Origin of the sequence: Amycolatopsis coloradensis, from assembly GCF_037997115.1 — a bacterium.
GTDB lineage: Bacteria > Actinomycetota > Actinomycetes > Mycobacteriales > Pseudonocardiaceae > Amycolatopsis > Amycolatopsis coloradensis_A.
Map to the genome: position 1 here is coordinate 8999364 of NZ_CP150484.1, position 52231 is coordinate 9051594.

General features: G+C 69.2%; 53 protein-coding genes and 1 pseudogene (1 of these 54 running past the window's edge). 15 read left to right on the forward strand and 39 right to left on the reverse strand.

Annotated elements, in window-relative coordinates:
- The 4 genes from LCL61_RS42215 to LCL61_RS42230 form a co-directional block, all read left to right on the forward strand.
- On the forward strand, positions 1–923 hold the 3' portion of the coding sequence (locus LCL61_RS42215) for a 1,4-dihydroxy-2-naphthoyl-CoA synthase (protein ID WP_007030899.1). 1 nt of this gene lie to the left of the window's left edge; only the last 923 of its 924 coding nucleotides appear in the window; its start codon straddles the left edge of the window (only 2 of its three bases are visible, at positions 1–2); it ends in the stop codon at positions 921–923.
- Positions 924–1009: 86 nt separating this feature from the next.
- Complete coding sequence (gene menE / locus LCL61_RS42220) at positions 1010–2134, forward strand: o-succinylbenzoate--CoA ligase (RefSeq protein WP_340684877.1); 1125 nt, start codon at positions 1010–1012, stop codon at positions 2132–2134.
- A gap of 62 nt (positions 2135–2196) precedes the next feature.
- Entirely contained in the window at positions 2197–2355 is a 159-nt protein-coding gene (locus LCL61_RS42225) for a hypothetical protein (RefSeq protein ID WP_340684878.1), read from the forward strand.
- 85 nt (positions 2356–2440) lie between these two features.
- Positions 2441–3310, forward strand: coding sequence for a 1,4-dihydroxy-2-naphthoate polyprenyltransferase (locus tag LCL61_RS42230; RefSeq protein ID WP_340684879.1), 870 nt, complete (start codon positions 2441–2443; stop codon positions 3308–3310).
- A gap of 179 nt (positions 3311–3489) precedes the next feature.
- Here the strand turns inward: LCL61_RS42230 and LCL61_RS42235 are convergent, their stop codons facing one another.
- From LCL61_RS42235 to LCL61_RS42245, 3 genes are read right to left on the reverse strand one after another with little or no spacing between them, the layout of a single operon-like run.
- Positions 3490–4572: a PLP-dependent cysteine synthase family protein gene (locus LCL61_RS42235; RefSeq protein ID WP_340684880.1), complete on the reverse strand. Its 1083-nt coding sequence runs from the start codon at positions 4570–4572 to the stop codon at positions 3490–3492.
- Complete coding sequence (locus tag LCL61_RS42240) at positions 4569–4847, reverse strand: DUF4229 domain-containing protein (RefSeq protein WP_007030895.1); 279 nt, start codon at positions 4845–4847, stop codon at positions 4569–4571. The genes LCL61_RS42235 and LCL61_RS42240 overlap by 4 nt, the downstream gene beginning before the upstream one ends.
- 11 nt (positions 4848–4858) lie before the next feature.
- A complete protein-coding gene (locus LCL61_RS42245) occupies positions 4859–5332 on the reverse strand; it encodes an Lrp/AsnC family transcriptional regulator (protein ID WP_192747725.1) in 474 nt (157 codons plus the stop codon).
- A gap of 248 nt (positions 5333–5580) precedes the next feature.
- On the opposite strand from LCL61_RS42245, the gene LCL61_RS42250 reads away from it, so the two are divergent.
- The gene (locus LCL61_RS42250; RefSeq protein WP_340684881.1) at positions 5581–5793 is read left to right on the forward strand and encodes a BldC family transcriptional regulator; all 213 of its coding nucleotides are present in this window, start codon (positions 5581–5583) and stop codon (positions 5791–5793) included.
- A gap of 149 nt (positions 5794–5942) precedes the next feature.
- Complete coding sequence (locus LCL61_RS42255) at positions 5943–6125, forward strand: hypothetical protein (protein WP_005151794.1); 183 nt, start codon at positions 5943–5945, stop codon at positions 6123–6125.
- A gap of 3 nt (positions 6126–6128) precedes the next feature.
- Here the strand turns inward: LCL61_RS42255 and LCL61_RS42260 are convergent, their stop codons facing one another.
- The 7 genes from LCL61_RS42260 to hemL form a co-directional block, all read right to left on the reverse strand.
- Complete coding sequence (locus tag LCL61_RS42260) at positions 6129–7451, reverse strand: MinD/ParA family protein (RefSeq protein ID WP_340684882.1); 1323 nt, start codon at positions 7449–7451, stop codon at positions 6129–6131.
- A gap of 79 nt (positions 7452–7530) precedes the next feature.
- The gene (gene ccsB, locus LCL61_RS42265) at positions 7531–8511 is read right to left on the reverse strand and encodes a c-type cytochrome biogenesis protein CcsB (RefSeq protein ID WP_340684883.1); all 981 of its coding nucleotides are present in this window, start codon (positions 8509–8511) and stop codon (positions 7531–7533) included.
- A 5-nt stretch (positions 8512–8516) separates the two neighbouring features.
- Positions 8517–10097 carry a cytochrome c biogenesis protein ResB gene (resB, locus tag LCL61_RS42270; RefSeq protein WP_425341971.1) on the reverse strand — a complete coding sequence of 527 codons (1581 nt, stop codon included), beginning with the start codon at positions 10095–10097 and terminating at the stop codon, positions 8517–8519.
- Complete coding sequence (locus LCL61_RS42275) at positions 10094–10867, reverse strand: cytochrome c biogenesis CcdA family protein (protein ID WP_340684884.1); 774 nt, start codon at positions 10865–10867, stop codon at positions 10094–10096. The genes resB and LCL61_RS42275 overlap by 4 nt, the downstream gene beginning before the upstream one ends.
- A 135-nt stretch (positions 10868–11002) precedes the next feature.
- On the reverse strand, positions 11003–11584 hold the full coding sequence (locus LCL61_RS42280) for a TlpA family protein disulfide reductase (protein WP_257489365.1): 582 nt from the start codon (positions 11582–11584) through the stop codon (positions 11003–11005).
- Positions 11581–12213, reverse strand: a complete 633-nt coding sequence (locus LCL61_RS42285; RefSeq protein ID WP_340684885.1) for a histidine phosphatase family protein — start codon at positions 12211–12213, stop codon at positions 11581–11583. The genes LCL61_RS42280 and LCL61_RS42285 overlap by 4 nt, the downstream gene beginning before the upstream one ends.
- Positions 12210–13514, reverse strand: a complete 1305-nt coding sequence (gene hemL / locus LCL61_RS42290; protein ID WP_340684886.1) for a glutamate-1-semialdehyde 2,1-aminomutase — start codon at positions 13512–13514, stop codon at positions 12210–12212. The genes LCL61_RS42285 and hemL overlap by 4 nt, the downstream gene beginning before the upstream one ends.
- 121 nt (positions 13515–13635) lie before the next feature.
- Between hemL and LCL61_RS42295 the strand changes: the two genes are divergently transcribed.
- Complete coding sequence (locus LCL61_RS42295; protein ID WP_340684887.1) at positions 13636–14127, forward strand: TspO/MBR family protein; 492 nt, start codon at positions 13636–13638, stop codon at positions 14125–14127.
- On the opposite strand, the gene LCL61_RS42300 is transcribed toward LCL61_RS42295, so the two are convergent.
- From LCL61_RS42300 to LCL61_RS42310, 3 genes are read right to left on the reverse strand one after another with little or no spacing between them, the layout of a single operon-like run.
- The gene (locus LCL61_RS42300) at positions 14120–14503 is read right to left on the reverse strand and encodes a hypothetical protein (RefSeq protein ID WP_340684888.1); all 384 of its coding nucleotides are present in this window, start codon (positions 14501–14503) and stop codon (positions 14120–14122) included. The genes LCL61_RS42295 and LCL61_RS42300 overlap by 8 nt on opposite strands.
- Positions 14481–14933 carry a hypothetical protein gene (locus tag LCL61_RS42305; RefSeq protein WP_340684889.1) on the reverse strand — a complete coding sequence of 151 codons (453 nt, stop codon included), beginning with the start codon at positions 14931–14933 and terminating at the stop codon, positions 14481–14483. The genes LCL61_RS42300 and LCL61_RS42305 overlap by 23 nt, the downstream gene beginning before the upstream one ends.
- Positions 14930–15481: a hypothetical protein gene (locus tag LCL61_RS42310; protein WP_340684890.1), complete on the reverse strand. Its 552-nt coding sequence runs from the start codon at positions 15479–15481 to the stop codon at positions 14930–14932. The genes LCL61_RS42305 and LCL61_RS42310 overlap by 4 nt, the downstream gene beginning before the upstream one ends.
- Before the next feature lie 88 nt (positions 15482–15569).
- Between LCL61_RS42310 and LCL61_RS42315 the strand changes: the two genes are divergently transcribed.
- Together LCL61_RS42315 and LCL61_RS42320 are read left to right on the forward strand one after the other, a co-directional pair.
- Positions 15570–17081: a PQQ-binding-like beta-propeller repeat protein gene (locus tag LCL61_RS42315; RefSeq protein WP_340684891.1), complete on the forward strand. Its 1512-nt coding sequence runs from the start codon at positions 15570–15572 to the stop codon at positions 17079–17081.
- Between the two features lie 27 nt (positions 17082–17108).
- Positions 17109–18662 (forward strand): PQQ-binding-like beta-propeller repeat protein, encoded by a 1554-nt coding sequence (locus tag LCL61_RS42320; RefSeq protein ID WP_340684892.1) that lies wholly within the window; start codon positions 17109–17111, stop codon positions 18660–18662.
- A 64-nt stretch (positions 18663–18726) separates the two neighbouring features.
- On the opposite strand, the gene hemB is transcribed toward LCL61_RS42320, so the two are convergent.
- A complete protein-coding gene (gene hemB, locus LCL61_RS42325) occupies positions 18727–19698 on the reverse strand; it encodes a porphobilinogen synthase (RefSeq protein ID WP_340684893.1) in 972 nt (323 codons plus the stop codon).
- A 121-nt stretch (positions 19699–19819) separates the two neighbouring features.
- Here hemB and LCL61_RS42330 point away from each other — a divergent pair, with 121 nt between their 5' ends.
- The gene (locus LCL61_RS42330; protein WP_340684894.1) at positions 19820–21106 is read left to right on the forward strand and encodes an Nramp family divalent metal transporter; all 1287 of its coding nucleotides are present in this window, start codon (positions 19820–19822) and stop codon (positions 21104–21106) included.
- Between the two features lie 191 nt (positions 21107–21297).
- Here the strand turns inward: LCL61_RS42330 and LCL61_RS42335 are convergent, their stop codons facing one another.
- The 7 genes from LCL61_RS42335 to LCL61_RS42365 all read right to left on the reverse strand — a co-directional run bounded on the left by LCL61_RS42335 (position 21298) and on the right by LCL61_RS42365 (position 29484).
- Positions 21298–22830, reverse strand: a complete 1533-nt coding sequence (locus LCL61_RS42335) for a uroporphyrinogen-III synthase (RefSeq protein WP_034310603.1) — start codon at positions 22828–22830, stop codon at positions 21298–21300.
- A gap of 60 nt (positions 22831–22890) precedes the next feature.
- Positions 22891–23838: a hydroxymethylbilane synthase gene (hemC, locus tag LCL61_RS42340; RefSeq protein ID WP_340684895.1), complete on the reverse strand. Its 948-nt coding sequence runs from the start codon at positions 23836–23838 to the stop codon at positions 22891–22893.
- A gap of 7 nt (positions 23839–23845) precedes the next feature.
- The gene (locus LCL61_RS42345) at positions 23846–25153 is read right to left on the reverse strand and encodes a glutamyl-tRNA reductase (protein ID WP_340684896.1); all 1308 of its coding nucleotides are present in this window, start codon (positions 25151–25153) and stop codon (positions 23846–23848) included.
- Between the two features lies 1 nt (position 25154).
- Positions 25155–25982: a redox-sensing transcriptional repressor Rex gene (locus LCL61_RS42350; protein ID WP_425341972.1), complete on the reverse strand. Its 828-nt coding sequence runs from the start codon at positions 25980–25982 to the stop codon at positions 25155–25157.
- A 176-nt stretch (positions 25983–26158) separates the two neighbouring features.
- Positions 26159–27694 carry a molybdopterin-dependent oxidoreductase gene (locus LCL61_RS42355; protein ID WP_340684897.1) on the reverse strand — a complete coding sequence of 512 codons (1536 nt, stop codon included), beginning with the start codon at positions 27692–27694 and terminating at the stop codon, positions 26159–26161.
- Between the two features lie 57 nt (positions 27695–27751).
- On the reverse strand, positions 27752–27988 hold the full coding sequence (locus LCL61_RS42360; protein WP_037332991.1) for a glutaredoxin family protein: 237 nt from the start codon (positions 27986–27988) through the stop codon (positions 27752–27754).
- A gap of 11 nt (positions 27989–27999) precedes the next feature.
- Positions 28000–29484: an AMP-binding protein gene (locus tag LCL61_RS42365; protein WP_340684898.1), complete on the reverse strand. Its 1485-nt coding sequence runs from the start codon at positions 29482–29484 to the stop codon at positions 28000–28002.
- 292 nt (positions 29485–29776) lie between these two features.
- On the opposite strand from LCL61_RS42365, the gene LCL61_RS42370 reads away from it, so the two are divergent.
- From LCL61_RS42370 to LCL61_RS42380, 3 genes are all read left to right on the forward strand, one after another.
- Positions 29777–30475 carry a sigma-70 family RNA polymerase sigma factor gene (locus LCL61_RS42370; RefSeq protein WP_340684899.1) on the forward strand — a complete coding sequence of 233 codons (699 nt, stop codon included), beginning with the start codon at positions 29777–29779 and terminating at the stop codon, positions 30473–30475.
- A 163-nt stretch (positions 30476–30638) separates the two neighbouring features.
- Positions 30639–31727, forward strand: coding sequence for a DUF5667 domain-containing protein (locus tag LCL61_RS42375; RefSeq protein WP_340684900.1), 1089 nt, complete (start codon positions 30639–30641; stop codon positions 31725–31727).
- A gap of 95 nt (positions 31728–31822) precedes the next feature.
- Positions 31823–32725 carry an HAD family hydrolase gene (locus LCL61_RS42380; RefSeq protein WP_192747707.1) on the forward strand — a complete coding sequence of 301 codons (903 nt, stop codon included), beginning with the start codon at positions 31823–31825 and terminating at the stop codon, positions 32723–32725.
- 278 nt (positions 32726–33003) lie between these two features.
- Here LCL61_RS42380 and LCL61_RS42385 read toward each other — a convergent pair whose 3' ends face one another.
- The 11 genes from LCL61_RS42385 to LCL61_RS42435 all read right to left on the reverse strand — a co-directional run bounded on the left by LCL61_RS42385 (position 33004) and on the right by LCL61_RS42435 (position 43500).
- Complete coding sequence (locus LCL61_RS42385; protein ID WP_340684901.1) at positions 33004–34107, reverse strand: lysophospholipid acyltransferase family protein; 1104 nt, start codon at positions 34105–34107, stop codon at positions 33004–33006.
- Positions 34104–35153 carry an NAD-dependent epimerase/dehydratase family protein gene (locus tag LCL61_RS42390; protein ID WP_340684902.1) on the reverse strand — a complete coding sequence of 350 codons (1050 nt, stop codon included), beginning with the start codon at positions 35151–35153 and terminating at the stop codon, positions 34104–34106. The genes LCL61_RS42385 and LCL61_RS42390 overlap by 4 nt, the downstream gene beginning before the upstream one ends.
- 285 nt (positions 35154–35438) lie before the next feature.
- The gene (locus LCL61_RS42395) at positions 35439–35540 is read right to left on the reverse strand and encodes a 30S ribosomal protein bS22 (protein WP_007030867.1); all 102 of its coding nucleotides are present in this window, start codon (positions 35538–35540) and stop codon (positions 35439–35441) included.
- A gap of 145 nt (positions 35541–35685) precedes the next feature.
- Entirely contained in the window at positions 35686–35901 is a 216-nt protein-coding gene (locus tag LCL61_RS42400; RefSeq protein ID WP_016330918.1) for a helix-turn-helix domain-containing protein, read from the reverse strand.
- 193 nt (positions 35902–36094) lie between these two features.
- The gene (proC, locus tag LCL61_RS42405) at positions 36095–36910 is read right to left on the reverse strand and encodes a pyrroline-5-carboxylate reductase (RefSeq protein WP_340684903.1); all 816 of its coding nucleotides are present in this window, start codon (positions 36908–36910) and stop codon (positions 36095–36097) included.
- Positions 36911–37011: 101 nt separating this feature from the next.
- A complete protein-coding gene (locus tag LCL61_RS42410) occupies positions 37012–37842 on the reverse strand; it encodes a thioesterase family protein (RefSeq protein WP_340684904.1) in 831 nt (276 codons plus the stop codon).
- A gap of 141 nt (positions 37843–37983) precedes the next feature.
- Positions 37984–38781: a sugar phosphate isomerase/epimerase family protein gene (locus LCL61_RS42415; protein WP_340684905.1), complete on the reverse strand. Its 798-nt coding sequence runs from the start codon at positions 38779–38781 to the stop codon at positions 37984–37986.
- Between the two features lie 22 nt (positions 38782–38803).
- Complete coding sequence (locus LCL61_RS42420) at positions 38804–40336, reverse strand: hypothetical protein (protein WP_340684906.1); 1533 nt, start codon at positions 40334–40336, stop codon at positions 38804–38806.
- A gap of 105 nt (positions 40337–40441) precedes the next feature.
- Positions 40442–41431, reverse strand: coding sequence for a Ppx/GppA phosphatase family protein (locus tag LCL61_RS42425; RefSeq protein WP_340684907.1), 990 nt, complete (start codon positions 41429–41431; stop codon positions 40442–40444).
- 150 nt (positions 41432–41581) lie between these two features.
- Entirely contained in the window at positions 41582–42271 is a 690-nt protein-coding gene (locus LCL61_RS42430) for a response regulator transcription factor (RefSeq protein WP_034310560.1), read from the reverse strand.
- The gene (locus tag LCL61_RS42435; RefSeq protein ID WP_340684908.1) at positions 42268–43500 is read right to left on the reverse strand and encodes a sensor histidine kinase; all 1233 of its coding nucleotides are present in this window, start codon (positions 43498–43500) and stop codon (positions 42268–42270) included. The genes LCL61_RS42430 and LCL61_RS42435 overlap by 4 nt, the downstream gene beginning before the upstream one ends.
- Before the next feature lie 281 nt (positions 43501–43781).
- Between LCL61_RS42435 and LCL61_RS42440 the strand changes: the two genes are divergently transcribed.
- Both LCL61_RS42440 and LCL61_RS42445 read left to right on the forward strand, forming a co-directional pair.
- Complete coding sequence (locus LCL61_RS42440) at positions 43782–44429, forward strand: DNA-binding response regulator (RefSeq protein ID WP_340684909.1); 648 nt, start codon at positions 43782–43784, stop codon at positions 44427–44429.
- Positions 44426–45343, forward strand: a complete 918-nt coding sequence (locus tag LCL61_RS42445) for a hypothetical protein (RefSeq protein ID WP_340684910.1) — start codon at positions 44426–44428, stop codon at positions 45341–45343. The genes LCL61_RS42440 and LCL61_RS42445 overlap by 4 nt, the downstream gene beginning before the upstream one ends.
- Positions 45344–45412: 69 nt before the next feature.
- On the opposite strand, the gene LCL61_RS42450 is transcribed toward LCL61_RS42445, so the two are convergent.
- From LCL61_RS42450 to LCL61_RS42480, 7 genes and pseudogenes are all read right to left on the reverse strand, one after another.
- On the reverse strand, positions 45413–46162 hold the full coding sequence (locus LCL61_RS42450) for a phosphoglyceromutase (RefSeq protein WP_034310552.1): 750 nt from the start codon (positions 46160–46162) through the stop codon (positions 45413–45415).
- Positions 46163–46661: 499 nt separating this feature from the next.
- Positions 46662–47231 (reverse strand): annotated as a pseudogene (locus LCL61_RS42455) (MlaE family ABC transporter permease); the annotation flags it as partial.
- A 38-nt stretch (positions 47232–47269) separates the two neighbouring features.
- Positions 47270–48439 (reverse strand): ABC transporter ATP-binding protein, encoded by a 1170-nt coding sequence (locus LCL61_RS42460; protein WP_125691114.1) that lies wholly within the window; start codon positions 48437–48439, stop codon positions 47270–47272.
- A 559-nt stretch (positions 48440–48998) separates the two neighbouring features.
- Complete coding sequence (rplL, locus tag LCL61_RS42465) at positions 48999–49385, reverse strand: 50S ribosomal protein L7/L12 (RefSeq protein WP_037332742.1); 387 nt, start codon at positions 49383–49385, stop codon at positions 48999–49001.
- Positions 49386–49433: 48 nt separating this feature from the next.
- Positions 49434–49985: a 50S ribosomal protein L10 gene (gene rplJ / locus LCL61_RS42470; protein ID WP_034304192.1), complete on the reverse strand. Its 552-nt coding sequence runs from the start codon at positions 49983–49985 to the stop codon at positions 49434–49436.
- A 577-nt stretch (positions 49986–50562) separates the two neighbouring features.
- A complete protein-coding gene (locus LCL61_RS42475; RefSeq protein WP_340684911.1) occupies positions 50563–51561 on the reverse strand; it encodes an NADP-dependent oxidoreductase in 999 nt (332 codons plus the stop codon).
- A 100-nt stretch (positions 51562–51661) separates the two neighbouring features.
- A complete protein-coding gene (locus LCL61_RS42480; RefSeq protein ID WP_340684912.1) occupies positions 51662–52096 on the reverse strand; it encodes an SRPBCC family protein in 435 nt (144 codons plus the stop codon).
- Positions 52097–52231 lie beyond the last annotated feature (135 nt).

Here is a 52231-nt window from a genome sequence, read left to right on the forward strand (position 1 = left end):
TGGATGACGCCCAGGTTTCCGAGCTGTTCGACCCCGCCTTGTGGACCGAGGTCGAAGGTTTCGACTTCACCGACATCACCTATCACCGCTCCTCTGAGAGCCGCTCAGGCAAACGTGTCGTACGTGTCGCGTTCGACCGTCCCGAGGTCCGCAACGCCTTCCGCCCGCACACCGTCGACGAGCTGTACCGCGCGCTCGACCACGCGCGGATGAGCTCGGACGTCGGCTGCGTCCTGCTCACCGGCAACGGCCCCTCGCCGAAGGACGGCGGCTGGGCGTTTTGTTCCGGTGGTGACCAGCGTATTCGCGGACGCTCCGGGTATCAGTACGCGGATGGGGAGACCTCCGACACGATCGATCCGGCCAGGGCTGGAAGGCTGCACATTCTCGAGGTCCAGCGGCTGATCAGGTTCATGCCGAAGGTGGTCATCGCGGTCGTCCCGGGCTGGGCCGCCGGCGGCGGGCACTCGCTGCACGTCGTGTGCGACCTCACGCTCGCCTCTGCCGAGCACGCGCGGTTCAAGCAGACCGACGCCGACGTCGGCTCCTTCGACGGCGGCTACGGCTCGGCGTACCTGGCCAAGCAGGTCGGGCAGAAGTTCGCGCGGGAGATCTTCTTCCTCGGCCGCGAGTACACCGCCGAGCAGATGCAGGCGATGGGCGCGGTCAACTCCGCCGTCCCGCACGCGAAGCTCGAGGCCGAGGCGCTGGACTGGGCGTGGGCGATCAACGGCAAGTCGCCGACGGCGCAGCGGATGCTGAAGTACGCGTTCAACCTCACCGACGACGGTCTGGTCGGCCAGCAGCTCTTCGCCGGCGAAACCACTCGACTGGCGTACATGCAGGACGAGGCCGTCGAAGGGCGCGACTCCTTCCTGGAGAAGCGTTCCCCCGACTGGTCGGCCTTCCCGTACTACTACTGACCCCTCGCATTTCGTCCTCTGAATGCGGTAGTCGCGTGCGCAACGATCGCATTCAGAGGACGAAAAGCGGGACGTAGGGTGGCGGGATGCGTGCGGTAGGGGTGGACGGGAGTCCAGGGTCGGTCGACGAGCTGATCTCGGCACTGGCCGAGGCGCTCGACGGCGGCCAGGCCGTCCTTCCCTACACGTCCGAGGTCCTGCGGGACGCGATGGAGCCGACGCACCCGGCCGAGCCCGGAACGGCGGTGATCATCGCCACCTCCGGCTCCACCGGTGAGCCGAAGGGTGTGCTGCTGTCGGCGTCGGCGCTCACCGCGTCGGCGCACGCCACCCATGCGCGGCTCGGCGGACCGGGCCACTGGTTGCTCGCGACCCCGGCGCACTACATCGGCGGGCTCCAGGTGCTGGTGCGTTCACTGCTGGCCGGGACGACGCCGTCCGTGCTGCACGCGTCCGGTTTCCGGCCGGACGACTTCGCGGAAGCCGCCGCGCCGCTGCTGTCCCTGGACAGCCCGCGCTACACCGCACTCGTGCCGACCCAGCTCGGGCGGCTGCTCGACGCGGGCGGCCCCGGTCTGGCGGCGGCCCGCGCCTTCGACGCGATCATCGTCGGCGCCGCAGCGACGACAGCGGATCTGCGCGAGCGCGCCGCCGAAGCGGGCGTGAAGATCGTGCCCGCGTACGGCATGAGCGAGACCGCGAGCGGCTGCGTCTACGACGGCGTACCGCTGGACGGAGTACGCGTCGAACTCGAGGACGAGCGGGTCTGTATCACGGGTGACGTTCTCGCGCACGGCTACCGGCTGCGACCCGACCTGACCGCGGAGGCGTTCGAGGACGGCCGGTTCCGCACTTCCGACCGCGGCCGGTGGTCGGCCGGCGGGCGGTTGGAGATCCTCGGCCGGATCGACGACATGATCAACACCGGCGGGGTGAAGGTGGCCGCCGCGACCGTCGAGCGGATCCTGACCGCGCAGCCCGGGATCCGGGACGCGTGCGTGGTCGGGGTACCTGACCCGGAGTGGGGCGAAGCCGTCGTCGCGCTCGTCGTCGGCACTGGTTGCGACGTCGATTCGCTGCGTGCCGCGTGCCGTGAAGAGGCCGGCGCGGCCGCCGCTCCGAAGCGGGTCGAATTCGCCGAAGAGCTGCCGTTGCGAGGCCCCGGCAAGGTCGACAGGACGGCCGTCAGGAATCTCCTACGAAGGTCGTGAATTCCCCACCGATTACTGGGACGTTGTTGACACGATCATTACCCGCGGGTTTACGTCTATGTATGACGCGCTGGACACGCACCGTATTGGCCTGCACCGCCGTCACGATGGGACTGGTCGCTTTGGCCGGGCCCGCGCTGGCGGACGAACCGGAGACCGCCGTTCCGAACAGCGGCACCCTTACCTGGACCCTGGAAGACGTGATCGACGACCTCAAGTAGCGCGACTCGTCACCTGCTCGCGATGCCTCGAGCAGGTGACGAGCCCCGCATACCGGCCGGTAGTGGCCAGGGCCAGAATGGCGGCATGGCGACTGCTGGTGAATGGATCGAAGGGGCGCGCCCGCGGACGCTGCCCAACGCGGTGGCGCCGGTGGTCGCCGGAGTCGGCGCGGCGATCGCGCTCGACGGCTTCTCTTGGGTCCGCTCGATTCTCGCGCTGCTCGTCTCGCTGGCGCTGATCGTCGGCGTCAACTACGCCAACGACTACTCCGACGGCATCCGCGGCACCGACGAGAACCGCGTCGGCCCGCTGCGGCTGGTCGGCTCCGGAGTCGCGAAGCCGAAGGCCGTCCTGGCGGCCGCTCTCGTGGCCCTCGGGCTCGCCGGAGTCCTCGGACTCGTGCTGGTCGCGATCAGCGGGCTGTGGTGGCTGCTGGCGATGGGCGCGGTCTGCATCCTCGGCGCCTGGTTCTACACCGGCGGCAAGAAGCCTTACGGCTACTACGGTTTCGGCGAGATCGCGGTCTTCGTCTTCTTCGGGCTGGCCGGGGTTCTGGGCACCGTGTACGTCCAAGCCGGACAGCTCAGCTGGACCGCCCTCGGCTGCGCGGTCGCCGTCGGCTCGTTCTCGACCGGCGTGCTGACCGCCAACAACCTCCGCGACATTCCGACCGACATCGAGTCCGGCAAGCGCACGCTCGCCACCAGGCTCGGCGACGACGGCACCCGGCGCCTTTACCTGACGCTGGTCGCCATCCCGTACGTCGTGAGTGTGCTGCTCGCCTTCGTGACGCCGTGGGCGCTGCTGGGTCTGTTGACCGCGCCGCTGCTGCTGAAGTCGGTCAAGGCCGTCGGCGGCGGGGCGCGGGGACGGGCGCTGATCCCGGCGCTGCGGGACACCGGGTTCGCGATGCTGGGGTGGGCGGTGCTGACCGCGGCCGCGCTCGCGCTGTGAGCTGAAAGGGCCCTTGACGCTCTTGTGGATGTTGCGCTTCGCGATGCGCTGGCCGATCTTNCCGGTCATGCCGAGGACGCCGAGGTACGCGGTGATCGGCGCGGCCTCGGGGTCGACCTTCACCGCATGCCATGCGGTGAAGGGCCCTTTCGTGGCGTCCAATGCGGGGAAAGTCCCCTTCAGCTCTCCGGGGCGAGCTTCCCGCTCACCAGGAATTCCCGGTACTTCTCCAGGTAAGGCGCGATGTCGATGTTCTTCTGCGCCAGCCACGCGTCGTCGTAGTACGTGTTGGCGTACCGCTCCCCGCCGTCGCACAGCAGCGTGACGATACTGCCCGCCTGGCCTTCCGAGACCATCCGCGAGATCAGCGTGAAGGCGCCGAAGAGGTTCGTCCCGGTCGAGCCGCCCGCCCAGTGCCCGGTCCGCTCGCGCAGCACGCGGATGGCCGCCAGCGAAGCGGCGTCCGGCACCTGGAACATCTCGTCGATCACGCCGGGCACGAACGACGGCTCGACGCGCGGCCGCCCGATTCCCTCGATCCGCGAAGGCATGCCGGTGCTGTAGTCGAGCGCCCCGGTCTGCCAGGCGCCGAAGAACGACGAGTTCTCCGGGTCGACGACGGCGATCTTCGTGGTGTGCCGCTTGTAGCGCACGTAGCGGCCGAAGGTCGCGCTCGTGCCACCGGTCCCGGCGCCGACGACGATCCACGTCGGCACAGGGTGCCGCTCGGACTGCATCTGCGCGTACACCGACTCGGCGATGTTGTTGTTCCCGCGCCAGTCCGTCGCGCGCTCCGCGTAGGTGAACTGGTCTAGGTAGTGGCCGTTGCACTCCGAAGCGAGCCGTTCGGCCTCCGGGTACATGTCCGGCGCGCGGTCGACGTAGTGGCATTCGCCGCCGTAGAACTCGATGAGCGCGATCTTCTCCGGCGAGGTGCTGCGCGGCACCACGGTGATGAACCGCAGCCCGAGCATCCGCGCGAAATACGCCTCCGAAACCGCCGTCGAGCCGCTGGACGCCTCGACGAGCACGGTGTCCGGCCCGATCTGACCGTTCACCAGGCCGTACAGGAACAGCGAACGCGCGAGCCGGTGCTTGAGCGAGCCGGTCGGGTGGACGGACTCGTCCTTCAGGTACAGGTCCACGCCCCATTCCGGGGGCAGCGGGAAGACGTGGAGGTGCGTGTCGGCGCTGCGGTTCGCGTCGGCCTCGATGATGCGGACGGCTTCGCGGACCCAGCTGCGGCTGTGCAGGAGGCTCACGCCGCGCCGTCCACCCGGTCGCCGCGGAGCTGCGAGCGCAGTTCGGCACGGGCGCGAGCGCGCTTTTCGTTGCGGCGGGCGAGCCCGGCGGTCACGCGCGCGTTCAGCGGGCGGAACAGCAGCAGGCCCAGCGGCAGCCCGACGACCAGGCCGATCAGCAACGCGACCAGCAGCGGGACATTGACCAGCAGCAAGCCGCCTGCGATGACCCCGACCAGGAGAAACCTGGCCAGCACGTACAGCGTCAGGTCACGGGGCAGGTGATTATCGCTCACACCAACGCAGGCTACGCGTTGCCGTTGCGGCCGTCGTCCAGGCCCGCGTTGTTGGGCCGTCCTTCGAAGCGGGTGGAGAGCACGACGGTGGTGTTCGTGCGGCCGACACCGGGGATCCGCCGCAGCCTGCCGAGGGTCCGCTCCAGATCGTCGACGGTCGCCACCCGCACTTTGACGACGAAGGCTTCGTCGCCCGCGACGGCGTAGCAGCTTTCGACCTCGTCCAGTGCCCCGAGCGCCTCCGCGACGTCGTCCTCGGTCGCGGTGTCGGTGGGGTGGATGCCGACCAGCGCCGTCACCCCGAGTCCGACCGTGCTCGGGTCGACCATGGCGTGGTAGCCGGTGATCACGCCGGCGGCCTCGAGTTTGCCGACCCGTTCGTGCACTGATGAAGCCGAGAGCCCGACAGACCGGCCGAGGTCGGCGTAGGTAGCCCGCCCGTTCTCCCGTAATGCCGCGATGATCTTCCGATCCACCTGGTCCACCGCTACACCTTAGGTGCCACGGCCCGATTCGCGTGATCAGGGCGCGTTTTCGTACATCCGTGACAAGACCGCGGGGCCGGAAAGCGCATGTCGTGGTTGTCGGTTTTGACCTTTAAGGGCTCTTTACTGTTGGACAACCGTTCGAGTACCTGACGGGTGAGATGCAACGATTGCCGTGTTGGCTACCCGGCACGACGGGCACAGGGCCCGCCTCCGGTTTAGCACTGGAACCGTGAAGGAGGCGGAAAATGACCGCGACCATGGGCGGCAGGTTGCTCACCCCCGGCGAAGTGGCGGCTCTGTTCCGGGTCGACCCCAAGACCGTGACCCGCTGGGCGACCGCGGGCCGCATCGGCTCGATCCGCACCCCCGGCGGGCACCGCCGGTTCCGCGAGGCCGAGGTGAACGAACTCCTCGCCGAGCTCACCACCGACGCCAGCGAGCCCGCTCGCAAGCTCTGAGCAGGCGTTTCCCGCAAAAAGGACTCCAGTGACGAAGGGCTCGTAACCGCCCTTCGTCACATTGGGGTATCCATGAGTCCCCCCGCGCGCGGCAAAGGGGCTAGCCTCGTGGGACTGAGCAACGTCCTCCACGCGGAAAGGGACCGAGCATGATCTATTTGCTCGCGGCCATCGGAGCGCTCACCGTCGCCGTGGTGTTGTGGCGCGCGTTCGGGATCGAGCGTGTCGGGGTGCCCTCGTCGCGACCGACGCTGGCCCCGGACGACGACCCCGACTTCCTGCGCAAGCTCGGTGAGCAGCAGCGCAAAGGTAAAGACGAGGACAAAGAATAAGGACTAGGGCTGGATCTGCTGGTACTGCTGGCCACCAAAGCCGTCGGCGACGGTGGCGGCCAGTTCCAGCAACGCCAGCCGGGTGTCCGCGTCGAGCCGGTCCAGCTCGATCTCGGCGCCCTCTTCCAGATGCGGGTCGAACGGGATCCGGCACACCGAACGGACGCGCGCGCCGAAGTGCGCGGAGAGCTTGTCGAGATCGACGGAGCCACCCTTCGGCCGCACCGAGTTGATCACCGCGACAGAGCGTTTGACCAGGTCACCGTAGCCGTGCGCTTCCAGCCAGTCGAGTGTGGCCGACGCACTGCGCGCCCCGTCGACGGAGCCTGAAGAGACCACCACCAGCGCGTCCGCGACGTCCAAAACGCCCTTCATCGCCGAGTGCATCAAACCGGTCCCGCAGTCGGTGAGCACGATGTTGTAGAAGTGCTCCAGCAGGTTGACCGTGCGCCGGTAGTCGTCCTCGGAGAAAGCCTCCGAAACCGCCGGGTCCTGCTCGCTGGCGAGGATCTCCAGCCTGCTCCCACCCTGCGAGGTGTACGAACGGACGTCGCTGTACCTGGTGATCTTGTCCGCGTCCCGCAGCAGGTGCCGCACGGTCGCGGTGGTCTCGATCGGGATCTTCTGCGACAGCGTCCCGCGGTCCGGGTTCGCGTCGACGGCGACGACCCGGTCACCGCGCAGCGAAGCGAACGTCGAGCCCAGCGTGGTCGTCGTGGTGGTCTTGCCGACGCCGCCCTTGAGGCTCAGCATCGCGATCTTGTAGCACCCGCGCAGCGGCTGGTTGATCTGCGCGATCAGCTCGCGCTTGCGCGTGTCCTTGGGGCTCTCGCCCGGGTTGACGAGCTTGCCGGTGCCCACGTAGATGGCCTTGCGCCAGCCCGACTGCGGCTTGCGCTTCTGCGGCTTCACCAGGCTCGCGGTGGCGAGCTCGTCCGGGAGCGCGTGCCTGCCCTGCGGCTGCGGAAGCCCCGGCACCGCCTGTTGCTGCGGCGGCTGCGCGTACTGCTGCTGCGGCGGGTACTGGGCGGCAGGCTGCGGCGGGGCCTGCTGGGGCTGCTGAGGGTGCAGCGGGGGCAGGTTCTGGTCGTAGGGCTGCTGATACTGCCCTTGCGACGGCTGCGGCAGCGGTGGCTGCTGCTGCGGGTACTGGGCCTGCTGCGGCGGGTACTGCGGCTGGACGACCTGGGTCGGCTCGGCCTCGAAGCCGCTCGCCGTCGGGTGCGGCGCCGAATCCGTCCGGTCCTCGGAGAACAACTCCGAGGGCTGGACGCTCTCGGTGGGTTCGGGGTGGCCAGGAGCCGATTCTTCGCTGGGTCCGGTCACCGCTGAATTCCTCCTCCGCGCACGTCTTCCCCCATTACCTCAGTATTGACGGTAGTCGGCACGCGCGCAGGGGCGGCGGTCAGCCCCCGGCGTAGGAGTGCAGGCCCGACGTCACCAGGTTCACGAAGAACATGTTGAAGATCGTCGCGGAGAACCCGACGATGTTGATGATCGCGGCCCGCTTCCCGCGCCAGCCCGCGGTGGCACGGGAGTGGAGGTACGCCGCGTAGACGACCCACGCCACGAAGGCGACGGTCTCCTTGGGGTCCCAGCCCCAGAACCGGCCCCACGCCGCCTCGGCCCACACCGCGCCGCAGAGCACGCCGAAGGTGAAGATCGGGAAGGCGAAGATGGTGGTGCGGTAGGCGATGCGGTCGAGCACGTCCGCGGCGGGCAGCTTCGGGCCGAACTTGGCGAACTTCGCCGGGTTGTCGTCGTGCGCGGCGCGGAAAAGGTAAAGGACGCTCGCGACACCCGGCACCAGGAAGACACCCGAGCCGATGATCGCCGCGGAGACGTGGATGATCAGCCAGTACGACTGGAGCGCGGGCTGCACCGGCGCGGCCGTCGTGTACAGCATGGTGCCGTTGACGAACATCAGGATCACGACCGGCAGCAGCAGGAAGCCGGTGAGGTGGCGGACCGGGAACTTCCGCATGATGACGAGCCAGGTCACGACGGCGATGAAGGTCGTGGCCATGCCGTATTCGTAGAGGTTGCCCCACGGCGCGCGGTGCACGGCGAACCCGCGCAGCACGATCGCGGCCAGGTGCAGCAGCGCGGCCAGCACCAGCAGCGCGGCGCCCATGCGGCCGATGCGCTCGGGACGGCCGATCTCGCGCGGGGGCTCGACGGGCGTCCCGTAGGCGGGCGCGGTCACGGAGGGACCGCCGGCGCCGACCAGCTCGCGGGCCTTCTGCTTGCTGCGTTCCGCCGCGAGCCTGCCCTTCGCGCCGAAGCCCTGCTCGATGAGGGCGAACATCAGCGCGAGGACGTAGATCGCCGCCGCGGTGGTGTAGGAGTAGTCGCTGTACTGGGACAGCGTCTCGTTGATCGGCATGACCTCTAGTTGCCTCTCTGCCCCTGGACCAGCTTGTCGCTGATCCGCTGGAACTCTTCGCCGTAGCCCGCCTGATCGGTGCGCGCCAGCCCGGCGACCTCGATCACGGTACCCGTCTCACCTTCGCGCGCCGGGGTCACCCGCACCCACACCCGGCGCCGTTTGACCAGCAACGATCCCGCCAGCCCGATCAGCATCGCGACCGCGCAGACCAGCACCCAGCCCTGCGCCGGATCGTGCGAGACCTGGATGGCGACCCATTCCTGGACGCCGTCGAAGCGGACTTTCGTGCCGTCGTCCAGCACGGTCTCCTGGCCCTGGTCCAGGTTCTGCCGGGTGAGCTTCTTGAGCCTGCCGTCCGCGACGAGCGACTGGTCGATCTGGAAGATCGACTGCCCGCGGCCGGCGTCGAGGCCGAGGTCGCCGCGGTAGATGTCGACGGCCACGGCAGGCTTGTTCGCCTCGGGACGCGACGACGTGAGCACGTTGCCGTGCAGGAACGCGGTCGGCGCGAGCAGTCCGGTGATCGCGAGCTGACGGGTGCGGCGTTCGATCGGGTCGGCGATCCCCGGCTGGTCGATCTTCGTCGCGCCTTCGGAGAGCTTCGTCGGCTCGTCGGCGGGACGCCACGGAGTGATGTTGGTGCGCACAGTGCCGTCGGGGAACGTCACGGTGAACTTCGGGGAGTAGCCGAAGTTCAGCAGGTAGACGCGGTCGCCCGCGGTGCGCAGCGGCGAGTTGACCTCGAGCCCGTACGGCTTCCACGCGCCGGTCTTCAGATCCTCGCCGGACTGGTACTCCATGTTGGAGTGGTAGTAGTTCGCCTGCCCGTTCTCGGTGTAGCGCGCCTCGAAGTCCTTGAGGCGAATGCAGAACGCGTTGAGGTCGGTGCCGTCGACGCGCAGCCCGGCGTTGAAGGTGTCGTAGCCGAGGATCCCGGAGTTGCACCACGGGCTGCCGTCGGCCTGGACGATGACCTGGCCTTCGTAGCCGAACATCTTCCCCAGCGCGAAGAAGATGATCAGGCCGAGCATGCCGAAGTGGAAGACGAGGTTGCCGGTCTCGCGGAGGTACCCGCGTTCGGCGGAGATGCTCCGGCTTCCGTCGGCCTCTTCGCGCTCGACGCGGCGCCAGCCTTTAAGCAGCGTGTGCGTGTCCGTCATGACCGTTTCGGGGGTCCGGTCGGTCGTGGTGGACACGTGATGCGGCATCCGCGAGAGCTTGCGCGGCGTGAGCACCGGCTTCGCGCGCATCGCCTTCGCGTACTCGAAGCTGCGCGGCGCGAGGCAGCCGATGAGCGAGACCATCAGCAGGATGTAGATCGCCGAGAACCAGACGCTGCCGTAGACCTCGAAGAACTGTGTGCGGTCGAGCAGTTCGCCCCACCAGCCGTGCGCGGCGATGTACTCGTCGGTCTTGGCGACGTTGAGGTTCCGTTGCGGCAGCAGGGCGCCGGGCATCGCGGCGAGCGCGAGCAGGAACAGCAGCACCAGCGCGGTGCGCATCGACGTCAGACCGCGCCAGGTGTTGCGCAGGAAGCCGAGGACGCGCTTCAGCGGCGTCTGATGGTATTCGGTGGTGGTCACAAGGGCAGCCTGATGTCGTTCACGAGGGTGTTCCGGATCCAGCCGGTCAGGTCGCCCCAAAGCCCGGTCACCAGCAGGACGCCGACGACCAGCAGCAGGGCGCCGCCGAAGACCTGCACCTGACGGCCGTGGCGGCGCAGCCAGTCGGTGGCGCGGACGGCCCAGCGGGCGCCGAACGCGATGAGCAGGAACGGGACACCGAGGCCGAGGCAGTAGACCAGGATCAGCACGTACCCGCGCGCCGCCGCCCCGCCGGTGGCGCCGGCCATCGACATCACCGCGGACAGCGTCGGCCCGATGCACGGCGTCCAGCCGAGACCGAACACCGCGCCGAGGACCGGCGCGCCCCACAGTCCGCCGCGCGGCACGTGGTGCGAGCGGAACTCGCGCTGCAGGCCGGGGATCCAGCCGAGGAAGACCAGCGCCATCGCGATGGTCAGCACGCCGCCGAGGCGCTGGAGAAGGTCCATGTTGAGCTGGACGACGTCGGCGATCCACACCAGCGTTCCCAGCGTCACCACGAAGACGACGGTGAACCCGAGCACGAACAGCGCCGCCGCGCCGACGACGGCGTAGCGGCCCTTCTTGCGCTCCTCGTCGGGGCTGACCGCGGGGGCGTCCGCGCCGACCAGCGCCGCCAGGTACGCGAGATACCCGGGCACCAGCGGCACGACGCACGGCGACGCGAAGGAGATCGTCCCGGCCAGCAGCGCCACACCCGCCGCGAGCAGCAGCGGCCCTGAGAGCGCCAGCTCGGTAACACCGTTCACGCAAAGGAGCGTAGGCAGTGTGGTCGAAGTGAAAACGCCGGGGCTGGCCCAACGGGACCTACGTCGCACCCGGTCAGGACCTTGGTCCCGGTGGGCGGATCGCGTTTAGCGGGCTAAACGCGATCCGGGCGTGGGTCAGGCGGGTTCGGCGGCCAGGCGCTGGACGACGGGCAGCAGATCCGACGCCAGCAGTTCCCGCAGGAACACCGCGGCGACACGGTGCTGTTTGTCCAGCACGATCGTCGACGGGATGATGTTGCGCGGATAACCCGAAAGCTGCAGCAGCGTCCGCCCCGACGGGTCGTAGATCGACGGGTACGTCAGTTTCCGGTCCCGCATGAAGTCCTGCGGCGGCTTCCGGTCGTTGTCGCGCAGATCGATGCCGATCACCTCGACGCCGGACGCCTTGGTCTGGTCGTAGACCTTCTGCATCTCCGGCGCCTCGACGCGGCACGGCCCGCACCACTGGCCCCACAGGTTCAGCACGATGACCTTGCCGGGGAAGTCCGCGATCGAGAGCTGCTTGCCCTCGTTCATCAGGTCGTCGCCGGACAGCGTCGGCGACGGCTGGCGGTCCGCGACGTCGTAGGTGATGTCGACCTTCCCGCCCGGCGACACGAAGTTGAAGCTGCCGCCGGTGACGACGGCGTCCTTGCCGGTGGTGCAGCCGGTGACGACGAGCGCCAGCCCGACGACGGCCGCCACGAGTCGCTTCATGCGCCGGTCACCTTCGGGTCGGTCGTGCCGGCGGGCTCGCTGTAGACGATCCGCACGAGCTCCTCGCCCTCGAAGACCAGGCTGGTCAGCGACGCGAGCGAGCACTGCCGGTTGCGCGGGTCGTGCCAGAGCCGCTTCGCCTCCAGGAACCGCCGCACGGTCCAGATCGGGAGCTGGTGCGAGACGCACAGCGCCTCGTGGCCCTCGGCCGCCCGCCGCGCGCGGTGGATGGCGCCGAGCATGCGGTGCGCGATCTCGACGTACGGCTCGCCCCAGGACGGCCGGAACGGGTTGACCAGCTTCGGCCAGTGCTTCGGCTGGCGAAGGGCGCCATCGCCGACGGCGACGCGCTCGCCCTCGAACTGGTTGTCCGCCTCGATGAGCCGATCGTCGGTGTCGACGTCGAGGCGGTGCGCGGCGGCGATCGGCGCCGCGGTCTCCTGCGCGCGCTGAAGCGGCGAAGCGACGACGTAGGTGATGTCGTGCTTCGCGACGGCTTCGGCGACCGTCAGCGCCTGACGTTGTCCGCGGTCGGAGAGCTTGAAGCCGGGCAGACGGCCGTACAGGATCTTGTCCGGGTTGTGCACCTCACCGTGGCGGAGCAGGTGCACGATCGTCGTCTCGCTCACGCCTGGACCGCCTCGGCGGCGGCGCGGGCGGCGACGCGCAACGCGGAGGAGATGATCTCGAACTCGGCGTCGCCCATGGCCGCGTTGACGAACCACGCCTCGTACGCGCTCGGCGGCGCGTACACGCCGTTGTCCAGCAGCGCGTGGAAGAACGCCGGGAACCGCCAGGTCTCCGAGGCCTGCGCGCCCGGGTAGTTCGTCACCGGGTTCTCGCTGAAGAACACGCTGACCAGGTTGCCCGCGTACTGCACGGTGTGCGTGACACCCGCCTCGGTCAGCGACCGGTCGAACAGGTCGCCGAGCCGCTTCGCGTTCGCGTCGAGGGCCGCGTACACGGCGTCGTCGGCCGCGCGCAGCGTCGCGAGCCCGGCGGCGACGGCGACGGGGTTCCCCGACAGCGTCCCCGCCTGGTACACCGGCCCGCCCGGGGCCAGCTTCGCCATCACGTCGGCGCGGCCGCCGAAGGCCGCGGCGGGCAGCCCACCCGACATCACCTTGCCGAAGGTGTACAGGTCACCGGCGACGCCTTCGAGGCCGAACCAGCCCGCCTTCGAGACGCGGAACCCGGTCATCACCTCGTCCATGATCAGCAGCGCGCCGTGCTCGTGCGCGATCTCCTTGAGACCGGCGTTGAAACCGTCGGCCGGGGCGACGGCGCCCATGTTTCCCGCGGCGGCTTCGGTGATGATCGCGGCGATCGAGTCCGGGTTGTCCACAAAGGACTTTCGGACCGCGTCAAGGTCGTTGTAGGGCAAGACGATCGTGTCGGCCGCCTGCGCGCCGGTGACACCGGGCGAGGTCGGGAGGCCGAGGGTCGCGACGCCGGAGCCCGCTTCGGCAAGCAACGCGTCGACGTGACCGTGGTAGCAGCCCGCGAACTTGATGATCTTCGCCCGGCCGGTGAACCCCCTGGCCAGCCGGATCGCGCTCATCGTCGCCTCGGTGCCGGAGTTGACCAGGCGCACCTGCTCCACCGGCTCGACACGGCCGATGATCTCTTCGGCGAGTTCGACCTCGCCACGCGTCGGGGTGCCGAAGGACAGCCCGTCGACAGCGGCTTCACGCGCGGCGGAGACGACGTCCGGATGCGCGTGCCCGAGGATCATCGGGCCCCACGAGGAGACCAGATCGACGTAGCGGTTGCCGTCGGCGTCCCAGAGGTACGGGCCCTCGCCGCGCACCATGAACCGCGGGGTGCCGCCGACGGAGTTGAAGGCCCGCACCGGGGAGTTCACTCCGCCCGGGACCACGGCCTTCGCTCGTTCGAACCATGCCTTGGACTGATCGACTCCGGTAGTCACGTCCCCAGTCTCGCAAATCACGGATGACACCCGCCGCTAGGTCCTGGCGGTTCCGGGCACGGCGTGACCAGGCCCACTAGGGTGGGAGCACTCCCGTCGAAACCCTCGCGGAGGAATCCACGTGTCCACGGTGCCGTCACCACCGACCCACCACCGTCGCCTGCGCTGGCAGGCCTTGGCCGGATTCATCGCCATGGCGGGAATCGTGGGCATCGTGGCCGGGCTGGCGGTCGCCACCCGCTCCGAAACGCACAACGCGCTGGCTCGCCCGTCGTGGGCGCCGCCGGGCTGGCTCTACGGGCCGATGTGGTCGGTCCTGCTGCTCCTGGTCGCCTTCGCGGGCTGGTGCTACTGGCGCACCGACGGCGAAACGCGCGGCTTCGCCTTCTACGGCGTCTGCCTGCTGCTGACCCTGCTGTGGACGCCGCTGTTCTTCGCCGGCGGCGCACACGCCCTCGCCCTGGCCGACGTCGTCGTCCTGGACTTCGTCGTGCCCATCACGATGGCGGAGTTCGGCCGCCGGTCGAAACTCGCGGCCTGGCTGCTCGTGCCGTATCTGCTGTGGCTGCTGTTCTCGACCGCGGTCAACGCCGCGGTCGTCTGGCTCAACTGAGCTTCGGTTCCTTGGGCTTGCGGCCCTTGGCCCGGATGGCGAGCAGGAACTGGCGGATCGCGTCCACCACCAGGATCGCGGCCAGCACGCCCAGCCCGATGGCGCCGGCGAGCGGGCCACCGAAGTAGCGCTGCGATTCGAGCGTCGTCTCGCCGTAGGGGATCACGACCGGGACGACACCGGCCTTCCAGCACGCGAAGGAACCCCACACCGCGAGCGCGGCGAGGATCAGTTCGACCGCCCCCACCACGGCGCGCAGGGGTTTGTGCAGCCGGGCGTCTCGCCGGGAGTCCTCCGGTGGCCACAGATCGGCACCGGTCGGCTGGGGAAGGTCGATCACGGTGAGCAGTTTCTCATGACTCTGTGGTGCGGGCACGCACCAAATCCCCGAGTGCCTCGCGGAGGGCGTCGGGGTCCTTGGCCCAGGCGCGCACGAAAACGCCGTCTTCGAGTTTCAACCCGACTTCGCCGTGCTTCTTGGGGATCGTCCAACCTCCGCCGAGGACCCGCGAGCCGACCGGGGCCTCGTCTTCGAGTACCTCGGCGATCCGGGTCGCCTCCAGCGTTTCCCTGCCCTGCCGGTAGCCGTCCGCGGTGACCTCGAGCGAGAGGTACCGGCGACGCGCGTACACCCAGGGCACGGTGATCGCCACCAGCCCCACCGCGACCAGGATCCAGGCGAGCCAGTGGACCGGACCACCCGTCGCCAGCTCCGCGAGCAGCCCGGCGAGGGCGAACAGCGGCGCCCACAGCAAAGCCGTCCAGCCGACGCCGGGTTCGTCGTAGAGAGACGGCTCGGAGGTCATGGCAGCGTGCGCCCGACCTTCGGGAAATGGTCGGCGACGCTGGGCAGGTACATGAGCACCAGCGCGATCGCCACCAGCAGGGTGGACACCAGCAGGAACACGTTGAGCGAGCCGCGCAGGATCAGCAGTTCCACCAGGACCAGGAAGACCGCGCCCACGGTGAGGACCGTCCTGGCCGACCGCGTTCCCTCACGGGCCTTGTACGCGAACAGCGCGAACAGGACCGCGAAGGTGAGCGCGCCGCCGAACAGCATCCACAGCAGGGTGTTCACGCCGGAAGCGACCTGCACCGGATCGGCGGGCTGACCGGGAACCGGGTTCTCCCTGATCTGCTTGAGGATGCCCTCGGTCAGTTCGTCCTTCAGCACCAGCAGGGCGATCTGCCCGGCCACCAGGACGACACCGGCGAGGATCCACAGCCAGAACGAGATCGCGACCGGCTTCGGCACGGTGATCTTCGGCGGCTTTTGGCCCGGCAGGATCGGATCCGGTGACATCCCCCGCTTGCGGCGCTCGTCATCCGTTTCGTTGGCTGTGCTGTCGCTCACGCGAGGCAGCCTACGTGGTTTCGCAGGCCAGGCCGTTGCCGCCCGGGTAGCTTGTGCGCGAATCGACACGAACACTGGGGATCTCACAATGACCACACCGAGCCAGTCCGATGGGGCCTGGCATGGGCGGCGACAGCCCTGGCCACAGCAGGGATACGGCTACCCGCAGCCACCACAGCAGCAGTACCCAGGCGGTTGGCACCAGGCGCCCCCACCACCACCCGGGAAGTCCAAGAAGTTCCTCTTCTGGCTGATTCCGCTCATCGTGGTGGTCGTCGCCGCGGCCGTCGTGATCCCGATCGCACTGGCGGGCGGGGAAGAGCCTCGGGAGCAAGCCGCCCAGCCGCCGAGCACTTCGGCGCCGGCGGCCAAGAAGGTGAAATGGCGGCTGTCCGGACTGGAGGGAGACGTCCCCGAGTACAAGCAGGGCGTCACGACCTGGCTGCACGAGGACACCCTTGTCGTCGTCCGCGACAAGTACGTCGCCGCGTTCACCAGGGCGAACGGTGAGCGGCGCTGGCTCACCGAGGTGCCGGACGGGAAGCGGGCGTGCGGTGCCTCCGTGGAACCGGTCGACGGGAAGATCGCCTTCGCCTACGGCGAGGAAAAGACCTGTGACAACGCTGCCCTCATCGACCTGAAGGAAGGGAAGCTCCACTGGCAGCAGCCGATGGAGGTGCCTCAGAAGCTCAAGGGCGACCGCCCGCCCAAGTCCGCGATCTTGCAGATCGCCGGTGACGCCGTCTTCGTCACGCAGGGCGAGGGAATGGCCGCGCTCGACCTCGCCACCGGCGCCCCGAAGTGGGCGAAGACCCATACGCGCGAACCCGACCGGGCCGACGATCCGACCTGCGCCGGACAGGACGCCGCACCCAGGGACGGCAAGATCGTCGTCGTGATGACCTGCCTCACCGGGGACTACGGCCTGAGCATGCTGCGGGTCGACGCGTCGACCGGGAACATCGAGGTGGCGGAGCACCAGCCGAAGGAGAGCAGTTCGCTCGGCAACGTCGGGATCATCTCGGCGAAGCCCCTCCTGGTCTACGGCAAGACCACCGACACGGGCACGTACTTCCGCTTCGGGGACGACCTGAAGCTCGAGTCGAAGATCGACGGTGGCGACCCGTTCACGCCGGACGGTCTCACCGGCGCCGACGGCCAGGGCTTCGACAGCGACGCGTCCGGCACCGAACACCTCGTCAGCCCGGCCCTGGTCACCGAAGAAGTGCTCTACACCATCACGATGCCCCAGGCGGGCACGGTGAACGCGCTGGTCGCGGTGGATCTGAAGACCGGGCAGCGCAAGTGGTCGGCGAAGGTGCCCGAGGGCACCGTGATGGCTCCGCTCGCGATCGAGGACGGCCAGGTGATCGCCGAGGTCGCGCCCGTCACGCGGACCGGGCCGCAGCGAGTGGTCAAGGTCGCCGTCGCGGACGGAGCGGTGACGCCGATGGTCGAAGCACCGATCGAGAACGCCGACAACGACAAGAACGGGCCGATTTCCGGCCTCTACCGCTATCTCTGGGCGGACGGCCGCGTCTACGCCGTATGCGGCCGTTTTCCGAAGTTCAGCCTGGACATCTACACCGTCGAACCTTAGATCGCACCGAACCAACCGGGGAACCGAATGACCAGACCACCCACTCCGCCCGGTGGCGGGCAATGGCAGCCGCACCAACCCTGGCAACCGCACCAGCAGCAGGGCTGGCAGCAGCCACCGCCCCACCCTCACCAGCAGCCCTACCCGCAGAACCAGTACGGCCCCCCGCGGCAGGAACCGCCCAAGGGCAAGAAGTTCCTCCTCTGGCTCGTGCCGCTGATCGTCGTGGTGGTCGCCGCCGCGGTGATCGTGCCGATCACGCTGAGCGGCGGCGGAGACGAAGGCCAGGGACAGGCAGCCCCTCCGCCCGCCTCCGGATCGCCTGCCGGCTCGCCGAAGGTCAAATGGGAACTGTCAGGGGTGAAGAAGGACGTCCCGGAGTACAAGCACGGGATCACCACCTGGCTGCACGAAGACGACCTCGTCGTCGTCCGCGACAAGTACGTGGCCGCCTTCACCAGGGCGGACGGCAAGCAGCGCTGGCTGACCGAGGCGCCGGGCGGCAAGATCTTCTGCGGCACCGGAGTCGAACCGGTCGGGGGCAAGATCGTCCTCGCCTTCGGCAAGGCGAAGGCCGGCAGCGAAGACGGCAGCTGCGACAACGCCACCATCCTCGACCTGAAGGACGGGAAGCTCGGCTGGCAGGTGCCGATGGCCATCCCGCAGAAGATGCAGGACCGGGTGGTCTCGGTGGAGGCCGTCGTCACGCAGATCATGGGCGACGTCGTGTTCGTCACCGCGGACCAGGGCTACGCGGCCCTCGACCTGGCCACCGGCGCGATCAAGTGGACGAAAACGTTCTCCCGCAAGGCCGACGGCGAAGACACCTGCGCGGGGCACGACATGATGCCGAGAGACGGGAAGGCCGTCGTCGTGGCGTCCTGCCTCACCGGTGACTTCTCGGTCACCGTGCTGCAGATCGACCCGGCGACCGGGAACGTCGAACTGGAGGACAGCGTCCCTCACGACGGCTACTCGATCTCGGGGATCGGTCTCCTGTCGGTGAAGCCGGTGCTGGCGTACGGCTCGAACACCGAGCAGGGCACGTACTTCCTCTTCGACGACAACCTGAAACTCAAGTCGAAGATCGACGGTGGCAAACCCAACTCCGAGGAGGAGCTCGACGGCACCACGTCACAGGGTTTCGGGGTCAGCGCCTCGGGTACCGAACATCATCCGAGCGCCATCATCGTGGACGGCGACACGTTCTACACGCCTACCAGGACGATCGGCGGACAGATGAACACGCTGGTCGCGGTGGATCTGAACACCGGACAGCGCAAGTGGACGGCCTCGGTTCCGGAGGGCACGATCCAGGCGCCGATCAAGATCGTGGACGGCCAGATCCTGGCCCAGGTCGGCCCGGTGTACAACACCGGACCCCAGCGGACGGTCAAGATCGCGGTCGCGGACGGGAAGGTGACGCCGTTCCTGGAAGCCCAGATCAGGAACTCCGAACAGGACGAGACCGGCCCGATCCCGGGGTTCTACCGGTATCTCTGGGCCGACGACCGCGTCTACGCGGTGGCGGGCAAGTGGTCGAATCTCAGCGTGGACGTCTTCCTGCTGCAGGCTGAGTAGCGAGAACGAGAAGGGCCCCTTCGCCGCGGTTTCCGTGGCGAAGGGGCCCTTTTCGTTACGAGGCTCAGTCCAGCCAGGCCGCGGCTTCGGCGGCCCAGTAGGTGAGGATCATGTCCGCGCCCGCGCGGCGGATCGAGGTCAGCACCTCGAGGATCGTGCGTTCGCGGTCGAGCCAGCCGTTCGCCGCGGCGGCCTCGACCATCGCGTACTCCCCCGAGATGTTGTACGCCGCGACGGGAACCGTCGACGTCTCGGCGGCGGCCCTGATGACGTCCAGATAGGCCAGCGCGGGCTTGACCATGATCATGTCGGCGCCCTCGGCGATGTCCAGCTCGATCTCGCGCAGCGCCTCGCGCACGTTGCCCGGATCCTGCTGGTAGGTCTTCCGGTCGCCCTTCAGCTGCGAATCGACGGCCTCGCGGAAGGGGCCGTAGAACGCGCTGGCGAACTTCGCCGAGTACGCGAGGATGCCGGTGTCCGTGCGCCCGGCGCGGTCGAGCGCGGCGCGGATGACGCCGACCTGACCGTCCATCATGCCGCTGGGACCGAGCAGATGGGCCCCCGCCTCCGCCTGCGCCAGCCCCATTTCCGCGTACACGCGCAGGGTCGCGTCGTTGTCGACACCGCCTTCGGCGTCGAGGACGCCGCAGTGGCCGTGGTCGGTGAACTCGTCGAGGCACGTGTCCGCCATCAGGACCGTCGCGTCGCCGAGATCGGACCTCAGGTCGCGCAGGGCGACGTTGAGGATGCCGTCCGGGTCGATCGCGCCGGAGCCCTCGGCGTCCCGCGTCTTCGGGATACCGAACAGCATCAGGCCACCGACCCCGGCGTTGACCGCGTCGACGGCGGCTTTGCGCAGCGTGTCGCGGGTGTGCTGGACGACGCCGGGCATGCTGGAGATCGGGCGGGGCGCGTCGGCGCCCTCGGCCACGAACATCGGGAGGATCAGCTGGCGCGGGCGCAGCGTCGTCTCACCGACCAGCCTGCGCATAGCCGGAGTGGTACGGAGCCTGCGGGGGCGATGTTCGGGGAACACCCCTACGACGGTACTCCCGCCCGCCGGAGAAGTGGTGAACGGCCGAACCTTTCCTAAGGAACGGTAAAGAGTCACCTTTGTCCGATTCCGGCGTGATGTGACGTGGGTTACCTTCCCCTTCATGTCGAGTTCAACGGTGACCGACCAACTGGAAGAACCGCCCGTCGGCTGGCGCGCACGGCTGCGCCAGGTCGGGCCAGGGATCATGGCCGCGGCGACCGGGGTCGGCGCGGGCGACCTCGTCGCGACGATGGTGGCCGGATCGCGCTTCGGGTACACGCTGCTGTGGGCGGTGCTCGTCGGCACGATCTTCAAACTCGCGCTGGCCGAAGCCGTCGGCCGCTGGCATCTGACCTCGGGCCGGACGATCCTGTCCGGCTGGCGGACCCTCGGGATCTGGGCGCTCATCTACTTCGGGATCTACGCGGTGATCTGGGGCTTCGTCTACGGCGCGACCGCGATGTCCGCGTCGGGCCTGCCGCTGAACGCGCTCTTCCCCGCGCTTTCGGTGCGGTACTGGGCGATGATCTGCGGCCTGCTCGGCTTCGCGCTGGTGTGGTTCGGGCGCTACGCGATCATCGAGAAACTGATGACCGTCCTGGTCGGCATCATGTTCGTGACCGTGGTCGGGACCGCGATCCTCGTCGTGCCGAATTTCGCGGAACTGTTCAAGGGCGCCGTCCCGACCCTGCCCGACGGCTCGCTCGTCTACGTCCTCGGCCTGGTCGGCGGCGTCGGCGGCACGATCACCATGGCGGCGTACGGCTACTGGACGCTCGCGAAGGGCTGGCGTTCGTCGAAGTGGCTCCCGATGATGCGCACCGACAACGCCGTCGGGTACGTCATGACCGGGATCTTCGTGATCGCCATGCTGATCGTCGGCGCGGAACTGCTGCTGGGCCAGAAGATCATCTCGGGCGACAAGGGCCTGCTGTTCCTCGGCGACACCCTCGCCGCGGACTACGGGCAATGGGCGCGGATCCCGTTCCTCATCGGCTTCTTCGCCGTTTCGTTCACGTCGGTGATCGGTGTCTGGCACGGCGTGAGCCTGCTCTTCGCGGACTGGTGGCGCATTCTGCGGCTGCCCAAGAACGCGACGGAAAGCGTTGAGGCGTATGAGAAAAAGGCCGGTGAGCGCAGTGTCGCGTACCGGGGATACGTGCTGTGGCTGACCTTCCCGCCGATGGCGTTGCTGTTCCTGGACCAGCCCTTCCAGCTCACCGTGATCTACGGCGTGCTGGGCGCGTTGTTCATGCCGTTCCTGGCGGCGACCTTGCTGGTGCTGCTGAACACTTCGCGGGTGCCGCGGGAAGGGCGTTCGCGGTGGCTGTCGAACGGACTGCTGGGCGTGTGCCTGGCGATGTTCGCGTACCTGGCGTACACGGAGGTCGTGAAGTTCTTCAGCTGAAAGGGCTCAGGAGTGAGTCGGTCCAGGTGGTCGTGAGTGGATGGACGACACGCGTGATCCGATGGACGACTCACCGCGGAGACCGGCCGCGAGCCGGTCGTGTGACAGCCACTCAAGGACCCGTTAGTACATGAAGGCCCCCTTCACCGCGTCTAGCGAGGTGAAGGGGGCCTTCATGTACTAACCGACCGTCAGGAGCGGCGGGCTCGCTTCGCCTTGCGAGGCGGCGGGAGCGCACCTTCGGCACGGAGCCGCGCGGCGTGCTCGGCGAGCGCGTCGACCAGGTGCGGGACGTCGGCCTTCTCGGGCTGGACGTCGACCCGCAGCCCGAACTCCACGGCGGTCTCCGCGGTCTTCGGGCCGATGCACGCGACCAGCGTGCGGGTGTGCGGCTTGCCGGCGATGCCGACGAGGTTCCGCACGGTCGAGGACGAGGTGAAGCAGACCGCGTCGAAACCGCCGGTCTTGATCATCTCGCGGGTCTCGGCGGGCGGCGGCGCGGCGCGCACCGTGCGGTACGCGGTCACGTCGTCGATCTCCCAGCCGCGTTCACGCAGACCTGCCGAAAGGGTCTCGGTGGCGATGTCCGCCCGCGGCAGCAGCACGCGGTCGACCGGGTCGAGGACGTCGTCGTACGGCGGGAACTCGGCGAGGAGGCCCTCCGAGGACTGCTCGCCTTCCGGGATCAGCTCGGGGATGATGCCGAAGGAGCGGACCTTCGCGGCGGTCGATTCGCCGACACAGGCGATCTTCACGCCCGAGAAGGCGCGGGCGTCGAGGCCGAACTCCTCGAACTTCTCCCACACGGCGCGGACGGCGTTGGTCGAAGTGAAGACGATCCACTGGTAGCGGCCGTCGACGAGACCCTTGACCGAACGCTCCATCTGGGCGGGGCTGCGCGGCGGCTCGACCGAGATGGTCGGGACCTCGTGCGAGGTGGCGCCGTGGCCGCGAAGCCGCTCCGCCATCTCACCGGCCTGCTCCTTGGTGCGCGGCACCAGGACCTTCCATCCGTACAGCGCGCGCGACTCCCACCACGACAACTTCGAGCGCTGGCCGACGGCCTGGCCGATGGTCACGATGAGCGGGCCGACGAGCTCGCCCGCCTCGTTCGCGACGGTGGCCAGCGTGGTGTCCAGGGTGCGCTGGGTGTTGATGGTGCCGTTGGACGTCACCGCGACCGGGGTGGTCGGCGCCAGCCCGTGCTCGGTCAGCGCGGACGCGGCCTCGGCCAGGTGCGCCGACGTCGCGTGCAGCACGATCGGGCCGGGGGTGGCGGCCAGCGCGGCCCATTCGACGTCGCCGCGGACGTCGACCTCGGTGTGCGTGCCACCGAGCGCGACACCGGCGTACGCCGGGACGGCCGCGCCGGGCGAGACGCCCGGGATGATGTCGAATACGGCGCTGGTCCGGGAAACGGCCTGCACCTCGGCGACGACGGCGGGCTGGGTCAGCGGGTCACCGGCGATCAGCCGGAGCACCAGCCGTCCGGCCTTGGCCTCGTTCACCAGGTCCTTGGCGACCTCGGTGGCCTCGCCGACGGCGGGGCGCACTTCGGCACCTTCGGCGGCGAAGGCCAGGACACCTGCTGGGACGTCCGGGTCGGTCACCACGACCTCGGCCTTGGCGAGCAGCTCCTGAGCGCGGACGGTCAGCAGACCGGCGTCACCGGGGCCCGAGCCCACGAAGGCGACTCGCCCGGTGGTCTTACGCGCGGGGGTCATCTGTGCGTTCTCCTCTTGAGCGGCCGCAGTCGAGCGCGGCCCTACCTTCAACGTTCTGACTCACTGGGCGGGGCCGGACAGCGCGCCGGCCCCCAGGTCGAGCAGCTCGGCGGCCAGTGTCCGGCCGAGCTGATCGGCTTCGTGCTTGTCGGCGAGCGCGGAAGCGCGCACCATGTCGACCGCGTCCCCGTCCCCTTCGACGGCGGCGGTGCCCCGCAACGAGATCCGCTCGACGACCCGCCCTTCGGCGTCCAGGTCCTCGACGATCTCCGCCAGCGCTCCGACCGGTGCGCTGCACCCGGCTTCCAGCGCCGCGAGCAACGCCCGTTCGGCGGCCGCCACGACGCGGGTGCCTTCATCGTCCACTGTGGACCCAAGCAGATGCTCGATGTCCACGTCACCGGTCCGGCACTCCACCGCCAGCGCCCCCTGTGCGGGCGCGGGCAGCATCTGGATCGGGTCGAGGGTCTCGGTGATCTCCTCCGCCCGGCCGATCCTGGCCAGTCCGGCACGCGCCAGGATGACGGCGTCCAGCTCTCCGTCGCTCACTTTGCGCATGCGGGTGTCGATATTGCCTCGGATCGGCACGATTTCCAAACCGAGACCGAGCGCGCGCAGCTGCGCGGTCCGCCGCGGCGAGCCGGTGCCGACGGTCGAGCCGGGCGGGAGCTCGCCCAGCGTCAGCCCGTCACGGGCGATCAGCGCGTCGCGCGGGTCCTCGCGGGGCGGCACGGCGGCGAGCGTGATGCCCGGCTCCGGCTTCGTCGGCAGGTCCTTGTACGAGTGCACGATGACGTCGACTTCCTCGCGCAGCAAGGCTTCGCGCAGCGCGGAAGTGAAGACGCCGACCCCGATCGTCGGGATCGGCGCGGACGACTTGTCGCCGGGCGTCGTCACGGTGACGAGCTCGACCTCTGCGCCGGTGGCGCGCAGGGCGTCGGCGATGGTGCCGGTCTGCGCGAGGGCGAGTTTGCTGCCGCGCGTCCCGATGCGGATGACTCTGCTCACTGGATGATCACTCGTCTTTCGGCGTTGCAGTAGGACTAGCCACCGCGGCGGGCGCCTGCGGGTCGAGACAGAACAGCTCGCGCAGCGCGTTGGCGTAATCGGTGTCGGCCGTCTCGGCGGCCAGCTGCTTGACCCGCACCGTCGGCGCGTGGAGCAGCTTGTCGACCACGCGGCGGACCGTGCGGCCGACCTCCTCGCGAACCCCGGGTTCGAGGTCCGGCAGGCGGTTGTCCAGCCGCAGCAGTTCGGCGTCGACCACCTCGGCCGCCCGGCGCCGCAGCGCCGTCACCGTCGGGGTGACCTCGGCGCTGCGCTGGCCGGCGAGGTACTCGCGCACCTCGTCGAGCACGATTCCGGCGGCCTTCGCGGTCTGCCGTTCGGTGGTCGGCGTGCCCGCTTCCCGCATGCGGCGCTGGATGGTCTCGAGATCGACCACGGTGACGTCGGCCAATTCGGCGACGTCGTGGTCGACGTCACGCGGGAGACCGAGGTCGCAGACCACCAGCGGGCGTCCGGCGCGGGCCGGGACGTGCTCGGCGGTGAAGACGGCGGCCTGCGCGCCGGTGGAGCAGACGACGACGTCCGCCTCGGCGACCGCGTCCGCGATGCCGCTCATCTGGACGGCCTTGGCGGGCACGCCCTGCTCGACGCTGGCGGCGGCGAGGCGGGCGGCCCTCGCCTCGGTGCGGTTGGCGATGGTGATCTCGCCGATCCCGGATTTGCGCAGGTGGGACGCGGTCAGCGCGCCCATCGAACCGGCACCGACGATCAGCGCGTGCTTGCCCGCGATGTCGCCCGCGGCGGCCAGCGCCTCGGAGACCACCGAAGCGCCCAGCTGGTCGAGGCCGGTCTCGGTGTGGACGCGCTTGCCGACGCGCAGCGTGGTCTGGATCAGCTCGTGCAGCGTGCGGCCGACGGTGCCGGCCTCACGCGCGGTGGCGTACGAGGACCGGATCTGGCCGAGGATCTGCGTCTCGCCGACGACCATCGAGTCCAGCCCGGAGGTGACCGAGAACAGGTGCTCGATCGCGGCGCCCGCGTAGTGCACGTACAGCGAGTCGTACAGGTCGGCGGGCTGCATCCCGGCCTGGCGGGCGAGCACGTCGGAGACGTCGTTCAGACCGCCGTGGAAAGTCTCGACGACGGCGTAGACCTCGATGCGGTTGCAGGTCGAGACGAGGATCGCCTCGCTGACGTGCTCGGCCTGCTGCAGCTCGTTGAGCACCTTGGTCACGTCGGTCGCGGGGACCGCGACGCGTTCCAGGGTGCTCAGCTCGGCGCTGCGGTGTGAGAGCCCGACCGCCAACACGCTCATTTCAGCGCACCACCATTCCGTTGCCGTGGCCGTTCACGCTGCCATTCTCGGGGCTCCCGGGGCCACCGTCTCCTCCGCCGGTGCCGTTAGCGGCCAGATCGGCGCGGCGAGCGACGTGGAACGACAGGATCTGCAGTTCGACCGCGAGATCGACCTTGCGCACCTCGATATGTGCCGGAACCTGCAGCACCACCGGGGCGAAATTCAGGATGCACTGCACGCCACCTGCGACAAGCCGGTCGCAGACCGACTGCGCGGCGGTGGGCGGAGTGGCGATGACGCCGATGGAGATCTGCCGTTCGGCGCAGACTTTGGGGATCTCGTCGAGATGCGAGACCGGGAGGCCGCCGACCGGGACGCCGACCAGATCCGGGTCGAGGTCGAACAGCGCCTCGACCGGGAACCCGCGGCCGGGGAACCCACCGTAGTTGGCCAGCGCGTGCCCGAGGTTACCGATACCGACCACGGCGACCTTGTGCTTGCGGGTCAGGCCGAGGATCCGCTCGATCTGGCTGACCAGGACCTGGACGTCGTAGCCGACGCCGCGGGTGCCGTACGAGCCGAGGTAGGACAGGTCCTTGCGCAGTTTCGCGGAGTTGACGCCCGCGGCCTGCGAGAGTTCCTCGCTGGAGATCGTCGTCGCGCCCTGCTCGGCCAGCCCGGAGAGGACACGGAGGTAGACGGCGAGGCGGGCGACGGCGGCCTCGGGGATCGACTTCGCGCGGACCGCTTCCGGTTCGGCGGTGGCCTCGACGGCGGGCATCTCCGCGGTGGGCGCGTTGTCGGCGTCCGGTGTCACCCGGGTGCGCCGGCCTCGTTGCGACACCACGCTTGTCCGCTCCTCTGGTCCTGCTGACGACATGAGTCACCCGAACCTGGAAATCGGCTCTTGACCCGCGGCGCTGAGTCCGGTTCGATGCCGGGCGCTTTCGGAGGCGACGTATCTACGGTAGCCACTTGTGAACGCAGGCACAAAGTCACAGGTGAGCGCTGTGGTCAGTCTCTCTAGCGCGCGTTGACCGACACCGTGTGCCAGCCGGTGGCGCCGTCGGGCACGGTTCCGGCGCGCTCCGGCGTCTGCGTGTAACCCGACCGGTCCGTCGCCCGGACGGCGATCTCGTGCTGACCAGGGCCGACCTGGACCTCGGTCCACCACATCCGCCAGGTGTCCTTCGACGTCTCGGCCGACAGGACAGCCTCCTGCCACGGCCCTTGATCGACCCGGACCTCCACCTTCGCGACACCGGTGTGCTGCGCCCACGCGGTCCCGGACACCACGACCTTCCCCGCGTTCACCGCCGAGCCGGGCGCGTCGATCCGCGACTGCGTCTTCACCGGCGCCTCCTTGGCCCAACCGCGGCCGAGCCAGTACGCCTGGCGCTCCTCCCACGTGGTGATCTCCAGCTCGGTCACCCATTTCGTGGCGGACACGTAGCCGTACAGCCCGGGGATCACGATCCGCGCGGGGAAGCCGTGCTCGATCGGGAGCGGTTCACCGTCCATGCCGAGGGCGAGCATCGCGCCGCGCCGCGGGTCCAGGGCGGCTTCGACCGGGGTGCCGCAGGTCCAGCCGTCGACACTGGTCGCGAACATCTGCTCGGCGCCCGGTTTCACGCCCGCTTCGTTCAGCAGGTCGCGCAGGTCGATGCCGATCCAGCGGGCGTTGGAGATGTACGGGCCGCCGACCTCGTTGGAGACGCAGCACAGGGTTACGTCGCGTTCGATCAGCGGCCGCGAGCGCAGATCTTCATACCTATAGGTGATCTCGCGCTCGACCATGCCGCGGATCTGCAGGCTCCAGTCCTCGGTGCGGACCTGCGGGACCACCAGCGCCGTGTCGATCCGATAGAAATCCTTCGAAGGAGTGATGTACGGCGGGGTGCCGAGCTTCGCGAAGTCCGCGTCGGGCGGGATCGGCGGCGCGGTCCTCGCCGCGACGAGCCTGCCGACGGCGGCACGCGACTCCTCGGCGTTCTTCCTGGTCCCGACGATCTGACCGGTCAGCGCGGCGACACCGGCCCCGGCCGCGACGGACGCCCCGGTGATCAGCACCTTCCGCCGGTCCGGGCCCTCGCCTTCACGGTCGTCGAAGAACACCTTCGGGCGGAAGAACGAGTGCAGCCGGGTGAACACGACGAGCGCGACGACGGTGGCGATCACCGGCGCCAGCAGCGCGATCTGCCCGAGGTCGGTGCGCACGAAGACGGCCGCGACGCCCGCCGCGCCGAGGACGCCGACGATCACCTGGCCCGGCAGCGGAGTGCGGCGCGAGAGCTGCCCGGCGAGCAGCGCGAACAGCACCAGCACCACGGCGAGACCGATTTTGAGGACGAACTTGTCCCAGGTCTCCAGCGTCTGCTCGGCCCAGGCGACCACCGCGTGCGGGCTGTGGTCGATGACGAAGTTCGCGACGGCGACGAACGGCGAGGCCGTGTACCCGACGAAGCCCGCGACGAGGTGTCCCACGCCGAGAGCGGCCGCCAGTGACAGGAGCCCGGTCAGCGCGGCTTGGGGGAAGGTGAGCCTGCGTTCGTCGTCCACGACTCCATCTTCGGAGCGAAATGGCCCGAAGGTCGGTTGACCGCCCTTACGAGTGTGTTACGCCAGTGCCTTCCGGAGCCTGTCCTCTTCGACGCGCCAGTAGCCGTGCTCGGCGTCGTCGACGAGGATCACCGGCACGCGGTCGCCGTATTCGGCCCGCCATTCGGGATCGCTGTCGACGTCCTCCGCCGACCAGGCGACGCCCAGTTCGCCGCAGATCCGCTCGATGTCCTGTTCCGCGACCTCGCACAGGTGGCAACCCGTGCGGGTCATGACGGTCACGTGGTGCGCCATGCTTTCAATCCTTACCTGAGGCGCATCCTGCGCAGCTTCCCGGTGGCCGAATGCGGCAGGGACTCGGCGAACTCGACGGTGTGCGGCACCTTGTACCCGGCCAGGTGCTCCGCGCAGTGCTCGACGACCTGCTGTTCCGAGAGCGAAGCGCCGGGCGCGGGGACGACGACGGCCTTCACCGCTTCGCCGGTCCGCTCGTCGACGACGCCGACGACGCCCGCCTCGACGACCTCGTCCAGCATCGAGATCACGTTCTCGACCTCGTGCGGGAAGACGTTGAAGCCGTTGACGATGATCAGGTCGTTGGCCCGGTCCACCAGGTGCAGGTCGCCGTCGGTGTCCAGGTAGCCGACGTCGCCGGTGCGGAACCAGCCGTCCTCACCGGGGCCGTGCGCGCCGTCGGGCCAGTAACCGGAGAACAGGTTCGCACCGCGGATCGACACCAGACCGGTGCCGCCGTCCTCGTCGAAGGCGTCGCCGAGGTCGTCCGGGTCCAGCGGGACGGGCTCCGCGTCGCCGTCGCTGTCGACCAGCCGGAGCTCGACGCCGGGCAGCGGCCGCCCGACCGAACCCGGCTTCGGGTAGCCGGTGACCAGCGTCGTGGTGACCACCGGCGCGCATTCGGTGAGGCCGTAGCCCTCGTAGACGTCGAGGCCGGTGGCGCCGCGGAGCGCGGTGAGGACCTTCGGGTGCAGCGGCGCCGCGCCCGACGTCATCCGCCGGACGGTGGACAGGCCACGGCCGAGTTCCTCGGGGTCCATCGCGGCGAACTCGGCGTACATCGCGGGCACGCCGGCGATCGACGTCACCCGGAATTCGGCGCAGTCGGCCAGCGTGCGCTCGGCGAGGAAGCGTTCGGACAGGATCGCCGTCGCGCCGACCGCCGTGGTCTGCAACAGACCGGGCCCGAGGCCGTAGACGTGGAACAACGGGATGGTGATGAGCACGCGGTCGCCGTGCACGAGCGGCGCCGGGACGATGCGGCTCAGCTGGTCGAGGTTCGCCAGCAGCGCCCGATGCGACAGCATCACGCCGCGCGGCGGGCCGGTCGTGCCGGAGGTGTACGAGATGACCGCTATGTCCTCACCGGCGCCGGACTCGTCGACCGGTTCGGCTGCTCCATCCGAGGTAACAGGCGGTGAGAGGCTTGTCACTCCCTCGGGGAGCTCCTCGGAGACTTCGCGTTCGAGGACGAGCCGTGCGCCGCTGTGCTCCAGCAACCCGTTCAGCTCCGCCGCCGGCCCCTGCGGCGAGATCGGGACGACCACCGCGCCCGCCCGGAGCGCCCCGAACAGCGAGACGGCGAACGCGGCCGAAGTCGGCAGCCGCAGCGCCACCCGGTCGCCGCGCTCGATTCCCGCGTCGAGCAGGGCGCGGGCCAACGCGTGGGCGGCGTTGTCGAGCTCCGACCAGGTCAGCGCGACCCCGCCGCCGGTCTCCTGGACGGCCGCTTTGCCTGGCCACTGACGGGCAGCCTCGGCGAGCAAAGTGGGCACGCTTCCTTCGGCAACCTGCTCCGCGCTCAACTGCGAACCTCTTCCCTCGGTGAACGGCGTTGTCAGTTTGTCATCTCGGCCACCGTCATGGGGCTCACTCGCTTTCGTCGCAGTTCCGTAACCGCGGCACCGCTACCTACTTCGCGGTAACTACACGTATGCTGCTGGGCGTCGTCGAGTGGTGTTGATCACTCGATGGTGAGAAAGGGAGTCCGGACGTGCAGATCTTGCAGGCCCACGCGGCGGTGGGACATGCGGGCCGGTACTCCCTGTCCGGAACGGGAGGTGCGCCATGACTCTTCCCGCGCCGAATCCCGTCTCCATGGTGGCGGGCCACATCCTCCGCCGGAGTGGTTTCCCCGCGGCGCCGTCGCCCCGGGCGAAGGTCGACGAGGGCGACGCCGCGGCCGAAGCCGCGAAGGCCGAAGCGTGGGATCTGGTCAGCGCCGCGCAAGGCGGTGACACCTCCGCATTCGGGCGGCTCTACGACCGCTACGTCGACGTCGTCTACCGCTACGTCCTGTTCCGCCTCGGCGACCGGGACCTCGCCGAGGACGTCACCAGCGAGACGTTCCTCCGCGCGCTGCGCCGCATCACGTCGGTGAGCTACCAGGGGCGTGACGTCGGCGCCTGGTTCGTCACCATCGCGCGCAACATCATCCTCGACCACGTGAAGTCGAGCCGGTTCCGCCTCGAGGTGGTCACCGACGAGGTGGCCGAGCCCAACGGGGCGCCGATCGGGAACGTGGGTGTGCAGGCGGTCGCGGGACCCGAACAGCAGGCCATCAGCCGCGCCACCCGAGCCGAACTGCTGCGCTGCGTCGCCGAACTCGGCGACGATCAGCGCGAGTGCATCGTGCTGCGGTTCATGCAGGGGCTTTCGGTCGCCGAGACCGCGGCGATCATGAAGCGCAACGAGGGCGCCATCAAGGCCCTTCAGCACCGCGCGGTACGCCGTTTGGCACAACTTCTGCCCACCGGATTGCGTTAACCCGCCGATATACCCCCCACCACCCTCAACGGAAACGCTCCGCGTTGCGGCATCGATCTAATATTTGTGCCTCACCCGGCCTTGCCGTAACCCTTGGGCGTCCCCGCTCGTTTTCTCAGCCAGACCGGTGTCAGGACCGGGCTGAGCAGATGGAGACTTCGCCGTGGGCGTGCCGGGATGGTTCGCGCGGGAGCGGGCGGACGGTGACCGCTTCGCCGATCTTGTCGACGGCACCGAATCCCCGGACGACGACGAGTTCGCACACGAACTCGCGCTCGTCGGCGGCTTGCGCGAACTCGGCGCCGGCGGCGCCCCCGACGCGGAGACCCGGCAACGGATCCGCGACGAGATCGCCGGACGCCTCGCCGAAGCCGAAGCCGCGCCGAAGCGACGTGGCCACGCCGTCGCCAATCTCGCCGCGGCCGCCGTCGCGCTCGTGCTGGCACTCGGCGGGATCACCCTGCTGCTGTCCAAGGACGCGTTGCCGGGCGATCCGCTGTACGGCATCAAACGAGCGGGTGAATCGGCCGCGCTCGGGCTCACCTTCGACGAGCAGGACAAGGCGAAGAAGCATCTGGAGTTCGCCGCGAACCGCGTCGGCGAGCTCGACGAACTGACGCGGCAGGGCGCGCCCACCGACGCCTACTTCACCGGCCTCGCCGATTTCGAGACGGATCTGCGAGCCGGTGTCTCCCGGCTGACCGCGCTCGTCACCGATCAGGGTGGCCAGACCCGGCTCGCCGAACTCCGCGCCTGGGCGCGGCAGCAGTCCGACCGGCTCGGTCTCCAGGTCGACCAAGCCCCCGCCGAGGCGCGCGACAAGTTCGCCGCGGCCCGTGTCCTGCTCGACAAGGTCCAGGAGCGGACGACGGATCTCGGCTCGCGCCTGGTCTGCTACACGATCACCACGGGCTCTTCCGACGAACTCGGCGCGGTCCCGGCCGTCGGTGACTGCGTCCGTGACCCCGATTCCCCCCACGCGGTCCTGCCGCCGGTGACGTCTCCCCCGCCGTCGTCGGCACCGACCGGGTCACCGGCGCCGACCTCGGTGCCGCCGTCGTCGTCCGCCGTGGACACCGCGGCCCCGACCGGGCCGATCGCACCACCGACCGGAGGGACGCCACCACCCGTGGTCCCCGTCCCCGGCCCCACGAACCTGCCGCCGCTGCCGACGACCACCACCACGCCGAAGCCGCCGCTGATTTCGATTCCGCCGCTCATTCCGGGATTACCGCCGATAACCATCGGCTGACTCACCGTCGATGAGGGAGGCACCACACCCGGGGCAGCGTGGTCGGCCGCTCGCTACGCTGTGCACAGGCACCTGGGATTCCGGAGGCGGTGTGCGTGTCAGTTTGGCGGGGCAAGGATAAGAGTCAAGAGCTCGAACGACTGGCCGAGCTGGCGGGCGAGGCGTCGGCCGAGGCCGCCATGGCGACCGCGTCCGCCGAAGCACTCGAACCGCCCGCACCGCCCGCTCCGCCGGACCTGACGGCGGCCGCGTTCTTCGACGTCGACAACACCATGATGATGGGCGCGTCGATCTTCTACTTCGCCCGCGGCCTGGCCGCGCGCAAGTTCTTCACCTCCGCCGATCTGGCAGGATTCGTCTGGCAGCAGGTGAAGTTCCGCCTCGGCGGCCGGGAGAACAAAGAGGACATCAAGACCCACCGCGAGCGCGCACTGTCCTTTGTGGCCGGCCGCACCGTGCAGGAACTGACCGACATCAGCGAAGAGATCTACGACGAGCTGATGGCGGACAAGATCTGGTCCGGCACCCGGGCGCTCGCGCAGATGCATCTCGACGCCGGACAGCGCGTCTGGCTCGTCACCGCGACCCCGATCGAGCTCGCGGCCATCATCTCGCGGCGCCTCGGCCTCACCGGCGCGCTGGGCACCGTCGCGGAGACCAAGGACGGCGTCTACACCGGCCGTCTCGTCGGCGACCTGCTGCACGGCCGGGCGAAAGCCCACGCCGTCCGGGCGCTGGCGTCACGCGAAGGACTGAATCTCAAGCGCTGCACCGCGTATTCGGACTCGCAGAACGACGTCCCGATGCTGTCGGTAGTCGGGACCGCGGTCGCGGTGAACCCGGACGGCGGTCTTCGCGACGTCGCGCGGGCGCGCGGCTGGGAGATCCGCGACTTCCGGACCGGACGCAAGGCCGCGAAGATCGGCGTGCCTTCGGTGCTCGGCGTCGGTGCCGTGGCCGGTGCCGTCGCGGCGGGCATGGCCTACCGGAAGCGCTGACCTTCCACGCAATCAGTCACCTACTCGCGGCGATCGCGGCCGTGAGTAGGCGAGTCGGCGGCCGGAGCGGGCCCCGCCACGAAGGCCTGGCGCTCCCTGACCGTCCATAAGGGACGCCAATCCTGATCAAGATGCCCGATTTGGGGATTTGCGCAGATTCACGAGGGGTCGTGAGTGGTAAAGAGGGTTAGAACCGTCCTTACCCCTCACGACCCGATCCACAAGCCGTACTTTTGGACATCAATCGGTCATTCAGGGCACGGTCGGCCTGGCGCGTTCTAGCCCTTGAAGACGCTCTTCCGCTGCGAAAGGCGTTTGTACAGCGACTGCTGGATCGACTCCCGCACCTGGTCGGTCAGCGTGAACACCAGCATCGGGTCGTCCACGGCGTCCGCGTCGTAGGTGTCCGTGCGGATGGGCTCGCCGAACTCGATGCTCCACTTCGTCGGCAACGGGATCGCGCCGAGCGGGCCGAGCAGCGGGAAGAACGGTGTCACCGGGAAGTACGGCAGGCCGAGCACGCGCGCGAGGAGCTTGATGTCGCCGATCTTCGGGTAGATCTCCTCCGCGCCGATGACCGACACGGGGATGATCGGCACGCCGGTCCGCAGCGCGGCCGAAACGAAACCACCGCGGCCGAACCGCTGCAGCTTGTACCGCGAAGAGAACGGTTTCCCGATCCCCTTGAACCCCTCCGGCCAGACGCCGACGAGTTCTCCCTTGCGCAGCAAGCGTTCCGCGTCGGCGGTGCAGGCGAGTGTCTGCCCGGACTTGCGGGCGAAGGAGCCGACCAGCGGCACCTGGAACACCAGATCCGCACCGAGGCCGCGCAGATGCCTGCCACCGGGGACGTGGTCGTGCACGGCGACGGCGGTCATCAGCGCGTCGAGCGGCAACGTGCCGGAGTGGTTCGACACCAGCAGCGCGCCGCCGTCGGCGGGCAGGTTCTCGACGCCGAAGGTGTCGACACGGAACCACTTCTCGTACAGCGCGCGCAGCGGCGGCAACAGCAAGGTCTCGGTGAGCTCGGCGTCGAAGCCGAACTCGTCGACGGTGTAGTCACCGGTCAACCGGTCGCGCAGGAACCCCAGCGCCGTCCTGAGCGAGGCCGGGAGGAGATCCGCGTCGGCCGGACGGGTCCTGGCGGGCGCGACGCGCGCCGCCCCGGGGAATTCGACGACGGGCGCGTCCGCCCGGCGCTCCTGCTCCAGATGTTCTCGCGCTTCTTCCGACTCGCGAAGATCCCGTTCCGCTTCGACGGCCGGGTCCGGCTTCTCTCTGCCGGGGCCGTGCAACGGGATGACCTGCGCTTCAGCGCCGCTCACGTTTTCCGCCTCGCCTTCGTGAGAGTTTTCGGGGTCGTTCTCGTGTGGCCTGCTCACCGGTGCGCCGCCTGTCCGGTCGCCGCGGCCACCAGCACCTTGCTCGCGAACCCGGCCAGCTTGCCGCCGTCCACCACGGGACGGAGCCCGCGGCCGGAGATGTAGTCGTCGAACGCTTCCCGCGTCGTCCAGCGCGGGGTGTAGCCGAAATCTTTCTTGAGCTTCGTGTTGTCCACGACGCGGCCGAAGTTCAGCAGCCGCACCTGGTCGGCGGAGAAGTCGACCACGCGGGCTCCGCGCAGCACTTTGCCGACCGACGGCACGACACCGCTGGGCATCGGCAGCTCGACCCGTCCGGCTCGCCGGATCGCCTGCGAGAGGGTGAGTACCCCGTCCGAACCGACGTTGAACACGCCTGGCTTGTCGTTCAGGGTCGCCTGCTCGAACACCGACAGCGCGTCCGAAGCGTGGAGCAGCTGGAGCCGCGCGTCGTAGCCGAAGACGGTCGGAACGAACGGCAACGCGAAGTAGCGCGAGAGCACGGTGTCGATCTCGGGGCTGATGATGTTGGCGAACCGCAACAGCGTCGTCGTGATGTCGGGACGGCGACGGAGTAGCCCACGGACATATCCCTCCATCTCGACGGCGTCCTTCGCGTAACCGCTGGTCGAGGTGGGGATGAGTTCGGAATCCTCGGTGAAGACGGCCTGCGAGCGCGCGCCCGCGCCGTAGACGGCGGCCGTCGACTTCACCACGAGCTTGCGCACGAGCGGCGAGCGCTGGCAGGCCGCCAAGAGCCGCATCGTGCCGATGACGTTGACCTCTTTGATCGCCGTCCGGCGAGCCGGGCCGGCCGGATGCGCGGTGCACGACGCGTGCACCACGGTGTCGACCTTGGCCGTGCTGATCACCTTGGCGATCAGCGGGTTGCGGATGTCGGCACGGACGTATTCTGCGTGCCCCATCCGCTGCAGGACCGACTTCCGCGGAGGCGTGGTGTCGACGCCGATCACCCGCTCGAACTCCGGATTGTTGCCGAGTCTGGCGAGCAGCTTCCCGCCAAGGTCTCCCCCGACCCCGGTCACGAGCACGATGTTCGACGGCATAGGACTCCCTGCGGCTTTGGGCGGTTCTCGGACTTCGATCACGGGGTCCAGATGACCTTGAGCACTGGTCGATCCACCGAGTGTGCGCGTACCTGCACTCATGGGAAGCATCGCGCGGCTGCCCTTGAGATGTTACCGCTCATTAGGGGTAGTCGAGGCAGCGCTTACATGCTATTAACCAGCCGCTCGCAGAGGGGATGCACGTCTCACTCGAATGGGCGGAAACCGCCCACCAAATGGGAATGGCCCGTCCAGAAACTGGACGGGCCACTCACCGGCTGTGTCTTACTTGCCGGCCTTCCTACGCTGAACGCGCGTCCGGCGCAGCAACTTGCGGTGCTTCTTCTTCGACATGCGCTTACGGCGCTTCTTGATCACAGAGCCCATCGTGAGCGCTCCTTCCTTCGTCGTCGGTCACGCTGCCCGGCGCAGCGTCCAACGGGTGGAGCGCACAGGCACGAGCGGTCTTCCAGGGTACTCGCGCCCCGGAAGACGCCCTCGGGCGGGCACGTTCTGCCCCGCGAAACGGGCCTCAGCCCACGTCGAAGTACGCGCCCTGCAGATACTCGTGAACGGCCTTTTCGGGCACTCTGAACGACTTCCCGACGCGCACCGCGGGCAACTCGCCCGAGTGAACGAGGCGGTAGACGGTCATCTTGGAGACCCGCATCAGCGTGGCCACCTCGGCGACCGTCAGGAACTGGACCTGGCCCACTGAGGGCAGATCGTCTTTCTTGTTCGGCGGCATGATTCACCGTGTCCTTCGACACGTGTCGCGCCACGAGGCTTCCCCACCTGTGGTATCGACACGCACGTGCTCTCCTGAGAGTAGCGGGACACGTGTGGCTAAAGCGACGCGAGTCACCGAGATGGGCCCGTACGACTACGCATTCAGTCCTCTGGATGCGGTAGTCAGACGACGAACTACCGCATCCAGAGGACTAAGTGCGGGGATCGTGGGCGGCGCCCAGCTCGGTCGAGCGGTCCTTCGCGGCCTCGATGGCGGCCAGCAGCGCCGCGCGGACGCCGTGCTTCTCCAGCTCGCGGATGGCGTTGATGGTCGTCCCGGCGGGCGAGGTGACGGCTTCGCGCAGCAGCACCGGGTGTTCGTCGGATTCGGCGAGCATCTTCGCCGCCCCGACCGCCGACTGGATGATCAGCTGCCCGGCGAGCGCGCGGGGCAGGCCGAGCAGGATCCCGGCGTCGATCATGGCCTCGACCAGGTAGAAGAAGTACGCGGGACCGGAGCCGGACAGCGCCGTGACGGCGTCCTGCTGCGACTCGGGCACCTCGACGACCTGTCCGACGTGCGACAGCAGGTCCTTCACCACCGCGATGTGCTCGGCGGTCGCGTGCGCCCCCGCGGAGACCGCGCTCATCGCCTCTCCGACGAGCATCGGGGTGTTCGGCATGACCCGCACCACCGGGACGCCGTCGGCCAGCCTGCGCTCGTACAGGGCGGTCGGGAGGCCCGCGCACAGCGAGACCACCAGTGACTCCGCGCCGAGCAACGGCGCGAGCTCGTCCAGCACCGGTTCGATGTCCTGCGGTTTGACCGCGACGACCAGCACGTCGGCCCGGCGGGCGGCGTCGGCGACGGTGACCCCGTGCACGCCGTAGCGCTCGGTCAGCTCGGCCGCGCGCGCCGGGTACCGCTCGGTGAACAGCAGGTCGTCCGGGCTGTGCCCGCCGTGCAGCAGGCCCGATAGCAGGGCCTCCCCGATCTTCCCGGCACCCAGAACCGCGATCACGCTCATGCCCTCTTCCCGTACTGGGTCACGTTCCGTCGTATGAGCGGGCACTGGGTCGATGATTCGCGCGCAAGCTCGCTCATGCTCTTCAGCGTGCCAAACGGCCGTCAGCCACCGGGCGCCGGGGCAAGCGCCAGCTGCCGCGCCTGGCAGACGAGCCTGCCCTGCGAGTCGACCACGAGCGCGTCCGAGTCGAACCAGGCCTCGTGCACCGACTGGCTCTGGACGAGCACCCGCAGCCAGCCCGGCGCCGGCCGCGTGCGCAGCAACGCGGTCAGCTGCACGGTCGGCGCCCAGCCGACCCGGCCGAGGTTGTAGACCACCGGCGGGTTCACGTCGCTCGCGAGCAGGGCGAAGAACGGATCCGCGAGCCCGTGCCTCGGCCGGACCCACAGCCGGATCCTCGGCGGGTCGCCGATCCGGCCGTGCAGGTAGCCGACGCTCGCGGGGTCGAGCCGGACCTCGCAGCCCTTCGCGAGGTTGAACAGGCCTTCGGAGGTCTCACCGGTCATGGGGACCGCGCCGGGCGGCGGCTCCGCGGGCATGGCGGGGACGTCGGTCCACTCCGGACGCCGCATCGGCAGCCGCCCGGTGGTCACCCTGGCCTCGACGCAACTGCGGCCCCGCTGCTCCAGCGTGACCGCGACGACCGAGGCGCGCCTTCCGACCTTCCGGACGTCCATGCGCAGCAACACCGGCCCCACCGCCGGCGGGTGCAGGAACTCCGCGCTGATCGCGAGTGGCTCGGACGGCGGCTCGCCGCGTTCGTGGAGGAAGGTGAGGGCGGCCCTGGCCATCAAGGCCATCAGGAAGCCGCCGTGGGGGTGTCCACCGATCGACCATTCGGTCCGGAGGACCGCCGTGAAAGTGCCGTCACCCAGTGATCTCGTCGCGCACGCCGCGTCGAAGGAGGTGCTCGTTTCGTCGGCCGCGCTCACCGAGCACTGACCCAGGCCACGAGCCGATCCATCGGGGTGCGGGAGATCAACAAGCGCAGCTGGTTCACGGTCGGAACTTTACGTGTACCAGCGCCTCGAGCGCAGGGAGGAATGAATCTCCGCACCCGGAGACGATCTTTGTCACTGGCCGAGGTGAAGCCTCGCGAACAGGAGTGACTCCGCGAGGTCCCGCGACCGCCGCGCCGCGCTCGGCGACCGCCGGGTGTTGATCTCCAGCACGACCTGCCCGGAGAAATCGCAGTTCACGAGCTTTTCGAGCAGTTCGGCGCAGGGCTCGATCCCGCGTCCGGGCACCAGGTGCTCGTCCTTCGGCAGGCCCGTGCCATCCGCCAGATGGACGTGCGCGAGCCCGGAACCCATCCGTTCGGCGAGCGCGAGGGCGTCCATCCCGGCTGCCGCTGTATGGGACAGATCGAGCGTGTAGTGGCGAAACCCTACGTCCGTAGGGTCGATCGACGGCCGGAAGGCCGACACGCGCGACGTCCGCGAGCCGCCGGGCGGCCGGACCTTGAACATGTTCTCGACCGCGATCTCGATCCCGCTGGCTTCTTCGAGCTCGTCGACGAGGTCGCCGAACGCGTCGCCGTAGCGGCGCTGCCACCGGAACGGCGGATGCACCACGACCGTGCGCGCGCCGAGCTCCTGCGCCGCGTCCACGGACATCCGCAGGCGCACCTCGGGATCCGGCGACCACACGCGCTGGGTGATCAGCAGCGAAGGCGAGTGGATCGACAGCACCGGCACACCGGTACGGCGCGACCAGCGGCGCAGCGCGGAGATGTCCTGGCTGACCGGGTCCGCCCAGACCATCACCTCGACACCGTCGTAACCGAGGTCGGCGGCCAGCTCGAACGCCGCGCCCGCCCGCAACGGCCAGACGGACGCCGTCGAGAGGCCTACCGGAATCTGCTGAACCATTCCGGCATCCTTCCCGAGGCCGCTAACGCGCCACCAGCAGGAGTGCGGCCGGTGAGACCGTCACCACCAGTCCGACCAGTACCGCGAGCACCAGGGTCTGGAGATCCTCCGCCTTGCGGATCTTCCGGACGATCCACACCAGCGCGACGATCACCAGCAGCGCGGCGACCAGCGCGGCGGCGGGGATGTTCACCCACAGCCAGTTGAAGCCCAGCCAGACACCGGCGCCGCCGACGACGCCGAGGGCGAGCTGGCCGGCCAGCGCCAGCCACTGCTTCCCCGGCGAGACCTTCTCGGCGGGCGCCGCGGGCTCGTCGTCCTCGACGACGTCGTCGACGCTGTCGTCGTAGTCGTCCTCGTAGTCGTCGGCGCGGTAGCTGTAGTCGTCGCGGCCGAAGTCCGGGCCACCGTCCGGGTACGCCGGGTCGGCGAACTCGCGCTCGTACTCGTCGAGGTTGTCCTGCCGGTCGCGGTCGTCGAGCGAATGCGGCGGCACGAAGGGCATCGGCGCCGGATGCCCCATGGTGGGCGGACCGGCGTCGAACGGGTCCGGCTCGGGGTCGGCGTCCGCTTCGACGGGCGCGACCGGGGGCGGCACCGGCGGGATCCCGCCGATTTCGGTGTCCTCGGACTGCACCTTCTGCCTGCGCTTGCGCCATCCGGCGAGGCCGGCGGGCGGCGCCGGAGGCTCGACGGACGCGGGGGCCTCGGGTTCGGCCGCTGCTTCGTCACCGACCGCGGCGAACTGTTCGGTGCTCGGCTCGGCCTTCGGCTGGGGCGGGCGCGCCGCGGGACGGCGGCGCCGCGCCGGCTGGGCGGGCGGCGTCGCGAACGCGCCGCTCGCCATCGGGCCCGGCTGGTCCTGCACGTCTTCGGCCGGGGCGTCGAGGCCGCCGTCGAGCCTCGCCGACAGCCCCGAAGACGGGGGTCCGGCGGGCGGCTCCGGGCGACGGCGGACCGGCGGCATCGCGCCGCGGGTCTCCTCCGGACGCGGGCGGCCACGCGGGGGCAGGCCCTCTGAGTCCGGCGGGCGCTGCTGGTAACCGGACTGCTCCTGCGGCGGAGCCGGCCGGACGAACTGACCGGACTGCTGCGGGGGACGCTGCTGATAACCGCTCTGCTCCTGCGGCGGAGCCGGCCGCGGGAATTGACCCGACTGCTGCGGCGGACGCTGCTGATAACCGCTCTGCTCCTGCGGCGGGCGCACCGGCGGCGTCTGCCGGGTCGGGGTGGACGCGACGTCCGGCGGCACCGGCAGCGGCGCGGAATCCTGCTGCGGCTGCGGAAGCGGACGCGCGCCGGAATCTTGCGGGCGCGAGCGGCGTGGCGGACGGTTGGCAGGCGGCGGGGTGTCGCCGGACACCCTGTCGATGATCGCCTGCGGCGCCGTATCGCTCGGGGACGGCGCCCGCCGCCCGCGAGTGGGCTCGGGAGCCTCGTCGTCGTCGGCCGCGCGGCGTCGCCTGCGGCGCCCGCCCTCGGGCTGGGCTCCGTGCTGCGCGAGCAGCTCCGCCACGGTCTTCTGTGGCTGGCCGCTCTCTGTCTCGTCCGTCATACCGTGCAGTCCAATGCGCGCTCAAGCCGTTGCGAACCGGCACGCGACGGGGCATCGGCGGCGTCGCGCGCGCTGTCCACCGTCATCCGCATTTCCGTCACCTCTTCACCGTGCCCGTTCTCCGTCGACTAAGTCCAGTCGGGCGCTGCCGCCCACAGTCTCGTCCGCACCGTTCGAATGGTCCAGCCGTCGAAGGATGACACCTTCTCGCAGCGCCCACGGACAGATCTCCAGTTCTTCCAGGGAAAGCGCCCGCATGGTGGCTTGTGCGACGAGCGCGCCCGCCACCAGCTGATGCGACCTGCTCGCGCTGACCCCCTCGAGTTGTGCCAGGTCAGGGGCGGTCATCCGGGAGATGAACGCGATGAGCTGGCGCAACGCGGTGTCGGTCAGGGTACGGCGCACATGCGGCCCGCCGGCCGACGGCGCCGCTCCGGTCAGCCGGGCTAGCGACCGGAACGTCTTCGACGTCGCCACGACCCGATCGGGTTCACCCAATTTGGCGACCTTCTTCGCGAGCGGGGCGAGTTGTTCTTCCAGCCACGCCGAAGTCGCGATGAGCTCCGACCGGGTGGGCGGGTCGTGCTGGAACCGCGTCCGGGTGGTCCGGCCCGCGCCCAACGGCAGCGATTCGGCCAGATCCGGCTCCTCGTCGCGGCCCATCGCGACCTCCAGGGAGCCGCCGCCGATGTCGAGCACCAGCAGCTTTCCCGCCGACCAGCCGAACCAGCGGCGGACGGCGAGGAAGGTGAGCCGGGATTCGTCGATCCCGGAAAGCACCTGTAGTTCGACGCCGGTCTGCTCCTGGACCTTCGCCAGCACCTTCGGGGCGTTCTTGGCTTCGCGGACCGCGGAGGTGGCGAACGCCATGACCTCTTCGCAGCCGAGCCGAGCCGCGGCCGCTTTCGCCGATTCGACCGCACGCACGAGGCTGTCCGCGCCCGCGCGGCTCAGGTCGCCGTTGCGGGTGATCTGCTCGGCGAGCCGGAGGACGGCCTTTTCGGAATGCATCGGGGTCGGGTGGGCGCCACGGTGGGCGTCGACCACGAGCAGGTGGACGGTGTTGGAACCGACGTCGAGTACCCCTAGGCGCACGAGCGTCTACGGTACCCGCCCCCACATCAGGTCACGAAACCGTAACCGTGATCTGTATCGCAGGGGCCGGGGCTGAAGGGGACTTTCCCCGCATGCGATGAGAGGAAAGCGTCCTTCACCGCGTCTTATGCGGGGAAAGTCCCCTTCGGCTCACGTCTCGAACTTGTAGCCCAGGCCACGCACCGTGACCAGGTGCCGGGGCGAGCCCGGGTCCGGCTCGATCTTCGAGCGCAGGCGCTTCACGTGGACGTCGAGCGTCTTGGTGTCGCCGACGTAGTCCGCACCCCACACCCGGTCGATCAGCTGCCCGCGGGTGAGCACGCGGCCCACGTTGCGCAGCAGGTACTCGAGCAGGTCGAACTCCTTCAGCGGCAAGGAGACCTCCTGGCCGTCGACGGTCACCACGTGCCGCTCGACGTCCATCCGCACCGGCCCGGCCGCCAGCACCAGAGGCGCCAGATCGCCTTCGGAGCCCGGCTCGCCACCGCGGCGCAGCACCGCTCGCACCCGCGCGATGAGCTCACGGGCCGAGTACGGCTTGGTGACGTAGTCGTCGGCGCCGAGTTCCAGGCCGACGACCTTGTCGATCTCGCTGTCGCGCGCGGTCACCATGATCACCGGTACGGCGGAACGCTGCCTGAGCTGCTTGCAGACGTCGGTGCCGCTCATCCCGGGGAGCATGAGATCGAGCAGGACGATGTCGGCGCCGTTGCGGTCGAACTCCTCGAGTGCCTGCTGCCCCGTCACGGCGACGGCGGCGGTGAAGCCCTCTTTGCGGAGCAAGAACGCGAGCGGGTCGGCGAACGACTCTTCGTCCTCGACGATGAGAACCCTCGTCACAGGTTTCCTCCATGGTCGGGGCTTTCTTGCCCTGTTGCCACGAGACGGGGTGTCCGCTCGGGGGTCTTCTCCGGCCGGGACACCGGCGGAGCCTGTTTCGCGGGCGCGGCCGGTTCGGCGGGGATGTGCGCGGGGATCCGCAGCGTGAAGGTCGACCCGGTGCCGGGACGGCTCCACAGGCCGACCGAACCGCCGTGGTTGGCGGCCACGTGCTTGACGATCGCCAGCCCCAGCCCGGTGCCGCCGGTCGCCCGCGACCGTGCCTTGTCCGCGCGGTAGAACCGCTCGAAGACGCGCTGCTGCTCGTCCTCCGCGATACCGATGCCGCGGTCGGTCACCGCGATCTCGACCTTCCCGTCGACCAGCCGCCTGCTGATCGACACCGGGCTGCCCGGCTGTGAGTACGCGACGGCGTTCTCCAGCAGGTTCGACAGCGCGGTGACCATCAGCGTCCGGTCGCCCTCGATGAGGAGCCCGCTGGCCGCGTCGGTGGTGATGGTGATCTCGGCGGATTCCGCCGAAAGCGTCGTCCTGCCGAGCGCCTCGCGGACGACGGCGTCGACCTCGACGACGTTCAGGTCGGGCAGCCGCTCGGCGCCTTGGAGCCGCGAGAGCGCGATCAGTTCGGTGACGAGCTGGCCGAGCCGCGTCGATTCGCGGAGGATCTTGCCGCCGAAGCGGCGGACCTCCTCGGTGTCTTCCGCGGCGTCGAGGACGGCCTCGGTGAGCAGCGCGATCGCGCCGACCGGCGTCTTCAGCTCGTGGCTGACGTTCGCGACGAAGTCCCGCCGGACGGCTTCCAGGCGGATCGCCTCGGAGTGGTCGACGGCCTCGACCACGGTGAACCCGTCGCCGAGCGGGCGGACCTCGCCGAGGACGGCCTCGGGCTGACGCCCCCTCGCCTCCAGCGGGGAGAGGTCGATCTCCATCGGTTCGTCGGTCTCGACCACCTGCTCGGCGGCCTTGCGGGCCCGCGGATCGGCCTGGTTGACCTTCACCAGCCCGAGCTCGTAGGCACGCGGGTTGTGCAGGACCATGTCGCCGAACTTGTTGAGCACGACGACGCCGTTGTTGCTGGACCGCACGAGGCGTTCGAGCAGTTCGGCCACGGTGGGGCCGGTCGGTCGCCGCTCCTCGCGGCGGGTGCGGCCCCTCGCGATCAGGAAGCCGAAAACCACACCGACGATCAGTCCGCCGACGGCCATGGCGAGTGCAACAGGCGTGGTCACAGTGGAATCGTAAGCGCGTGGGTAGTCTTTTGGCCTAGTCCCCGCCGCGTACTCGTGATGCCTATGACACCTGGGGACACCCTGTTCGCCTGCAGGTCAGACCTCGTTCACGTGGCCGAGACCTCCCGGGTGAGACGGGTCACCCGAAGCGGGGACATCGGCGACGGCTCGTGCCCGGATTCCGACTTTCGTCGTGACCATCCGAACCGTGTTCCGCCCACTCACCGGCGAATAGCGACGTTCCCGTCACGGCTGCCGGGGAATGTTGGAAGACTGTCGCCGTGGAACTCGTCAGTGACATCTCCCTGATTCGCGGAGAAGAAGAGTTGTTCGACCGGACGGCTCATCTGTTCGTCGCGGCGAACGACATCGCGTGCGCGGCCGACGACCTCTACACCTGGGCGCTTTCCCGGCCGTCGCTCACGCGGCAGGGTGAGCGGCTGGTGCGCGACAAGCGGATCCGCAAGCTGTACCGCCCCGGTGTCCTGCTGAACGAGCAGACCGCGCGGCACCTGCACCACCTGTCCGAACTCGGCGCGCAGATCCGGATCGGCACCGAGGAGATCAACGAGACGATCCTGCTCGACGAGCGGGTCGCGATCATGGCCGGAGACGAGGGCAAGGCGGTGCGCTCGTACAGCGTCATCTCGCGCCCCGAGCTGGTGCAGGGCATCCTGTCGCTGTTCGAAACCGCTTGGCTGGCGTCCACCACCCTGGAGACGTTCGACGCGCGGTTCGCCGACATCCGGATGGAGGCACCGCAGATTCTCGAGTTCCTGACCACCGGCTGCAAGGACGACAAGGCCGCGAAGAGCCTCGGCATGGGCGTGCGCACCTATCAGCGCCGCGTCTCGGAACTGCTGGTCGCGCTCGGTGTGACGTCGCGGCTCCAGGTCGACGCGCGGGCGCGGGAACTCGGCCTCCTGTGAAGCGATGGGCGGGACTCGCGGTACTGCTCGCGCTCGCGGGCTGCACCACCGCGGTCTCCGGTACCGCCCGGCCCGAGCCGGAAACCCCGCCCTCGAACCTCGCGCTGGTCGACCCGGCGCGGACGGCCGCGGTGCTCACGGCGGTGAAGACGGCCACCGAAGCGGTGTTCTCCTACGACAGCGCGGCCGTGCCCGCCTACGAGAAGGCGATCGCCGGCAACCTGACGCCGGGCGCGCGCGACGAGCTGGCGAAGCTGTTCGCCGAGGTCCGGAAATCGGCGGAACCGATCAAACTCGTGACGAGGGTGATCGTCTCGGCCGCGGTCGAGGAGACGCCGGACAAGGCGCGGGTGCTGACGGTGCTCGACCAGAGCAGCACCAGGGCGGGCGCCACCAGCAAGGGCATCGCGTCGGTGCTGCTCACGACCGTGCGCGAAGGCGACCGCTGGCGGATCGGGAAGGTCGAGGTGAACCCGTCCGCGCCCTCGCCCGCGGCGGAGAAACCGGGCGCCGGCGACCGGGTGTTCGCGAGGGTGCGGGATTCCGCCCGCGACGGCGCCCTCCGCGCCGCGGAAGCCCTGCTGAACGTGGACCCGGCCGACCCCGAAGGCACGTACGCCCGCTACGAGTCGGTGTCCACCGGACCGTTGCTGACCCAGTTCCGGCAGGACAAGGCGGCGCGGCTGAACCAGATCCGGTCCGGGGGCACGAAGGCGTCGCCGGCGCCGAACCCGGCCGCCGCGGTCATGGAGATCGTGGACGACAAGGCGAGCGTGCTGCTCTTCGCGACGACGGACGTCACGGACGCGGCCGGGCAGGTGACGAAGCGGTACCTGCCGATCGTCCTGCGCCTCCAGCGGCTGCCCGAGGGATGGAAGGCCGCGGGAGTCGAATCGGTCCAGCCCCTGCCCTGACGCAATTCGTCCTCTGAATGCGGTGGTTCGAGAGCGAACTACCGCATTCAGAGGACGAAATGCGTGGGTCTAGCGGCCCTGGTTCGCCACGGCGGCCGCGGCTTCCTTGGCGGCCTCCGGGTCCAGGTAGGTCCCGCCGGCGGTGACCGGCTTGAGGTCTTCGGTGAGGTCGTAACGCAGCGGGATGCCGGTCGGGATGTTGAGCCCGGCGATCGCGTCGTCGGAGATGCCGTCGAGATGCTTCACCAGTGCCCGCAGCGAGTTGCCGTGCGCGGCGACCAGCACGGTCTTGCCCGCGCGCAGATCCGGCACGATCGCGGACTCCCAGTACGGAAGCAGCCGCGCGACGACGTCCTTGAGGCATTCGGTCAGCGGGGCGGCGTCACCGAGGTCGGCGTAGCGCGCGTCGCCCACCTGGCTGAACTCGTCGGCCGGGTCGATCGGGGGCGGCGGGGTGTCGTAGGAGCGGCGCCAGAGCATGAACTGCTCCTCGCCGAACTCGTCGAGGGTCTGCTTCTTGTTCTTGCCCTGCAGCGCGCCGTAGTGCCGCTCGTTGAGGCGCCAGTCGCGTTTCACCGGGATCCAGTGCCGGTCGGCGGCGTCGAGCGCCAGGTTGGCGGTCGAGATCGCCCGGCGCATCAGCGACGTGTGCACGACGTCCGGCAGCAGACCGGACTCCGCGAGGAGCTGCCCGCCCTTGCGCGCCTCCTGCTCGCCCTGCTCGGACAGCGGCACGTCCACCCAGCCGGTGAACAGGTTTTCGGCGTTCCACGTGCTCTGCCCGTGACGCAGCAGCACCAGAGTCCCAAGCTCAGCCATGGGGTTCAGCCTGCCAGAGCGAGCGGAAGCGCCGGTCAGAGGGCCGCGCTTCGCTTTGTTTCTACGGAGAGTGCGTTACCGGTGAGTAACACCTTCACCCGTCCAGAAGACGAGTTGCCAACAAGTCCCGATCTCCGGAAATCGGACTGCACTCCGTTATCCCCATTTTCCAAGTTCACTCGAACGGAGTAACCGGTAGTCTTGTGATTACAGGTGGAGATCTGACAGGTTGACTACGTCCCGCGCGGCCGGATTCCACGCACTCCCCGGTTCGACGCGGGTGACGACCGCGACTCGTCTCCCCCCTGCCGAGTCGCGGCGCCCGCCGGCCCCGTTGGCATCCCCCTCGTCACCGGGTCCACCTTGGCGGGAACTTCAGCGGGGCGGCTCGAGATCGCGACTCCCCCCTCCCTCGAGCCGTCCCGCCTGTTCATCTTCCGGGGCTCCTCGTGAGTGGCAAGGACGGTTCTACACCGAGGCCGCCAGGCTCTACAGTGGCCGCCTTCAGCTCGCCGACCCAGAGGTCCGGCAGCTGGGCCAGCGCGGAGAAGCTCGCCAGGTACGCGCCCGGCGTCCCGCCCTGGAGGACGACGTTGAAGAAATACCCGCCGAGCACACCGATGACGCTGACCATGCCGTTCAGCAGGAGCGCCACCAGCATCATCGCGAGCACACGCGGCACGATCAGCCGCTGCACCGCGGAGACGCCGAGCACCTCCATGGCGTCGATCTCCTCGCGGATGGTCCGCGCGCCGATGTCCGCGCAGACCGCGCTACCGCCGGCGCCCGCGACCAGCAGCGCCGTGACCAGCGGGCTGGCCTGCTGCACGGTGGCGAGCACCGACCCGGCGCCCGTGTAGGACTGGGCGCCGAGCTGGCGGGCGAGCGAACCGAACTGCAGCGAGATGACCGCGCCGAACGGGATCGCGACGAGCGCCGTCGGCAGGATCGTGACGCTCGCGATGAACCAGGCCTGCTGGATGAACTCCCGCAGCTGGAACGGGCGCTGGAAGATGCCACGAACGATGTCGAGGCCGAGAGCGAACAGGTTCCCGGTCTCGCGCAGCATGCCGATCCCGGGGATCTTCGCCGATGAAGCGGAAGAGCTCACGCGCCACCTGACCCCGGATCTTGTGGCCGCAAGCGGTGGTTGCCGGCTCTCCCGGGGTGCGGGATGTGGGCGACCTGGTCGTCGGGCAGCTGGCCCTGGTGGTGGTTCGGGATCGAGCTCTCGGCGGGTGCCGACCGGTGCCCGGCGGTCGCGAGGCGCTGCGGGCGGACGCCATACCGCTGCTGCTCCTCCGGGGAAAGCGACTCGATGATGCTCTGCTGCGCCTCGGGCGGCAGGCCGTGCAGGATCTGCATGACGCGGTCCTTGCGGCGGACCGCGCCCATCCGGGTCGGCACGCCGGGCGTCGGCTGCATCTGCGGCGGCACCCCGCTGACGTCCTCGACACCGCCCGCGTGGTGGCCGGCCTCGAACATCGCGCGCTCCGCGGCGAGCTGGGCCGAGTCCTTCTCCTCGCTCATGCCGATCGGGCCGTCCATCTTGCCGTTGAGGAACTGCTTGACGACCGGCTCTTCGCTGGTCAGCAGCACTTCGCGCGGGCCGAACATGACCAGTTCCTTGCGGAAGAGCATGCCCAGGTTGTCCGGGACGGTGCGGGCGAGGTTGATGTTGTGCGTGACGATCAGGAACGTCGCGTCGATCTGCGCGTTGACGTCCAGGAAGAGCTGCGAGATGTAGGTGGTGCGGACCGGGTCGAGACCGGAGTCCGGCTCGTCGACCAGGATGATCTGCGGGTCCAGCACCAGGGCGCGGGCGAGCCCGGCGCGCTTGCGCATACCGCCGGAGATCTCGCCGGGCAGCTTCTTGTCTGCGCCGTTGAGACCGGTCATCTCGAGCTTCTCGAGCACGATCCGGCGGACCTCGGTCTCCGACTTCTTCGTGTGCTCGCGCAGGGGGAACGCCACGTTGTCGTAGAGGTTCATCGAGCCGAAGAGCGCGCCGTCCTGGAACAGGACGCCGAAGAGCTTGCGCACCTCGTAGAGCTGGTGTTCGGAGCACGTCACGATGTCGACGCCGTTGATCATGCACCGGCCACGGTCCGGCTTGAGCAGACCGATCATCGACTTCAAGAAGACGGACTTACCGGTTCCGGACGGGCCGAGCATCGCCGAAACCTCGCCCGGAGGCAGGGTCAGCGTGACGTCCCGCCAGATGGCCTGCTTACCGAAGGACTTGGAAAGACCTTCGATGACCACCTCGGCACCCATCGCACCTCCAGGAGCTGTTCCGCGTCGTCGCGCACTGCCGTCCCGTGCCACTGGCCCGGGAGGACGCATGCGTTCGCGCAGCGATACCCGCGTCAACCAGGTGCAACGAGCTGAGTGCGAACAGGTTACTCACCAGTTTTCTTTTCTGGCCAGACCCGCGGGTAACTTTTCGCGCAGCCCGCCGCCTGCCCGTGCACCGCTTGCAGCACCGTAGTGCACGTCACTCCCGCGCGCAGATCCACAGCGGGCGCTGCCCAGCCCGGATCGCGATTAGGGGGCTAAACGCAGGTCAGCACCCCTGCCGCCCTCCCGCCGCGCGGATCGCGTTTAGCGGGCTAAACGCGATCCGGTGCCCTGGGCGCGCCCAGATGCTTAGCGTGGCTACGCGTCGCGATTAGGGGGCTAAACGCAGGTCGGGGCAGTTCGGCCCGATGATGCGGGTCTTGTTGCCCGTCGCGACCGCGTGCGCGCGATCTTGACCTGCTCCTCAGACGCAGACCCAGCAGTAGAGGCGGTCGCCCCTTCGACGGTGCTGCGTTAGGCGCTGACGCGCCCGAGATCACTTGATGGCGATCTTGGCGCCCGCGGCCTCGAGCTTCTCCTTGGCGGCCTCGGCGGCCTCCTTGTCGACCTTCTCCAGGAGGGCCTTGGGAGCGGCCTCGACCAGCTCCTTGGCCTCCTTCAGGCCCAGACCGGAGACGACCTCACGGACGACCTTGATGACCTGGATCTTCTTGTCACCGGCGGACTCGAGGACGACGTCGAACTCGTCCTGCTCCTCGGCGGCCGCGGCGGGGGCGGCACCCGGGGCGGCGGCGACGACGGCAGCCGGGGCGGCCGCGGTCACGTCGAAGGTGGTCTCGAATTCCTTCACGAACTCGGACAGCTCAAGAAGGGTGAGCTCCTTGAAAGCGTCGATCAGCTCGGCGGTGCTCAGCTTCGCCATGGTGGCTTTCCTCTCTGAAACGAACTAAAAGTTCGGGGGTGGGGGTGTTCAGCTCTCGGCGGGTGCTTCGGCTGCTTCGGTACCGGCGTTGCGCTGCTTCTCCTCCAGCGCGGCAGCCAGGCGGGCGACCTGGGACGCCGGCGCCTGGAACAGCGCGGCGGCCTGGGACAGCTTCGCCTTGAACGCGCCCGCCGCCTTGGCGAGTAGGACCTCACGGCTGTCGAGATCGGCGATCTTGGTGATCTCGTCCACGGACAGCGTCTTGCCGTCCATGTAGCCGCCCTTGATCACAAGCGCGTTGTTGTCCTTCGCGAAGTCGCGAAGCGCCTTCGCGGCGTCAACAGCTTCACCTTCGACGAAGGCGATCGCGGTCGGGCCGACGAACAGGTCCTCGAGACCCTCGATTCCGGCGTCCGTGGCGGCACGCTTGACGAGGGTGTTCTTCGCGACCCGGTACTTGGCATTGGTGCCGAGAGCGCGGCGCAGCTGGGACAGCTGGGACACGGAGAGGCCGGTGTACTGGGTAACGACTGTGGCCGAGCTGCTGCGGAAGCTCTCCGCGATCTCGGCGACGGCCGCCTCCTTGTCGGGCTTCGCCATGGTCGCCTCCTCTCTTGGCTAGTGGTCCACTGGCCTTGAGAGCCCTGAAACGACGAAACGCCCCAGCGCAGACAGGCGCGGGGCGTCAGGGCACACGACGACATGCGTCATGGACGAGCCTCGTTCCTCCTGCGCGGGTCGCCCGCCCTAGCGGGGCCTTCGTTCTCCAGGCCAGATGACCAGGAGAAGACCAGCGGTCTTCGGTAGAACCTTGACGAGGATACGTGACCCTGTTTCGTCCCCGGCGGCACCCCCCTGCCAAATCGCGTTTAGCCCGCTAAACGCGACCGGCGGAGTGCGCGGGAGGGCCCGCGAGGCATCATGGTGACGTGGCGGAGCAGCGTGATGACGGAAAGCCGGACAACGAGCCCGGCACGGACATCGAACCCAAGGCGGGAGGTCGGCCCGCGCCCCGGCTGGACGAGGANATCCGGGCCCGCAGGGAGACCGCGGTCGCGGACATCGAGCGCATCAACGCCCGGTTGGCGACGCTGCCCGCCTCCTGACGACTGCAATGAAGGGGCCCTTCATCGCAAATTTTGCGATGAAAGGCCCCTTCATTGCACGTGAGGCGGGGTCAGACGCGGACCAGCATCTTGCCGGTGTTCGCCCCGCCCAGCAGGTCCAGGAAGGCCTGCGGCGCGTTGCGGATACCGTCCACAATGGTCTCCGAGTACTTGAGCTTCCCGGAGGCGACCAGCGGCGCGACCTCCTTCACGAACTGCGGCTGAAGCGCGTAGTGGTCGCCGACCAGCATGCCGCGCATGGTGAACCGCTTCGCGATGATCGACGCGAGATTGCGCGGCGCCGCGGCCGGTTCGGTGTTGTTGTAGACCGAGATCATCCCGCAGATCGCCATCCGGCCGTGCAGGTTGATCGAGTCGATCGCCGCTTCGAGATGCTCGCCGCCGACGTTGTCGAAGTACACGTCGATGCCCTCGGGCGCCACCGCGCGCAGCTGCTCGACGACCGGGGCGTCCTTGTAGTTGAACGCCGCGTCGAAGCCCAGCTCGTCGGTCAGCCACTTGACCTTTTCGTCCGTGCCCGCGCTGCCGATGACCCGCTTCGCGCCCTTCAGCTTCGCCAGCTGGCCGACGACGGACCCGACGGCACCCGCCGCGCCGGACACGAAGACGGTGTCGCCCTCCTTGAACTCCGCGACTTCGAGCAGTCCGGCGTACGCGGTGAGCCCGGTCATGCCGAGGACGCCGAGGTACGCGGTGATCGGCGCGGCCTCGGGGTCGACCTTCACCGCGTGCTTCGCGGCGACGACGGCGTGCGAGCGCCAGCCAAGGCCGTGCAGCACGATGTCGCCGGGCTTGAAATCGTCCACGGTGGACTCGAGCACTTCACCGACGGCGCCGCCGTGCATGACCTTGCCGACCTCGTACGGTTCGGCGTAGGACTTCGCGCTGCTCATCCGGCCGCGCATGTACGGGTCCACGCTCAGCACCTGGTTGCGGACCAGGATCTGCCCCTCGCCCGGCACCGGGATCTCGACGTCGGCGATCTCGAAGTTCTCGAGCGTGGGGACGCCGTGCGGACGGGAGGCGAGCCGGATCTCGGTTGCGTTCACGAGGTAACTCCAAGTCTGTTGCCCAAAGCGGGGCGATCGCCCCGTATTCACGTCGGGTACAACGAGCGAACCGGGGCGGCCATTCCGGTTGTGGCGAGCACTACACGACCTCGGCGAGTTTGCCGAGCACTCCCTCGTAGATCCGCTTGAGCCCACCGGGCGCGAAGGTCTTCTCGAAGAAGCCGCCGATGCCGCCCGCGCCGTCCCAGGTCGTCTCGATGCGGACGACGCTGCCGCCCGGCACCTCGCGGACGGTCCAGGTGGTGACCATGCTGGAGTTCGCGTCGGTCTCGACGAGAGTGCCTTCGGACGGCTCGGTCACCGTCGCGGCGACGTCACGCACACGCTTCGACGTGGCCTGCAGCTTCCAGCGCGCCTTCGTGCCCGCGCCGACTCCGCCTTCGGTGACCTCGTAGTCGCGGTAGTGCTCGGTCAGCAGCTTCGGCCGGGTTTCGGCGTAGTCCGCGACGAGCGCCCTGACCTTGTCCGCCGGCGCCTCGATGGTGCGCTCCGCGATGGCCGTGACCTTTCCCATCCCACTCCCTTTCACCCGTGGTGCAACGACAGCGTCCACGATTCCACCGACGCCCGCAGCCGGAGCGGGCGCCCCTCCTCCGACTGCAATGAAGGGGCCTTTCATAGCGAAATTCGCTATGAAAGGCCCCTTCAT

Excerpts from the sequence above, each read along its gene's own strand:
- LCL61_RS42480 (WP_340684912.1), bottom strand. The coding sequence starts at position 52,096 with ATGGGAAAGGTCACGGCCATCGCGGAGCGCACCATCGAGGCGCCGGCG.
- LCL61_RS42225 (WP_340684878.1), top strand. The coding sequence starts at position 2,197 with ATGACGCGCTGGACACGCACCGTATTGGCCTGCACCGCCGTCACGATG.
- LCL61_RS42450 (WP_034310552.1), bottom strand. The coding sequence starts at position 46,162 with ATGGCTGAGCTTGGGACTCTGGTGCTGCTGCGTCACGGGCAGAGCACG.
- proC (WP_340684903.1), bottom strand. The coding sequence starts at position 36,910 with ATGAGCGTGATCGCGGTTCTGGGTGCCGGGAAGATCGGGGAGGCCCTG.
- rplL (WP_037332742.1), bottom strand. The coding sequence starts at position 49,385 with ATGGCGAAGCTGAGCACCGCCGAGCTGATCGACGCTTTCAAGGAGCTC.
- LCL61_RS42400 (WP_016330918.1), bottom strand. The coding sequence starts at position 35,901 with ATGCCGCCGAACAAGAAAGACGATCTGCCCTCAGTGGGCCAGGTCCAG.
- LCL61_RS42415 (WP_340684905.1), bottom strand. The coding sequence starts at position 38,781 with ATGGTTCAGCAGATTCCGGTAGGCCTCTCGACGGCGTCCGTCTGGCCG.
- LCL61_RS42335 (WP_034310603.1), bottom strand. The coding sequence starts at position 22,830 with ATGACCCCCGCGCGTAAGACCACCGGGCGAGTCGCCTTCGTGGGCTCG.
- LCL61_RS42395 (WP_007030867.1), bottom strand. The coding sequence starts at position 35,540 with ATGGGCTCTGTGATCAAGAAGCGCCGTAAGCGCATGTCGAAGAAGAAG.
- menE (WP_340684877.1), top strand. The coding sequence starts at position 1,010 with ATGCGTGCGGTAGGGGTGGACGGGAGTCCAGGGTCGGTCGACGAGCTG.
- LCL61_RS42420 (WP_340684906.1), bottom strand. The coding sequence starts at position 40,336 with ATGACGGACGAGACAGAGAGCGGCCAGCCACAGAAGACCGTGGCGGAG.
- ccsB (WP_340684883.1), bottom strand. The coding sequence starts at position 8,511 with ATGCCGATCAACGAGACGCTGTCCCAGTACAGCGACTACTCCTACACC.
- LCL61_RS42370 (WP_340684899.1), top strand. The coding sequence starts at position 29,777 with ATGACTCTTCCCGCGCCGAATCCCGTCTCCATGGTGGCGGGCCACATC.
- LCL61_RS42360 (WP_037332991.1), bottom strand. The coding sequence starts at position 27,988 with ATGGCGCACCACGTGACCGTCATGACCCGCACGGGTTGCCACCTGTGC.
- LCL61_RS42280 (WP_257489365.1), bottom strand. The coding sequence starts at position 11,584 with ATGAAGCGACTCGTGGCGGCCGTCGTCGGGCTGGCGCTCGTCGTCACC.
- LCL61_RS42390 (WP_340684902.1), bottom strand. The coding sequence starts at position 35,153 with ATGCCGTCGAACATCGTGCTCGTGACCGGGGTCGGGGGAGACCTTGGC.
- rplJ (WP_034304192.1), bottom strand. The coding sequence starts at position 49,985 with ATGGCGAAGCCCGACAAGGAGGCGGCCGTCGCCGAGATCGCGGAGAGC.
- LCL61_RS42345 (WP_340684896.1), bottom strand. The coding sequence starts at position 25,153 with ATGAGCGTGTTGGCGGTCGGGCTCTCACACCGCAGCGCCGAGCTGAGC.
- LCL61_RS42230 (WP_340684879.1), top strand. The coding sequence starts at position 2,441 with ATGGCGACTGCTGGTGAATGGATCGAAGGGGCGCGCCCGCGGACGCTG.
- LCL61_RS42315 (WP_340684891.1), top strand. The coding sequence starts at position 15,570 with ATGACCACACCGAGCCAGTCCGATGGGGCCTGGCATGGGCGGCGACAG.
- LCL61_RS42330 (WP_340684894.1), top strand. The coding sequence starts at position 19,820 with ATGTCGAGTTCAACGGTGACCGACCAACTGGAAGAACCGCCCGTCGGC.
- LCL61_RS42460 (WP_125691114.1), bottom strand. The coding sequence starts at position 48,439 with ATGGGTGCCGAGGTGGTCATCGAAGGTCTTTCCAAGTCCTTCGGTAAG.
- LCL61_RS42255 (WP_005151794.1), top strand. The coding sequence starts at position 5,943 with ATGATCTATTTGCTCGCGGCCATCGGAGCGCTCACCGTCGCCGTGGTG.
- LCL61_RS42250 (WP_340684881.1), top strand. The coding sequence starts at position 5,581 with ATGACCGCGACCATGGGCGGCAGGTTGCTCACCCCCGGCGAAGTGGCG.
- LCL61_RS42320 (WP_340684892.1), top strand. The coding sequence starts at position 17,109 with ATGACCAGACCACCCACTCCGCCCGGTGGCGGGCAATGGCAGCCGCAC.
- LCL61_RS42305 (WP_340684889.1), bottom strand. The coding sequence starts at position 14,933 with ATGACCTCCGAGCCGTCTCTCTACGACGAACCCGGCGTCGGCTGGACG.